This is a genomic window from Embleya sp. NPDC050154, from assembly GCF_044460165.1.
Classification (GTDB): domain Bacteria; phylum Actinomycetota; class Actinomycetes; order Streptomycetales; family Streptomycetaceae; genus Embleya.
The window spans coordinates 1-57,671 of record NZ_JBITJP010000003.1 but is presented as its reverse complement, the minus strand read 5'-3'; the positions used below and the strand labels follow the sequence as shown (position 1 = coordinate 57,671).

Sequence of the window (57,671 nt, the reverse complement as noted above, 5' to 3'; positions counted from 1 at the left end):
TGTCGATGCGGGAGATCGCCCGCGACGACATGGCCCTGTCCGCCCAGGGCGCGGACGTCGAGGAAGTGGTGCGCCACATCCTCACCGGCATCACCAAGGTGATCGGCGAGGCCGGCGTGGACCCCGCGACCATCATGGGCGTGGGCATCGGCGTCCCCGGCCTGGTCGAACACGGACCCGAACTGCTCGTGCACGGACAAACCACCGGCTGGGACGCGGTCCCCCTGCTGCGCCTGCTCCGCGAGGGCACCGACCTGCCCCTGGTCATCGACAACGGCGCCAAGACCATGGGCCAGGCCGAGATGTGGTTCGGCGCCGGGCGCGGCGCGGAGAACGCGGTGATGATCCTGCTCGGCTCGGGCATCGGCGCGAGCATCGTCACCAACGGCAAGCCCTACCGCGGATCCACCACCAGCGCGGGCGAGTTGGGCCACCTCACCGTCAACGTGCGCGGCCGCCGCTGCCGCTGCGGCGCCCTCGGCTGCCTGGAGGCGTACGTCGGCGCCGAAGCCGTCCTGGACAGCTACCGCGAACTGCGGTCCGACGACGTGCTCACCGGCGCCGACGAGGAGACCCGCCTCGCCGCGCTGGTGGCCGCCGCCGACATCTCCGCCGCGGCGGCCGAGGTGCTGGAAACCACCGCGCTCTACCTCGGTGTCGGCATCGGCAACCTGATCAACCTGCTCAACCCGCAACGCGTCGTCCTGGGCGGCTGGGCCGGCCTGGTGGTGGGCGCACGCATGCTCCCGGCCATCCAGTCCCACGCCGCCGAACACTCCCTGCGCCGCCCCTTCGAGGGCACCATCATCGAACTCGCCCGCCTGGGCCCGGACGCGGTGGCCCTCGGCGCGGCCACCCTCCCGATCGAACGTTTCCTGCGCTCGGGAGGCGCCCGCGAGTGACGGACGGCGCCCGGCGAGTCCGGGCCCGGGGTCTTAACGGCCGGGGGCCGGTCGCGGGGGTGTGCCACGCCCGCGCGACCGGCCGGCTCGTGACCCGGGCCGGGCGGGCCGCTTCGACGGTCCCGGTCCGGGCCTGAAGCCCGCGTGGCCAAGGGCCGCCCGGGCGTTCCCATATGTGCCTCGTGGCGGCAAACCTGCGGACCGGTCTCACCGGCGTCGGTACGCTGCTGCCGGCGATCGAGCACAGCAGTGGCCTGGCGTCGAGCTGGGGCGGGTTGCTGAGCACTCTCCCGCTGCTGACGTTCGCCGCGACGTCGCCTCTGGTGGCCCGAACCTCTCACCGGTTCGGCACCGCACGCCTGCTGGTGGCAGCCCTCGGCGTGCCGGCCGTCGGAACCGGCGACAGGCCGCCCGCACGGCGGGTTCGGCACTGCGCCGCGGTCCTTCAGGGGGTCGCCCGGAGGATGTCGGCGATCGCGCGGTACCCGCGATCCTGGGCGTGCCGCAGCGGTGTGACCCCGCTCTTGTCCGCGATGCGGGGGTCGGCGCCGGCCGCGAGCAGGAGCCGGACGACCTCCTGGTGGTCGGGGCCGCCGTCGCCGAGGATGACCGCCTCCAGCAGTGCGGTCCAGCCGAGATTGTTCACGTGGTCGACGTCGATGCGGGTTTCGGCGGTCGCGAAGCGCACATATTCGACGTGGCCTCGCTCGCTCGCTGGGATCAGCGCGGTGCCGCCGTACCGGTTTCGCAACGTCGGGTCGGGGTCGGCGGGCAGCAGCGTACGGGCCATCTCCACGCTGCCGGTCACACCGGTCACGAGCCACGCCGTGTCGTCGCGGTAGTCGCGCGCGTCGGGATCGGCGCCCGCGGCGACCAGGATGCGCGCGGCCTCGACGTGGTCCTCGATCGCGGCGAGCAGCAGGGGCGTACGCCGGTCGCCGTCGCGCGCCTCGACGTTCGCGCCCCGCTCCAGCGCGGCACGTACGCCGGCGGTGTCGCCCTTGCGCGATGCGTCGAGCAGGGCCCGGTCGTCCCGCGGGGTTCCGCGGGGCGGTGTCGTGGTCATGGTCCCTCCGGGTGGCAGGCGTGTTGCGGGGGTCGCGGATCCGGGGGCCTCGGCGGCGTTCGGCGGCGCGGCAGGTGGCGATGACACGGCCGGGCCGGACGGGGCGGCGCTCGCGGACGCGGGCGGCGCCGTACTCGAACCGGAGCCGCCGTCGCCGCTCCCGCAGCCGCTCACCAGCACGGCGGCCACGGTTCCCAGCACCACGACGGACGCGCCGGACCGCCACCGGGCGACCGGGGGAGCGCCCGACGCGGTGTGCGGCTCGCTCACCGCGTTGTTGTCCGACTTCGGGTTTCGCTTCATGGCAGCCGGTCCTTTCCGTCGCGCCGACTGCCTCCATCGTCACTGCGCGGGCCGGCAGCCGGATCCCCGGAGCGGCTGCCGTCGCGCACCCGAGCGGTCGACCCCCGGGTCGGCCGATCGGATGATGCCCGGCCCGGTCCCCTTCGTACGCCCCTTCAGCCGGCCGAGCCGTCCGGTCCCCGGCGAGAGGCGAGAAACCTCGGCCGTCGATGTCGAGAACCCGTGACCGGCTCCGTCCCCGGTGTGAACGCGACCACAACAGGTCGCACGGGCGAGGAGAATCACGATGGCCAAGTACCTGTTGCTCAAGCACTACCGCGGCGCTCCGGCCTCGGTCAACGACGTGCCGATGGAGAAGTGGACGCCGGAGGAGATCTCGGCGCACGTGAAGTACATGAACGACTTCGCGGCCCGGTTGGAGGAGACCGGCGAGTTCGTGGACAGCCGGGCGCTCGCCCCGGAGGGGACGTTCGTGCGGTACGACGGCGAGGGGCGCCCGCCGGTCACCGACGGTCCGTTCGCCGAGACCAAGGACCTGATCGCCGGGTGGATGGTGATCGACGTCGAGAGCTACGAGCGCGCCGTCGAACTGGCCGGGGAGTTGTCGGCCGCCCCCGGGGCGGGCGGGCGCCCGATCCACGAATGGCTCGAAGTGCGCCCGTTCCTGGGCACGCACCCGACCGTCACGGAGTGACCCCGCCCCTGGACCGGGCACCGCTGCGCGGGCCCCCGGTTGCTCGCGATCCCCGTCCGCCGGAGCCGACTTCGCGGCGGCCCGGGACGCCGAACCACATCGACGAGGCACCGGGGTGACTGCGAAGTGGGCGTTGTCCGGGGGCCATTGGGCGACGGTGCTACCGGCACGTTTACGCCGGCGGGTGCCGACCGGGCGCTCCGCTCGCATGGAATGGCGCATGGAATGGATGGTGTCGGGATTGCGCGGGTTGCGTGTGCGGTGGTCCTGCTCCACGCGCGGTGTTTCATGGGCCTGAAAGGTTCTTCCGGGTCTTCGTCCCGTGCGGCAGGATCGCCGGATGACCGTCCATGAGGAAGCTTCGTGGCAGGTTCCCGGCACGGCGGGGTCTTCGGTGGTGAGCACCGACGGCGTCCCGGCGCCGGACCGGTTCGGTTGGTGGGCGGAGATGGTCGGCCGGCAGGTCATGCCCGTGTCCATTCGCAGCGCGCACTCGGCCCGGTTTTCCGGCGCCGCGCAAGCGGTGGAGGCGCCGCACACGCAGGTGACGGCCTTCGGCTTCTCGCCGATGACGGCGCGCCGCTCCGCGGTGCAGATCCGCCGCCACGATCCCGAGTGCTACTACCTGGTGCTGGTGCGCGGTACCCCGATCCGATTGGAGCAGAGCCGTCGTACCGCCTGTCTGGAGGCAGGCGGTATGACGCTGTTCTCCACCTCCCACCCGCTCGACTGCGACTTCACCGACGCCGGCCGCCGGACCCGGCTGACGCTGATGCGCCTGCCGCGCGGCACCCTCCCGCTCGCGGGCGGCCGTGCCGACCGGCTGCTCGGCGAACCCGTCTGCACCCGCACCGGACCGGCTTCGTTGCTCGCCTCCTACCTCGCGCAACTGCCCCGAGCCGCGCGCGGCAGTTCTCCCGGACACCTGGCCCGCCTGGGTGCCATCGGCGTCGACCTCGCCTCGACCGTGCTCGCGGCCGTTCTCGACGCCCATGGCACCCTGCCCGCCGCCACTCGCAAGGCGGCGCTGCTCGCTCGCGTGCGCGTGTTCATCGACCACCATCTGGCCGACCCCGCACTGCGGCCCGCCGCGATCGCCGCCCATCACCACATCTCCGTGCGTGCCCTGCACGAACTCTTCCGCGACGAAACGGAGTCCGTGGCCTCGACGATCCGGCGCCGCCGCCTGGAACGCTGCCACGCCGACCTGGCCGACCCGGCACTACGGCATCGCACCATCGGTGAGACCGCCGTGCGCTGGGGGCTCCGTCCCGGCGACCTCAGCCGGGCCTTCCGCGCCCTGTACGACACCACACCCCAAGAGGTCCGCACCCAGGCGCGGGACGCAGACGACCCGCGCGCTCCCTGCTGACCACCGGCGCACGCGGCCGCGTCCACGGAGTGGATCGCGTTTCCCGCAGCCACCTTCCGGAGGGTGCCCGGGACGCCTCGCCGGCGTCGCCGATCCCGCGAGCGAACGGACGTCGGCGCTGCGTCCGCGAGCCGCCCGGTACCCACTTTTTTGTGGGTACTTGGCGGCGGGCGGCGGCGAGGAGAGGCTGGTTGCGGGCGGTCGAGAGGCCGCCGAAGCGGGCGAGACGTGGGGTGACGGATGGATCACGAGACCGGCTGGGTGCCGGCGAGCCGCTCCAGGCGGCGGTGCCCCCAGTCGGACAGGGGAGCGAGCGCGTCGGCGAGGTCGCGGCCGAAGTCGGTCAGCGAGTACAGGGTCTTCAACGGCAGCACGTCGTACACCTGACGGCGCACGATCCCGTCGTCCTCCATCTCGCGCAGCGCCTGAGTCAGCACCTTCTCGCTCAGGCCCGGCAGTCGCCGACGCAGTTCTCCGGGGCGCTGCGGGCCGAACTCCATGGCCCACAGCAGCGCGGTCTTCCACTTGCCGTCGATCACCGCGATCGCGGCCGTCACTCCGCAGACGTTCGTGTCCCGGGCCCGACTGCGCGTCATCTCGCCCCTCCATTCCCTGTCGTCGGTCGATCGTCGTCCGTCGACATTTCCACACGCTCCGTTTGTCCCGCTATTCCATTTGTTCCGCTTGTTTCACGGGAGTCGAATCATGTCCTCACACACCGAACAGTCTGCCGTCACCGTGCTCGGTCTGGGTCCGATGGGGCGAAGCCTGGCCGGCGCGTTCGTCGACGCCGGGCTGCGGACCACGGTCTGGAACCGGACGCCGGGCCGGGAACGCGACCTGGTCGCGCGCGGCGCGATCGGTGCCGGGTCGCCCGAGGAGGCGGTCGCGGCAAGTGCGCTGACCGTGGTCTGCGTGGTCGACTACGACGCGGCGGATGCCGTACTGCGCCGCGCCGAAGTGGCCGACGCGCTGAAGGGGCACACGGTGGCGAACCTGACCGCCGACACGCCGGACAGGGCCCGCGATACCGCCGCATGGGCGGCCGAGCGGGGCGTCCGGTACCTGGACGGGGCGATCATGACGCCGACCACGACCATCGGAACGCCGGCGGGGGTGTTCATCTACAGCGGACCGGTGGACCTCTACCGCGAGCACCGGCCGGTACTGGACGCACTGGGCGGCACCCACACCCACCTCGGCGAGGACATCGGCCGGGCGGCGGCGTACGACGTCGCGCTACTCGACATCTTCTGGACCGCGATGGCCGGCTACGCGCACGCCCTCGCACTGGCGAAGGCGGAGGGCATCGGCGCGCGGGAACTGGCGCCGTTCGCCAAGGGCATCGGGGCGATCCTGCCCGCGATCATCGAGCAGTCCGCCGAGGAGGTGGACGACGGTACCTACTCCGGCGAGGGCAACCCGATCACGTCGGCGGCAGCGTCCATGGCGCACATCGTGCACGCCTCGGAGGCACACGGCATCGACGCCGGCGTGATGCGCGCGGCCGAGGGCATGGCCCGCCGCGCCATCGGACTGGGCCACGGCAGCGACGGGTTCACCCGGGTCACGGAGATCCTGGGGCGTCGCTGAGCCATGTCCGACGGAGCGCCGTGGGCTTGACGGTGTCCGGCGCGTGCGATCGCAAGGCGTAGGACCTCCCGGCCCTCGGCCACCTCGGCGAGTTCGACGACCACGTGGGCCGGCTTGTGTACTTGCGTGTGGAGGAGGGGCTCAATCGGATGGCGTGAGCGAGGAGTACACGCCGAACCATTGTTCGGCGCCGTACTCCTCGAACCGCTCCACCCCGGGTGAACCCCAGCTTCGCCGCGAGGCGCATCGCGCGGTCGTTGAACGTTTAGAACTCTCCCAGCCGTTCGCCGTGTTCGCCGTGATCGGTGAGGGCGGTGAGGGCGGTGAAGGACCTGGGTCTCCGGTCGTTCTCCGGAACGGGTGCGGGTGGCTGCCGGTCTACTTCTCCGGAATATCGGGGGATGTACCGGATTTGTTTCTTTTGTCCTTTGGCTTGGTTTCGCCTTTCGGCTTCTTGGTCGAGCCTCGGGTCGGGGACTCGTCGCCGGCGGGTGAGGAGACCTGATTGTCGACGGGGCGGGTTGTGCCACGGGGCGGAGGGAGAGCGGTCGCGAGCGTGGGTGCTGCCGAGGACGTCGGGACGGAGGTTGTCGTCGGGGGGACGGTGGGTGGGGCGGGGGCCTGCGTCGAAGGCGGGAGGGGCGCGGTGGTCGGCGCGGGACGGCTGTTGTCCGCGTCCGAGGCGCTGTGGTCGTTCAGGACCGCCACGGTCGCCACGGTCGCGCTCAGGATGATGCCGGCCACCAGACCCGCGGTCGTCAGGTGACGTCGTCTCCGCTGCGCCGTCCCCGTACCTGATGCGGCCGACGGTGAGACCGAGACCGAGGCCGAGGCCGACGTCGACGTCGACGGAAGGACCTCGGTGAGGGCAGCGTGGCCGTTCGCGACGACCGGTGTGCGCGGCGCGCCGGACGTGGGTCCGGACGATGACGCGGCGGCGTCGAGCAGGCGGACGCACTCGGCGGCGCCGGGCCTGGCGGCGGGATCGGCTCGCGTCATCGCCCCGATCGCGGACGCGAGTTCGCCAGGCACGTAGGAAGGGATGTGCGGCGAGCGCAGCGAGCGAGCCACGGCGGCCTCGAGGGAGGTGCCCGGGTATTCGCGTTCGCCCTTCAGCGCCTCCAGCAGGACCAGGCCGAGGGCGTGGATGTCGCACGCGGGCCCGGAGCCCTGTCCGAGGATCTGCTCGGGCGCGAGGTAAGGGATGGTGCCGACGATCGTGCCGGGCGTGGAGCGGGTGGGTTCGTCGACGAGGCGCGAGATTCCGAAGTCCGCCAGATACGGGGCGTCGCCGGGGCCGATCAGGACGTTGGACGGCTTCACGTCCCGATGCACGATGCCGGCCGCGTGCACGTATTCCAATGCCGAGGCCAGTCGTGCGCCGAGCCTGGCAACCCGGGCGCCGGTCAGGGGGCCGTCCAGGATGTGTTCCCGCAGGGTGACACCCTTGATCAGGCGCATCACCACATACGTGCAACTCTCGTGCCAGCCGACATCGTGCACCGTGACGAGGGCAGGATGCGACAACCTGCCCAGCAACACCGCCTCCTGGCAGAACCGTTCCGCTGTCATCGCACACACGCCGGGTCGGAAGACCTTGACCGCGACCTCCCGCCGCAGTCGCAGATCGACGGCCCGGAAGACGTCGGCGGTACCGCCCGCGCCCAGCAATTGCCCCAGGCGATAGCGACCGTCGAGGATGCCGCCGCTACGCGGAGGGGGACGCCGTATTCGGCGCGGCAATGCCGTCATGCAATCTCCCCGGATAGGTCCCGACAACGCCCGGGTCCCTACCCACTCTTCGTCCCCCCATACCGATGCGCGACCCGCATGCCCACAACTCCATGCGCACGCACGGGGCATCCATGCTGCTACGGCACGTGCATGCGGCATCCGACATCGTCCGCCGCCATGTGTGGCTTTGGGTGCTTTTGCCGCGACCGTGGCTCGCCGGTGTTGGCGAGGACGGTCCTGCGACTCGGCCCGATGGTGACGTGCCATCAGCCCGGGCTGGGGCGCGGGGCGTGGGCGCACAGGTGGGGCCGGTGCACCGTTGTGACGTCACTCGTACGTGTGTTCCTAACATGTCGGCATGACCGATGTCGTGCCCGTCCCTCCGCAGTGTCCTTCTGCGCGCACCCTGCGCGGCGTCCGGGTCGGGTATGTGCGGCAGAGCTCCTGTCCGTCCGACTTCGCCTTCGTGACCTTCGACTTCGCGCCGACCACCGGCTGGGGAGACGACTCGCTGTGGGTCGAGTTGGATCCCGAGGTACGCATCGTCGGCGACGCGCTGCCGGTTGCGTATCTGACCGCGTTCGTCGCCGGGATCGAGGAGGAGTGGGCGCTGCGGTACCCGGACGAGCGCCTGGTGGGGGCGCTCACGATCACCGAGGTCAGGCTGCACATGGTCGACTCGCACAAGGGCTCGTTCCGGATGGCCGGACGCAAGGCGGTCGACGCGATGCTCGCTCGCCTCCGATCCGATCCGGCCGGCCCCGCGGACCACACCGACCGAGAGGCTACCGCCGGGTAGGTTCGGGCCGGCCCGATCGAGGCGTCCTCCGCAAAGTCCCGGCGCCGCAGGTCCAACAGGGCCGGCGACCGCCGGGCCGACGCGGCCCTCCACCGGACCGTCCTCAGCCGCCTGCGCCGGGCGGGCCCGGCCGGGGTCCGAGCACCCGGGAAGTGGCAGAGTGGGGGGATGACCAGCACTTCGTCGACTTCCGGCGGCCCCTCGGAACAACGCCGCGAAGCGCTCCGGGACTTTCTGCGGGATCGCCGGGCGCGGCTCACACCGGGCGACGTCGGATTGCCCCCCGCGGGCCGGCGTCGTACCCCGGGGCTGCGCCGCGAGGAGGTTGCGGTGCTGGCCGGGGTAGGGGTGTCCTGGTACACGTGGCTCGAACAGGGCCGTGACATCTCCGTCTCGACCGAGGTGCTCGACGCGATCGCCGGTGCGCTGCGGCTGAGCGATCCGGAGCGCGTTCACCTCTATCTGCTCGCCGGCCTCAACCCGCCGCCCGCCGGCGGCGAGCCCGCGGCCGAGGTGACAGCCGAAATCCGGCAGTTGCTGGACGCGTGGGCCCCGCGGCCCGCGGTGCTGCGCGACCGTTCCTGGAACGTCCTGGCCTTCAACGACCCGGCACGCGCGGTCTTCGACTTCGACGGCACCGCCCGTAACTGTCTCGTCACGTACTTCACCAGTCCCCGCTACCGCGCGATCCCCGACCTGTGGGCGGCAGGAGCGCCCGCCGTGGTGGCCGCGTACCGCGCCGACGCGGCCCACGCGCCGGGCGACTCCGCGTTCGCACGGGTGGTCGACGGACTTCGCGACGCCAGCCCCGAGTTCGCCGAGCTGTGGGCCGGGCACGAAGTCGGCGCCCCCGCCCAGGCCGTGAACGCGCTGCGGCACCCCGAGGCCGGGGACCTGCACTTCGACGCGACGACGCTGACCGTCGCCGACCATCCGTACTGGAACGTCGTCCTGTACAACCCGCGGCCCGGCACGGACACCGAAGCCCGCCTCGCAACCCTGCGCCACCTGCGGCTCGCCACCCCGGCCTGACCTTCCTCGGGCGGAGCGCGCGGATCATCCTGGTGGTGCCACACCCACGATAAACGCGCACTGTATAGCCGCGAGCCGGCCCCGCACGCTGGATCCATGACGCACAACAGCACCCGCTTCGGCGGCAAGATCGTCCTCGTCACCGGCGGCACCAGCGGCATGGGCCTGGAGGCCGCCCGCAGGCTCCTCGACGAGGGTGCCCGGGTGATCGTCACCGGACGCGACAAGGTCCGCCTCGACAGCACCGTCGCCGACCTCTCCCTCGCCGCCACCCCCGCTTCCGCAATTGCCGACGCCCCTGCGGACCGCGGCGACCGCGTCCTCGGCATCTCCGGCGACGCGACCGACCCGTGCGACCTGGACGCCTTGTTCGCCGCGATCCGGGAACGCCACGGCCGCCTCGACGCGGTGTTCGCCAACGCGGGGATCGGGGCCTTCCAGCCCGTCGGCGAGGTTACCGAAGCCGAGTTCACGCGCGTCGTCGACGGCAACTTCAAGGCGGCGTTCTTCACCGTGCAGAAGGCGCTTCCGCTGCTTGCCGACGGGGGCGCGATCCTGATCAACGCGTCCTTCGCCGTGCACCACGGGGTCCCCAACACCGCGCTCTACACGGCCACCAAAGCCGCGGCGCACAGCCTGGCCCCGACCCTGGCCGCCGAACTGGCGCCGCGCCGCATCCGGGTCAATTCGGTGAGCCCCGGCTACACCGACACCCCGGCGTACCGCGCCGAGGCCTCCGACGAGGCGCGGGCCGGCGTCGGCGCGGTGGTCGCCGCAGGCCGCGTGGGCACCTCGGACGACATCGCCGCGGCGGTGGCCTTCCTGCTCTCCGACGAAGCGTCCTACATCAACGGCCAGGACATCGTCGTCGACGGCGGCCTCACCGCCGCCACCCCCGCCCAACTCCTCTGACCGCCGAGGGAATTTCGCAACCAGGGCGGGGCCGCGAATCCGACCTTGCCCGCAGCGTCCCCGCAGGGTTGCCGTGCCGGCCCTTCGCGCGGCATCCCGCGGGATCGATTGGCCGGGCGCCTCGTTCCCCGTCTCCATCCCTGCGCTCGGGCCGTGGTCGGCGAAGGTGCGAGGCCAGGGTTGTCTCGTGTTCGATTCGCCTGACTTCGATCTGGCACCGTACGCAGACTCCGACGTATCCGCCGTGCGGCGCACCTATTGCAGTTGGAGTGAGGCGGGCTGGCGTTCGCTGCTCGTGCAGTGCTTCGACCATGCGCCCGAGGTCGATCAGCTTCGGCTGCCCGGTGTCTGCGACCTGCATCTGGTGCTCTGTGTGGCCGGCGACGCGGTCATGCGGACACAGTCCGACGGGAGAGCGATCCGCAGTCGCCTGCTTCCCGGCAATCTGGAACTCGTGGTTCCGGGCCGGTCGAGCGTACGCACCTACCGGACGACGTCCGCCATGCGCACCATCCAGGTGCACATCCCGTCTGCGACCGTCGATCGAGCCGCCGCCCACCTGGGCGGTGCGGACCCGGACTTCGAAGCGCCGGCGGCTGCGGTGGGTGCGGGCGATCCGGTTGTCGAACATCTCTTGCGCGCGCTGCCCGCCGCCGGCGGTGCGAACGATCTGTATGCGGAATCGGCCGCCGCGTTCCTGGCTGCGCACCTGCTGACCCGGGGCCGGCAGGAACGCCTGCCGGGCCCCGAACACGCGGCGGTCCGGGTGGGCGTCGCCGTCATGCGCGACCGGATGGCCGAGCCGCTGACGCCGGCCGACATCGCCGCCGAAGCACACCTGAGCGTCTACCACTTCATCCGCGTCTTCCGGGAGGCGACCGGCGGACACCGCATCGGTTTCTCACCCGGCTGCGGATCGAGCGAGCGCGGCAGTTGCCGGCCGACGGCACCCTCACCATCGGACAGATCGCCGAGCGTTGCGGTTTCGCGAGTCCCGGAGCGCTGTCCGCGGCTTTCCTGAGTCGGGTCGGCGTCCGGCCCTCGGTGTACCGCAATACCGATCGGTGATCGGGCACTGGTGCATGGGGGATGTGATGGGTCGTCGGCAAGGGTGTATCGCGGGTCCGACGGGTGATCGGCAAGGGTGCACGGCAGGATGCGATGGGTGATCGGCAAGGGTGCACCGCAAGATCCCACCGGTGATCGGCAATTCGGCGCATGTTCCCGGGCCGGACGCGTCGCTGGTTTCGGACGGAGTCATACGGCACCTCGTCGCCGCACCATCACATTCGCCGACGGACCCGGACGCGTCGGGTGTTCGCTCGGGTCGCGGCGTCGGGCCAACCGCGACACGGCGGTCGCGGTACCGCAGGATGGTCCGTTCGCGGGAGCGTGCGGCAGCGAACGAAAGGAATCGGATCTTGCGCAGCTACGACGCGACAGCGACTTCGACCGCATCTCCGGCGGTCGTCTGGCGCCTGGCCGCGTTCGGTTACGACGACGTGCGCGGTGTCGCGCGTAGGGCGCGGCCGGCGCCCGAGGGGTGGGGCGGCCGGCCGCGACGTGTCGACGGGGTCGTTCGGGCCCACACGCGAACACTCCGCGACACGACCCACGGTGTCGCCCGGCCGGCCGGCTGTCCGGAGCCGCGCCGGGGCCGGGCCACGGATTCACCCGATTCGGCGTGCCGATGCTCCGTCATCGACCGCTGCGGAGGCTTCCGAAGACTCGAGCGACCCGCCGATTCCGGCCGAGCCCGACTCCCGGCGGTCACGGGCGGACCCGAACACCCGGCCCTGCACCGCGAGGTCACGCCTGTGATCGGCGGGTCCGCGACACCGGGCCACCCGCCGAGCGACCGGCCGTCTCCAGCAACTCGATCATGCTGCCCTGGAATTCGGGAAGCATCCGCAACGCCACGACCCACGCGTCGACGTGATCGGCGAGGAACTCGTCGGTGAGTGCGCGCAACGTGCGATCGTAGGCGTCCGAGGTCGCGGGCCCGAGGGAGTGGAGGGCCTGCGACCGGGGCGGCGCCGCGGGCACCGACCCCCGCGGTGTCACCCGCGCACCCGGCGGGACCCGATGCCACCACGGACCGATGGCGCGATCGGCATCGGGGGTTCCTGTCGTCCGCACGTCGAACCGGACCGCCTCCGCGCGGGACCGGAGTTCGTCGGGGCAGCCAGGCTGATCGGCGAGGGTGAGGGCGCCGACCGGTCCCCACGGTCGCGCCTCGTCGGCGCGCAGTACCTCGTCCCATTCCAGCGTCGCTCGCGGGGACAGCAGCAGCAGATGCATTTCCGAGGGGTGGATGTACGCGGCGTAGTAGTAGTGCCCGTCGGGCAGGCCGACGTCGAGGTTGTGCAACCGCCGGACGAGAATCTGCCGCCGGGCTTTGAAGACGCTGAGCCGGTCGAGGATGGCCGGACCGTCGCGATGGGCGAACGCACGTGTCACCACGTCCCGATCGGCATCGTCCATGAGCGGTCCATGCCTCGTGAACAGCGCACGGCCGGCTTTCGGGCCCAGTGCGCCCAGCAGATTGTGGGCGGCGCGAAATGCGACGGATCGGGCGGTGGGAGGGCAACCGCGCACGATCAGCCCGCGCAGGCCGTGCACGATGTGTTCGGGATTCACCGATTCGACGAGCGCGTACCGTTCCGCCACCGTGCGGTCGTACGGAGAGCTGTCGAGCACGGCTCGGCCCGGGTCGGCGATCGCCATCACGCGCACCATCAGATCTCGATCGATGCGGGGATGGACGGCCAGGCGCCAGGCCAGTGGGCCGTCGGCGTGGTCGGCCAGTCGGCGCAGGGTCCGCGGCGCGACGGCCGGATTCTCGGCGAGCAGGTGGCGCGACGCGGGCGATCCGTGCGCGATCACCGCGTCGACAACGCGGGGATCCGGGGTGGCGGCTCCACCGAGGACGCCGCGCCGGATCTCCGCGCCGCACCGTTCCAGCACCGGCACCATCACCCGGCGCGGCGCGCGACTCAGCAGCGTGGCCCACTCGCTCATGCGTTCCCCCTCGACGGACGGCGTCAGGCTAGCCACCCGACCGAGCGAGCCGCACGTGCGTTTCCGCCACCCTCACTCGGTCCCGGCGGAGCGTCCTCGGCCGGGACTCCGGGTGACCGCTGCTCGGCCGGGGGCCGTGGTTCGCGCCATTGGGCCGCCCAGTGCGGCCAGGAGTCGCGCAGGTAGCAGGCGAAGGGAAGCCACCGGATCAGGTCGTTGGTGACGAGGATGATGCCGGACGCCGACGGCCATTGGCCCGAGGCGTACAGCCACAACCAGCCGAGCGGTCCGAGGATCTTGCCGACGAATCCGACGGCCGCGACGAGGAAGCCGTGCTCGGGGCGCAGCGCGACGTCGAGGTAGAGCATGCCGTAGAGGCCGAGCACCATGCCGAGGGTCGCGAAGATCTGCGGGTGTTCCTGCGGCGGCATGTCCGCGAAGCGGAAGAGCCACTGAGGGTCGATCGCGGCGTGGCAGCCCCAGGCGATGTTGTGGACGCCTGCGGCGGCGAACGTCCGTGCAGACGCCGACGCGGCATCGGTGGGAGGGTCGGATTCGGCGGCGGGGGGCGCAGCGGCATCCAACCAGGTCAACCGCGGTGTTAGTGTCCCGTGCATGGGGGAACAGCGGGTGGTCGTCGTGGGGGGAACCGGCTTTTACGGCCGGTATGTTGTGGATGACCTGCTGCGTCAGCCGCACGTCGCGGTGACCGTGGTCGCCCGGCGCCGGCCGGCCGAGGCTTTCGATTCGCCGCGCGTCGACTGGGCGATCGCGGACCACGCGGACGTACGGAGTCTGGCCCGGATCGTGGAGGGTGCCGCGGCCGTGGTGCACTGCGCCGGGCCCTTCCAGTCGATGGAGCCGGATGGCACGCCTCCCTGGGGGCCATTGCGGGCCGCGCTTGCCGCGGGTGTTCCGTACGTCGACATCAGCGAGGACCGGGCGTTCCGGCGCGGCGCGCTCGCGGCGGCGCGGTCGGCTTCGGTTCCGGTACTGATCGGGGCGTCGGTGGTCCCGGGGCTTCAGGCGTTGCTGGTGGCAGACATGGTGCGGGGCCTTCAACGGGTCGACGCCATCCGCTGCGCCGCGGCGCCGGACACTCGGCGTCACCGGGGACCGGCGATGTTCGCGGCCATGCTGCACGGTGCGGGGCTGCGTTTCGAGGCCCCGCGAGGTGGTGTACCGACGGTGGTGCACGGTTGGTCGGAGCCGGAGTGGGTGCGATTCCCGCCGCCGATCGGCAGACGACTGGTTCATCAGGTGTACGAGATGGCCGATCTGGACGTGCTGCCGGACCTGTTCGGGGCGCGCACGGTCAGCTTCAAGGCAGGTAGCGAATTCCCCATGCTGAACCGGGCCTTGGGGGCATTCGCGGTGGTCAGGGCGCGGACGGGCAGGCCCCGTCGTCCGCAGGAGTGGACGTCGGTGGTCCGCGGATTGTCCTGGCTCGCCGGGCGCGCGGGCGATGAGGCGGGGGCGTTCATGGTCGAGGTCGCCGGCGATCGGGACGGCCGTACGGTGACCCGCCGCGTGGGCATGACCGCGCGTCGGCACGGCGGTCGCATGCCCGCCCTGCTCGCGGGAATCGCGGTGGAGAGGCTCCTCACCGGCCGATTGAAGGCCGCCGGAGCCGTCCCCTTGGACAGTTGGCTGCCGCCAGGCGAGTTGTACGCGGCGCTCCTGGAACGTGACATACGTCTGTGGACCTCGTCGGACGACGACTGGCACCCACATTCCCTTTCTCGCGGCCTGGTTGGCGCGGTGCCGTAGCGCACGGACGCGGTGGGTCCGTGCGGAGCCCCTGTGGGGGCGGGAGCCTCGCGCGCCCATCGACGAAGAGGGTGGCGGTGGTTCGGGGCGCGGTCGTTCGTGTCGTCGGCCGCGTGTAGTTTCCGCCTCGGGGTTGGCTGAGGACTTCGGAGGCACGGTGTCGGAGAGTTTCCTGCCGGCCACGCGTATACCGAGGGCACGGCGGGATTTCGAGACGTGGTTGGACGCCCCCGTACCGGGGAACGGGATGTTGGCCAACCCCGGTGAGATGTTCACCGGTTGGTTCTGGGACGGCACCGGGTCGGACGACCGTTGGGCGCAGGTCGGGAAAGGGCGAACTCGGCGCGTCGACATGCGCGGCGGCGGTTGTGTCGTGGCGTGGGGAGGGCCGGTGCGGATCGCCGTGGGGCGTTCGCACCGGCCTTCGGGGGAGGGTCAGTTCGGGTGCTTCACCCATGGGGATTTGGCATACCCGCTGTCGACGTGGAACACCTGGGGGTTGCCGTACAGCTTGCGGACGCGGATCTTCCACACGGCCACGCCCTGCGGCGGCTGTACCACCAGGTCGAAGTCCGCCGGGCGCCCTGCCTGGCGCCACTGCGCGCACGCCTCGACGCAGGCGGCCACCAGTTCGGTGAAGTACTTCGTGAGCTTGACGATCGAGGGCGTCTTCCCGGTCTCCTCTTTCATGTGTTTCAGACAGACCAGGTCGGTTTCCATGCTCGCGGTGCAGAACGCCCGCGGAACCCACGACTCGTGGATGGGGATCCAGGTCAGCGCGGTGACCCCGCCGGGAAGCTGGATCTCCGTGTAGCCGAGCTTGTTGATCGTGGCGCACACGACATCCCAGTCGACGCCGCGCCACGCGAGTACGTTGACCGCCTTGGACAGTTCGAGCGCGGTCGACTTCGCCGGCATTCGCTTCTTGAGCGCGGCGAGGATCGTGTTGTTCCGGCAGTGCGCGAGGACCTGCGCGATCTCCTCCGGCTCCAGGCCCGCGATGCACACCAGCCACGGCTTGCCGTAGAACGTGACCATCGAGGTGCACGCCTCCAGTGCGAGTGTCCCCATCGTGGACAGGCACGTGAACCGGCCGACGACCTCGGGCCGTACCAGGCTCACGCTGCCGGACAGATTCAGGCTTGCCGTGACGACCGCGCTGATCGGCGCGGCGCACACGTTGGTGATCCGCTGCTTCTGCTGGTCCTCGGAGAGCGTGTAGGACGTGCCGAGTTGCACGTCGATCTGCGCGCCGAGGTGGACCGTGGTGACCTGGAGCAGGGGCAGGGCGACGTTGCGGTGCTTGACCAACGGGGCGGTGAGCGGTTCGAGGATCACGGTGAGCTGGAACGAGCCGATGTCCAGTAGGGCGGCGTCCGCATCGGCGACGATCGTGGCGAGGTCGTCGAACGCCGCGGTGTACGAGGCCAGCGTGGTCGTGCGGTGCAGTTCGACGGTGGTCGAGCGCTGGGCGAACGCCGCCAGCTTGGCGTTCGCGCCCGGCAGCGCGGCCAGGAGGCCGATCATCAGCTTGGTGGGCGAGGTGAACGCTCCGAGCCGGTCCCTGGTGGCGGTCTTGAGTCGTGCGCCGGTCACGTCGGCGCTCATGATGTCGTCGTGCCGGACCGACAGCAGTTCCTCGAGGGCGTCCTCGACGGAAGCTTCGAAGTGGACCTTCAGGTCCTCGAACACCCCCAGCGCCAAGTGGTCGATGAGCGCGACCATCTGGGCCTTCCACAGCGCCCGGCGCACCGGGTCGGCGAGGTGCGCGAGTTGCGCGTCCACCTGCTGGTTGGCGTTGTCCTTCCACTTCTGCATGGCGCTGTTCGCCTGGCCCCGCAGCACCGCGTGCAACGCGGGCTTCAGTTCCGCCTCGTTCGCGGGCCGTTCGGGTGGAGTACCGTCTGCCCCACCGATCGTGTGCTCGGTCATTGCCGCACCCCCCAATCCCCCGCCGCGCGCTCGACGCCACGACGAGACGAGGTCGCGGCGGGCGGCGGCGTCGACAATTCTGACAGCACATCAACTCCCTACGGGACAAGATGCGTTGATCCGATACGGCCAGGTGTTCGGCGAGCTCTTCGCCCCTGGTCCGGCATCGGTGTCGCCGGCCGCTGCCGCGCGAATGGTGGCCCCGCGGCCCCGCGGCCATGGCGTCGAGGGCGCTCCGCCGGCGTGACTCCGGGAGGACGCCGATCTCGCCGGCGGCTCCGTGGGCGCCTTGCAGGAGTCGGCCGTTCAGGACGATCCCCGTGGTGATGTGGCGACCCGCGACGACGTTGACCGCCGGCCTGCCCGACAAGGCCGCCGCCGGCGTCGCCGACCTGATCACCGGCAGGAAGAACGCCGACCACAGTTCGGCTCGTTCCTCGACCGGGAGTGGGCCAAGGCCAAACGGTACGGACGGTCTGCCCGCCGCCACGCAGCAGTACCGGATCGCGCTACGTCGATGACACCGCCCGTCGCCCGCGGACGGCATCGCGAGGGTGTCCAACTCCGGTCTTGACGACCGGGGTTGGACACCCCGACTCCGTCGTTCGCGCCGAGGTTCGGGCCCGGGTTCGTGCGGTGATGGTCCGTCAGGAGGCGGCCGGATCCACGGGATCGACCACGACGAGTTCTTCGATGTGTTCGTTCAGTTGCTCGCGTGCTTCCTGGGGCAGGCCCGTGTCCATGATCAGCGTGTCCGCGTCGCCGAGTCGGGCGATCGTGCTGATCCCGATCAGGCCCCACTTGGTGTGGTCGGCGACCACGACCAGGCGGCGGGCGGCTCGCACGAGGGCGTGATTGGTCTCCGCCTCCAGCAGGTTGGGCGTGGTGAATCCGACGCGCGGGCTGATGCCGTGGACGCCCAGCATGAGCATGTCGACGTTGAGGCTGCGTAACGCCGCGACCGCGACGGGACCCACCAGCGCGTCCGACGGCGTGCGCACGCCACCCACGATCACCACGGTCTGATCGGATCGGCCGGATTGGTGGAACACGTCCGCGACCGGAATCGAGTTGGTGACCACCGTGAGCCCGGGAACGTCGACGAGTTGCCGCGCCAGTGTCCAGGTCGTCGTCCCCGCCGACAACGCGATGGCGCTGTTCGGCGCGACCATTGCCGCCGCACGCCGGGCTATCGCCTCCTTCTCCGCGGCCTGCAGCCCGGACTTGGTCACGAAGCCCGGTTCCTCGGTCGAGCTGCCGTCCCTCGACGTGGCGCCGCCGTGCACCTTGACGATCAGACCCTGCGCGGCCAGTACTTCGAGGTCGCGTCGAATGGTCATGTCCGAGACCCCGAATTTCCGCACCAGCGTCGCGACGCGGACGGAACCCTGATCGGCGACCATTTCCAAGATCGTGTTTTGTCGCTGACGTGCCAGCATTGCCGATCCTCCCGCCCGTAGGTAACCAACATATTCCAACATAGCAGTGTTCGTTTCCCGCGCCGCGCTCTGCCTATCGGAAAGATCCTTTGTGCGCACCCTTTCCTGTCGGGTGGAGGCCGCGGCAAGAGTATTTACCAAACCGAGTCTTGTTGGTTAATGTTGGAACTGCTAGATATGTGAGTCGCATTACGAGTGAATACCGCGCCTTCATGTTCGATTGCAAGATCGACTTTTCCGAGCGCAAGAGGAGTCCACCTCGAGAATCCCCCGTTTCGGCAGGTCGGAGCGCTTCCGTCGAGGGGAGCGAAGCATGACGGCCGGGCATGTGGACGCATCGACCATCGAACATGCGCGGTTCTCCCGGACCGCCGACATTCACAGGGGCTGACCATGACGCACCGCAGACGCACCCGGCGGAGGGCCGCGATGGTGGCGGCGTTCGCATTCGCCGTGGCGCTCACGGCCTGTTCGTCCGGCAAGGACGAGAACAAGTCCGGATCGCCCTCGGGCCCACCGGTTTCCTTATCCGGCACCATCAAGATCGCCTATTTGCAGAAGCAAGGTGACCAGCAGTACTTCGTGGACGAGGCGGACGGCGCCCGCGCGAAGGCAAAGGACCTCGGGGTCGACCTCAAGGTCGTCAACCTCGGAAACGACACCAACAAGGCCGTCAGCGAGGTTCAGGCGGCAATGGCGCAGAAGTACAACGGGATCGTGATCGTCGTGCCCGACCCCGCAGTGGGACCGCAGGTCGTCGACATCGCCACGCGGGGCGGCGCACCGCTGCTCGCGTCCGACGACCAGATCTGCGTCGGCGGGGCCGATCCGACCAAATGCGCCAAGGACAAGCTGGTTCCGCGCGTGGGCTTCAGCGGTCCCCAGATGGGCACGCAGGTGGGCCGGCGAGCGGCCGAGGAATTCAAGAAGGCGGGCTGGACTCCGGCCGACACCGCGATCATCGCCGCCTGGAAGCAGGACGTGACGGTCTGCACCGATCGGGTCGAGGCCGCCCACGAGGCGTTCAAACAAGCGACCGGCGCGGACGTCAAGGTGCTCAAGGTCGGCACCGACAACACGCCGCCCGACGCGCAGAACAAGACGGCGGCCACGGTGAGCGGCAACCGATCGGTGAAGCACTGGATAGTGTGGGGCTGCAACGACGAGAACGTCAGTGGCGCGGTCACCGCGCTGCAGAACGGCGGCTATGGATCCGAGGACGTGATCGGCGTCGGACTGGGCGCCTATCTGGCGTGCAAGGACTGGGGTTCCGGCAAGCCGAGCGGAATGAAGGCCGCGTTGTTCATCAATGGCCACGAGGTCGGCGGCCTCGCCGTGCAGACCATGGTCGATCGGCTCAGGAACGGCAAGCCCTTCCCCGCCGAGGCGTTCGCGACCACCAAGATGGTCGACCCGTCGAACTGGCAACAATCCGGCCTCAAGTGCACGTGACCCGGTTCGGCTCGCGGCCGCGTCGACCAGCCCGCCGCCACCCCTGACGGCACCGCCCGGCACGAGTCGCGGCGGCCCCGGCGCCCCCCCCGGGGGGCGCCGCCCCCCCCCCCCCCCCCCGGCCCCCCCCCCCCCCCCGGGGCGGGGCCCCCCCCCCCCCCCCCGGGCCCCCCCCCACCTCCCGAACGCCCTCGAGGTCCAGTCATGACGAAAAGCCCACCCCTCGACCTCCCGGGCCCCGCGCTCGCCGTCGAGAACATCCACAAGGACTTCGCCGGAGTCCACGCACTGCGCGGCATCACGCTGGACTTCCCCCGCGGCACCGTCACCGCGCTGATGGGGGAGAACGGCGCCGGGAAGTCCACCCTGATCCGGATCATCAACGGCGACCATCGACCCGGCGACGGCCGCGTCCTCGTCGCCGGCACACCACGCGAACTCCACAGCCCCGCCGACGCCCGCAGGCACGGGATCCGCGTGATCGCACAGGAGCCCGAGATCGTCCCGCACGTCAGCGTGGCCGAGAACGTCTACATCGGCGCGCTGCCGCGCAAGACGGGCCGCATGCTCGACCGAGGCACGCTGTACCGGCGCATGCGCGCCGACCTCGAACGCCTGGGATTCGCACACGCCATCGCCCCCGAGGCGCTCGGTTCCCAACTCTCGCCCGCGCAGCGCCAACTCGTTGAAATCCTGCGCGCGCTGACCACCGAGGCCACCGTCCTGGCCTTCGACGAACCGACCTCGTCGCTGTCCGAACACGAGGTGGACGCGCTCTTCGACCTCATCCGGCGACTCCGCGACCAGGGTCTCGCCATCATCTACGTCTCGCACCGCATGCAGGAGATCTTCCGACTCGCGGACCGCATCGCCGTCCTGCGCGACGGCGAACTCGCCGGCGTACGCGACGCCTCGCGCACAGACGAGGGCGAGGTCGTACGCCTCATGGTCGGCCGCGACCTGTCGGCCCTGTTCGCCCGCAGACGCAGCGCGCGCGACCGCGTCGTCCTGGACGTCCGCGACCTCACCAGCGAACACGTGTCGAACGTGAACCTGGAGGTACGCGAGGGCGAGGTCGTTGCCCTGGCCGGTCTGGTCGGCGCCGGGCGATCCGAACTGGCCGCCGCCCTCGTGGGAGACCTGCCGATCCGCTCCGGCGAGGTACGCGTCGAGGGTAGGCCGCTCCGGCTGCGCATTCCCCGGGACGCCGTGCGGGCGGGCATCGGGTACGCACCCGAGGAACGCAAGGCCCAGGCGCTGTTCATGACCGGCTCGGTCCGGCACAACATCAGCGTCGCGGTCCTCGACCGCCTGCGTCGCTTTCGATTCGTCAGCTCGCGTCGCGAACGAAGCCTCGCGCAGGAGTTCGTCGACCGCCTCGAAGTGCGCACCCCCTCCATCGACCACGAGGTGCGCAAGCTGTCCGGCGGCAACCAGCAAAAGGTCGTCCTGGCCCGCTGGCTCGCTCGTCGACCCAAGATCCTGATCCTGGACGAACCCACCTGCGGCATCGACATCGGTGCCAAGGCGGAAATCTACCGTCTCATCGACGAGTTGGCCGGGGCCGGTGTCGCCATCCTCGTCATCTCCTCCGAACTGCCCGAGGTGCTCGGTCTCGCGGATCGCATCGTCGTGATGCAAAACGGCGGGATCACCGGCGAACTCGACCGCGCGGACGCCGACGAGGAGAGCATCCTCGCCCTCGCCATGGCATACGACCTCGCCGAACCGACCCAGGGGAACCCGTCATGACCACCACGACCAACGCGCCGCCGCCGATGCCCGCCACCACCACCGGCGGCCACGCCCGGGCGTGGCCCCGACGCGTCGCCACGGCCGTCGGCGCGCAGAACACCAGCCTCATCGGTGCGCTCATCGTCGTCGTCGGCACGTTCGCCTGGCTCGACGACGGCTACCTCACCACCGCCAACATGACCGTGATCGGCGACACGGTCGCGGTGACCGGCCTGCTCGCGGTCGTACAGACCGTCGTCATCATCTGCGGCGCGCTCGACATCTCGGTCGGCTCGCAGGCGGGCATCGCGTCCGTCGTCAGCGCCATGGCGTTCACCTTGACCGACGGCAACGCGGCCCTGGGCGTTCTCGCCGCGGTCGGCGTCGGCATCGCGGCGGGCGTGGTCAACGGCATCGTCATCGTGTACGGGCGGGTCAACCCCGTCATCGCCACGCTGGCCACCCTCGCCGCGTACAAGGGTGTCGCCCAACTGCTGGCGGGCGGCCGCGCACAGGGCTACGTGCTCGGCGACGACTTCTTCATCTTCGTCGCCCGCGGCAAGATCCTCGGACTGTCCGTCCAGATCTGGACGTTGTTCGTGGTCGCCGTGGCCGTGCACGTCCTGCTCAAGTACACCGACATCGGCCGCAACATCTACGCCATCGGCGGCAACGACACCGCGGCCCGCCTCGCCGGCATCAACATCAACAAGTACCTGGTAGCCGTGTACGCCCTCGCCGGCGTCGTCGCGGCGATCGCCGGAGTCATCCTGACCGCGCGCACCGGTTCCGGCCAGCCGACCTCCGGCAGCGAAGGACTGGAACTCAAGGCCATCACCGCGGCCGCACTCGGCGGCTGCGCCCTCAAGGGCGGCAAGGGCGGCATCGGCGGCACACTCCTCGCCGTCTTCCTCCTCGGCGCCCTCGAAAACGGCCTCAACGTCGTCGGAGTCAACTCCTTCTGGCAAAACGTCGCCCAAGGGGCGCTCCTCGTCGTCGCCGTCGTCGTCCAACAACGGCGCAACGGGGAACGCGCCGTCGGATTGCCCACATAGGCACCGACGTTGCCGCTCGCAGGGTGGTCCACGGGCGGGAGCAGGAGTCGCCACGGGGGCCGGCCCAGGCGTGGGGCGACGTCGACATCGGATCCGGTGACACGGAGTAGCAACGACGCGGGCCGCCTCCCGCACCCCGTCCGCGTACTTCGACATCGCGTCGGCGCCCGCCGGCGGATCGGATCGTCGGTTACCCACTGTTCTCATTGCGTTCAGCGTGAGGTGGCAGATCGGCCCGGTTCGAGCCTGTTGACTGAGGCCGGTGTGCTCGGACGGGGACGCAGGCAGGCCGCATGGCCTCGGGGGAGAAGGGACCGTGGTGGGTAGGTCTGGGCGGAGCGCAATGCGGCGACACATCATCGACCGGGCGGTCGAACGGGAGTTCCACAGTGCGTGGATGCTCGCGGACCTGGCCGAACACGACTTCGAGGTCACCTTCGCCACGGTGAATCCGCTGCTGCGCCGGATGGAGGCGGACGGCGTGCTGATCGCCGAGCGTCGCGAGATCGCGGGACGCGCTCGGCGGATGTACCGGGCATCCGAGGCGACGCGGACGGAATTGGCCGAGGAGCGGCGGGCGCTCGCCGAGGCGATTCGTGAGGTGTTGCCCGCCGGTCGACCCGGCCGATCCCAGGCGCCGGTCGAGTAGTTCGCGCCGGTCGCGAAGCGGTCGGTCGGTCGGCGATACGACGCACCGGGGTCGGATGCCGGGCTGCCCGGGCTCACCCTCACCCTCACCTTGACCCTGACCCCGACTCGGACCGCCGGCCGGTGCCGGCAGAACGAGCCGGGGGAGAGGGCCGGCCGCTCCCACCGCCGTATCGCGCCGGTGACCCGCAGTAACGCGGGCACAGGGCAGCCACCGCGTTGGGACGCGGCCCGTGATCTATCGTGGGTGGGGAACGTCCGTGCGCCGTTCGCGCCGGTGGACGGAGGCAGCGCACCGCGCCCGGGCGCTTCGGGAGACTTATACGGAGCCGGTGCCGTCGCGGCGATGAGTCTGCCGACTCCCACAGGTCTACCTCCCCACCGAGACAACCGACTCATCGGGAGCAGGACATGGGACTCATCCACATCGAGATGTTCGCAACCCTCGACCTGGTCGGGCAGTCGCCCGGCGGCCCCGACGAGGACCCGGTGGGGTTCCCGTTCGGTGGCTGGCAGGCGCCCCTGCTGGACGAGGTCGCCGGGGCGCAGATCGGTGCCGCGTACGAGGGCACGGATGCCCTGCTGCTCGGCCGGCGGACGTATGACATCTTCGCCGCCTACTGGCCGCACCAGGAGGGCGGCGAGGACAACGAGATCGCCACGCTCTTCAACAGCGTCCCGAAGTACGTGGCCTCCCGCGGCAGGCCCGACCTCTCGTGGGCCGGGTCCACGCAACTCGGTCCGGATCTCGCCGACGCGGTACGCGAGATCCGGGACCGGCACGAGCACGTGAAGGTCGTCGGGAGCCTGAACCTGGTGCAGAGCCTCCTGCGCGAGAAGCTCTTCGACCGTCTCGACCTCTGGGTGCATCCAATCGTGCTGGGCGTCGGGAAGAAGGTGTTCGACGCCGGCGCGGTGCCCACGAACCTCACCCTCCTCGAACCGCCGGCAGCCGGTCCGCAGGGCACCGTGTACCTGCGCTACGGGCTCGCCGACGGCACGCCCGGGACCGGGGACATGAGCGCACCCGATCGAGGTGTCGGGCGCGAGGACTGAAGCCGCCCCTCGCCGGGTGACCTCGCGGCCTTCGGGAACACGGCTGTCGTGTTGGCGTTGACGCCGACGTCAAGGCGTAGCGTCCTCGAGCGATTGCCATCGCCAACGAGGAGAACGGAAACCACGTCGATGACCACCACGGCGAACCCGGCCGACCGCGCCGCGCTGATCGAGTGCGATCAGGACTTCTTCCGGGCGCTGGTCGCCGCGGACGGTGCGCGCCTGGACGAACCAACGACCGACGATTTCATCCTCGTCGGCGTCGGCGACGGTGTTTCGGTCACCAAGGCCGTGCTGCTGGAAGCCGTCGTTTCCGGCGCCGTGCGATTCCCGGCCGTGCGGTCCTTCCCGGACGAGGCCGTCGTTCGGCGCATCGGTGATGTGGGTGTCATCGTCGGCCGGACGAGCATGGACTTCACGCGGACCGACGGTTCGTCCTTCACTGCCGCAAGCCGCTACACCCACGTCTTCTCGGTTCGCCACACCGGCGGATGGCGCCTGCTTTCCGCACAGGGCACGGAGATCAAACCCGGTACGTGAACGCGGCGGCGGGAACTCTCGTCGGCGACACGGGTCGTCGTTATCCCGTGAGCCTGTCCGTTGCGACAAAAGACGAAAGGCAAGGAAATCGCTCTCCTTGCCTCTCCCAAGTTATAGCGCACAGGGGGACTTGCGGCAAGGCCCCGGTGGTGCCGCAGAATCCTCGACCGAGGCCACCACCTGCGGAAATGGGCACGACACAGGTGGGTTGCCGTCGCCCTCCGGGGATGCGGTGACGTCCGTCCGACGGTGGACCTCGCCAAGTGATCGCGGGCGGGACTCGTCGGAGAGAACAACCACCGATGAGGACGTGCCCGACAAGCGGTTCGACAGAGCCGGACGAGCCGGTGATCCGACCGGCCGATGCGGGGCAATGGGGCACGGTGGCTGCCTCGGAGGGATGGCAATGATCGAGCAGTACGTGTTGGACCTGCAAGAGATCGACGAAACGCAGGTCGCGGTCGTCGGCGGCAAGGGCGCACACCTGGGCGGACTGTCGCGGATCGAGGGCATCCGCGTGCCGACCGGCTTTTGCGTGACGACGGACGCCTTCCGCCGGATCATGGCGCAGGCGCCGTCGATCGAGGATCGGCTCGATCTGCTGTCACGCGTGGACCCGGACGACCGGGAGGCGATCCGTACACTGAGCGCGGAGATCCGGCGGACCATCGAAGGGATCACCGTCCCGAGCGATCTCGCGACGGCGATCACCGGCGCGCTCGCGCGATTCGGCGAACAGGCCGCCTACGCCGTGCGATCGAGCGCGACGGCGGAGGACTTGCCCACGGCCTCCTTCGCGGGCCAGCAGGACACGTACCTCAACGTCGTGGGTCCGACGGCGATCCTCCGGCACGTCAGCCGGTGCTGGGCCTCGCTGTTCACCGAACGGGCCGTGACCTACCGCCGGCGCAACGACATCGACCACCGCACGGTCCACATGGCCGTGGTCGTGCAGCGGATGGTCTTTCCGCACGCGTCGGGCATCCTGTTCACGGCCGACCCCGTCACGGGCAACCGGAAGGTCTCCACCGTGGACGCCGGCTTCGGCCTCGGCGAGGCCCTGGTCTCCGGCCTGGTGAACCCTGACGTGTTCAAGGTGCGGGACGGCGAAGTCGTCGCCAGGACGATCGCCGCCAAACAGCGTGCCGTGCAGGCCCTGTCGGCCGGCGGTACGCGGGAAGTGGCGGTCGACGTGCGGCGGCAGGAGGAGCCGGCGCTGACGGACGCGCAGGTCGTGCGGCTCGTCCGACTCGGGCGGCGGATCGAGGCGCACTTCGGCCGTCCGCAGGACATCGAATGGTGTCTGAACGACGACGACTTCCGGATCGTCCAGAGCCGGCCGATCACGACGCTGTTCCCCATCCCCGAGATCGGCGACCAGGAGAATCGCGTCTACGTCTCGGTCGGTCATCAGCAGATGATGACCGACCCGATGAAGCCCCTGGGGCTCTCGATGTGGCGGCTGATGGCCATGGCGCCGATGCACGAGGCCGGCGGGAGGTTGTTCGTCGACGTCACCCGGGCCGTGGCCTCGCCCGAGGGCCGCGCCGGCCTCCTGGAGATGGTGGGTAGGGGCGATCCGCTGACCGGGGACGCGTTGGCGACCGTCCTGGACCGCGACGACTTCGTCCCGTTGCTCCCGGACGCGGGCCCCGGCGGGCCGCCGGCCGGCGACCCGCCCACCCCGATCGAGACCGATCCGGCCATCGTCACCGAGTTGATCGAGCGCAGCCGGGCGTCCATCGCCACCCTGAGGTGCGAGATCCGGACGAAGACCGGACCGGCGCTGTTCGACTACCTGGCGGAGGCCTTCCAGGAGCACAAGCGAGTCCTCGGTGACCCGCTGAGCATGCGGGTGATCATGGCGGGGATGGAAGCCACCTGGTGGCTCAACGACAAGTTGCGGGAGTGGCTGGGGGAGAAGAACGCGGCCGACACGCTGACGCTGTCCGCTCCCGACAACGTCACGTCGGAGATGGGACTGGCGCTGCTCGACGTCGCGGACGTGATCCGCCCGCATCCGGAGGTGGTGGCGTTCCTGCGGGGCGTCGAGGACGAGGGCTTCCTGGACGAACTGGCGAAGCTCGCGGGCGGGCGGGAGGCGCGCGACGCCATCGAGGCCTACCTCGATCGGTACGGGATGCGCTGCGTCGGCGAGATCGACATCACCAGGCCGCGTTGGCGCGAGCGCCCCACCGCGCTGGTGCCCGTGATCCTCGACAACGTCCGGAACTTCGAGCCGGGCGCCGCCGAACGGCGCTTCGAGCAGGGGCTGCGGAAGGCGCGGGAGAAGGAGCGGGACGTGCTGTCCCGCTTGCGGGCCCTGCCGGACGGGGAGCACAAAGCCGACGAGGCCAAGCGGATGATCGACCGGGTCCGCACCTTCATCGGGTACCGCGAGTACCCGAAGTACAACATCATTTGCCGCTTCTTCGTCTACAAGCAAGCCCTGCTGGCGGAGGCCGAGCGCCTGGTGCGGGCCGGCGTGCTCCCCGAGCGGGAGGACGTCTTCCACCTCACGTTCGGGGAGTTCCACGACGTCTCGCGCTCGAACCGGCTGGATGACCGGCTCGTCCGGCTCGTCCGCGAACGCAAGGACGCGTTCCGGTCGTACCACGCGCTCACACCGCCCCGGGTGCTCACCTCGGAGGGCGAGGCCGTCACCGGGGCGTACCGGCGTGAGGATGTGCCCGCCGGGGCCCTGGTCGGCCTGCCGGTGTCCGCCGGGACGATCGAGGGGAGGGCCCGCGTCATCCATGACATGTCGGAGGCCGATCTCGAAGCGGGCGACATCCTGGTCACGGCCTTCACGGACCCCAGTTGGTCGCCCCTGTTCCTCGGAATCGCCGCACTGGTGACGGAGGTCGGCGGCTTGATGACCCACGGCGCGGTGATCGCCCGGGAGTACGGCCTGCCCGCCGTCGTGGGTGTGGAGCAGGCCACTCGCCTGATCCGCGACGGACAACGGATCCGGGTACACGGAACCGACGGCTACGTCGAGATCCTGCCTTGATCGACCGTCGGCGGATGGCGGTCCGCCATCGACGCCACTCCGCCGCTGCCCATGAACCGCGGCAAAGGGAGGGCTTCGGGGCCCCGACGACGCCGGTGTCTTGCTCAGCGAAGCTCTCCGGTGATGATCCACAGGTGGCCGAACGGGTCGCGGATGCGGCCCGAGCGCTTCCCGTACGGCCGATTCTCGATCGTCACGACCACCTCGGCGCCGTGGGCCGTCATCCGTTCCCCGACCTCGTCCGGGTTGTCGACTTCGATCTCCAGCAGGACCGCGGAGCCGCCCAGATCACGTGGGGAGACCCATCCCCATGCCGAGACAGCGGGTGAGACCCGGAAGGACGACCCGCCGAGGCGGTGCTCCACGACGGTGGGCCGGCCATCGTCGCCCGGCGCACGGAACACCTCCTCGGCGCCGAGGACATCCTGGTAGAAGGCCGACGCACGGTCGGGGTCGGACACGATCAGGCGAGGGAGAATCCGGAGCTGCGTCATGCGTCGATCATCAAGCCGGGCGGCGGTGGAGTCTTGAACGTTTGGGAACGAGCCCGGCCCGATCGCGCGTCAACCGGACGCGGGCGCTTCGCCGAGTGAGTGGTCGGGGGCCGACGGGCCTTCGGCGCGCAGCCACTCGGTGGGTGTGCACCCGGCCATGGCCCGCCACTCCCGGGAGAGATGCGCCTGATCGGCAAATCCCGACGCGGCGGCCACGTCCGCCAGACCGACTGCGGCGGTGTCGACGGCCGCGAGCCGACGCCGGGCGGTTTCGAAGCGGACCAGACGCTGGTACTCCTTCGGCGTCACCCCGCACTCCGTACGGATCCTGCTGCTGAGGTGCCGTCTCGAACATCCGATCCGCCGGGCGGCCTCATCCACCCGGGTGGTGCGGGACAGGGCCGCGAGCATGGCGCGCAGTTCGTCGGCGTTCTCGCCGTCGCCGTGCCGGGCGAGGCCGCCGAGCAGGGCGTGTTCGACGAGCGCGCGACGTTGCGGCCAGGTCCGGCAGGCCGCCATCCGCTCCGGAAGGTCCGCCAGGGCGGGGACCACGTCGGCGAGATCGACGACGTGATGGGCCAGAGCAGACGCCGGCAGCCCCAGCAACGCGCCGGCGCCCAGCGGGCTGAGCGTCACGTACACGCCGCGGGTGCAGCCTCTTTGCCGCAGCTCGGCCGCGTCCATGTGCAGGCCGGCCACGACGGCGCGGTGGCGATTGCGCGAGGCGGAACGCGCGACCCACCCGATCTCGAGAGAATCGTCCTCGGGGATGGTGATCGACAGGGTGGAGGAGGGAAGCCCGCGGTGGACACCGGCCGGGCCCGGCCCGAGATCGTACGCGGCCAGCGTCGCCACGAACGGTCTCAGAGGGGAGTCTCGCCTGATCACCGAACCAGCCTCTCACCCTGCGAGCGACGTCGGCCGATCGGGTGGTTCATTCCCGGGAAGCGGGAGGCAGTTGTTCCGTCCACAGGGTCTTGCTGCCGGAACTGGTGTACCGGGTGCCCCAGCGGTGGGTCATCGCCGCCACCAGTTGCAGGCCGCGGCCGTTCTCGTCCATGAGCGCGGCGTGCCGAGTGCGCGGACTGGATTGACTACCGTCCTGGATTTCGCAGGTCAGCGTAGTGCCGCGGATCAGGCGTAGGGCGATCGGTCCCGCGGCGTGCCGGATCGTGTTGCCGATCAGCTCGCTCACCACCAACTCGGTGCTCGGAATCAGGTCCTCCCAGCCCCACCGGGGGAGTTGATCACGCACGAGCTCGCGGGCCAGGCCCGCCGAGGAGGGTTCGAATGGGAGATCCCTCGAGACCACGTGTTCCGGGGCGAGCCGGTGGGCGCGCACGGCCATGATCGCGGCGTCGTCCGTCGAATGCCCGGAGCCGGGGAGCAGCGCGCCGATGACGGAGTCGCACAACCGACCCAGTTCGGTGGCCTCGTCGTCGGACGCGCGCTCCTGCCGCTGTTCGCCGGCCGCGTCGGTCAGTGCCTTGTGCAGTCGGCTCATCCCGACCTCGGGGTCCGAGTCCGCGACGCCGATCAGACCGTCCGTGTAGAGCACCAGCAGACTTCCCTCGGACAGCACGAAGTCAAGGGTCTGGTAGGGGAGTTGAGCCGTCCCCAAGGGTGGGCCGATGGGGGGTTCGAGGAAACGCGTCGTGCCGTCCGGGTCGACCACGGCCGGCGGCGGCTGGCCGGCGGAGGCGAGCGTACACACCCCGGTCGTGGAGTCGTACACGGCGTAGAGGCAGGTCACGTACAGGTCGCCGTCGAGGCCGGCGACGACGTCGTTGAGGTGGGCGAGCATCTCCTCCGGCGGATGGTCCAGGATCGCCAGGGTCGAGACCGCGGTGCGCAGTCGACTCATGGTGATCGCCTCGGACAGCCCGTGTCCCATCACGTCGCCGATGACCAGGGCGACGCGCTCGGCCGAGAGCGGAATGGCGTCGTACCAGTCGCCGCCCACGTCGACGCCCTTGCCCGCGGGACGGTATCGGGCGGTGGAGGTCAGGGCCGCTGTTTGGGGGAGCCGCCAGGGCAGCAGTTGTTCCTGCAATCGGCGAGCGCGTTCGTGCTCACGGTCGTAGAGGCGGGCCCGCTCCATCGCCTGGGCGATCAAACCGCTCAGGGCGATGAGTACTCCGCGTTCGGCGCCGGCGAAGGAACGAGGGTGCAGGAAGCCGATCACGCAACTGCCGACCGGATGGCCGCCGGCCGTGAGCGGCAGTAGCGCCCAGGCTCGTCGTTCGCCCGATCGGGCCAGGTCGGCGAGCTCGGGGTAGCGCTCGACGAACGCCTCCAGCGAGGGGATGAACTGCGCAACGTCGGTGTACAGGGGACGCGGCTCGTCCAAGTCCCTCAGTCGGGCGACGAGCGCCGGGTCGTAGCCGACCGTCCCCACCAGGCGCAGACTCGTGTCCTCCCGGGCGTACATCAGCACGCTGTCGGCACCGAACGCCGGGAGGATTTCGGCCGCCACGGCGTCGACCACGTCCCGGGTGGTCAGGCTCTGGGCGAGGGCTTCCGCCAACGCCCCGATCCGGCGTCCGCGTTCGACGGCGGCTCGTTCGGCCTCAAGCTTCGCGGTCACATCCGCCATGAAGACCACGAGGTAGGGGTCCGCCACCACCAGGCGCAGTCGCTGCCAGGTCTCGCCCAGCCGTATGTCGACCGTCACCGGCAGGTCGCTGTCCAACGCTTTCGCGAACTGCTCCGGGAGTCCCCGGTCCGCGAGTTCGGGGATCACCTCCCAGGGCGTGCGTCCGGTCAGGGAGGTGTGGGCGGTCGCGAGAAGACTCGCCCGGTCGTTGGCGTACAGTACGCGCCCGTCGGCGGGGTCCACGATCAGGAACGCGTCGGGGAGATGGCGCAGGACGCGAGTGACGGCCTGCTCCGTCATCCGCTCGGCGGTGGTCATCCACCCGGTGCCGGTCATCCGCAACGGGGTCTCGTCGTCGGCGTAGGTGGTGTGGCCTCGCAGTTCGACCCAGTTGACCCGTCCGTTCGCCGAACGCACCCGATACTCGACCGAGTACACCTCGTGTCGGGCGATGGCCTGTTCCATCGCCGCGAGCACTCCCTCCAGGTCGTCGGGGTGCACCCGTTGCATCCAGGTCTCGACTCGGTTGTCCCACTCGTCACGGCGCAATCCGGCGCTTTTCAGAATCACGTCGAAGCCCACCTCGTCGATGAGCAGTTCCCCGGTCCGCATGTCCCATTCCCACGTGGCGACCCGTACGCCCGCCATGGCCTCGCGTAGACGTGATCCCGATCCCGACCACCAGGGCAGCATCACGCGTTCCGAGGTGGAGGCTCGCGCCGGCCGGGTGCCCACCGTGTCCACCAGACGGGAAAGGAACGCGCGTCGTTCCTCGGGCACGGGCGTCGTGGTGATCAGGGTGAGGGTTCCGACGCCCTGCCGGCTGTCGGGGATGGGCAGGACCAGCATTGCCGCGGCACCGTACCCGAGCGGCCGACCGTCGGCCGCGTCGATGCCGTCCCCACTGGCGCCGTCGCCCCCGGTGCCGTCGCCACCGGCGCCGTCGCCTCGGTCGGCGTCGGAGAGGGCCAGTGCGATGGGTTTGCCCTCGCGCATCGCCCGTGCCGGTCCGTTGGAGCCGTCGGCGGGGAGGTCCTCCCACCGAACCGCGTGGCTCGCCCGGAGTCCGCTGATCGCGGCCAATCTCAGCACGTTTCGGTCCTGCGCCCGCAGGTGCACGAATCCGGCCAGGGCCCCCGTCGCAGTCACCGCGTGATGCAACGCCAGTCGGGCCAGCTCGAGCTCGTCGACGTCGGCGTCCGCGCAGGCGGTTCGTAGCGTCCCGAGTCTCGCGTCGTCGACGGATCCGGGATCCGGTTTCCCGAGCCCATCCATGCGTGGCCCCTCTCCCGGGACGGAAACGCACATAATACCCAAAACGTATGCGATGAAGGGGTTCACGGGACATCCGACCTGCGGTCCGGCCGGGACGCGGGACGAGGTTCGTTCCATGCGTCCGCCTGGGCCGCCGACCCGGGACGGGTTCGCAGAGGTCGCCCGAACCGTTCGCCGAACTCCGTGCCTTCGAGACGGCCGGACGTCCATGCCGCGCGCCGTGGCGGGCACCCCGGGCGGCTTCCCGCCGCCTGGGTAGGGAGCCTGACATGTCCTTGAATCGACGCCTCATCTCGCCCCGCCGTTGGACTCCGCCCCCCGCCCCCGCCGACGAGGGGCGCACAGCCGTCACCGGCCGTTTGGTCGTCGGCCGCCGCATCGCCACCGGCGGTCACGGCCCCGAGGACGTGATCTTCGACAGGCGGGGCAACCTGCTCACCGGTCTCGGCGACGGCCGCATCGTGCGTATCGACCCCGCCGCCGGAACCCATACGGTGGTGGGCAACACCGGCGGCCGTCCGCTGGGATTGGAACCGGCCGCCGACGGCGGCATCCTGATCTGCGATCACAACCGGGGTCTGCTGCGCATGTCCGCCGACGGATCCGTCGAGGTGCTCGTCGACACCATCGCGGGCCGGCCGCTCACCTTCGTCAGCAACGTCGTCGAAGGCCCCGACGGAACCGTCTGGTTCACCGTGTCCACCCGCCGCTGGGACCTGGAGCACTACGTCGGCGACATCGTCGAGCACTCCTGCACCGGCCTGCTCTGCCGCCGAGACCCCGACGGCACGGTCACCGTGCTGCGCGACGGCCTCAAATTCGGCAACGGACTCGTCCTCGCGCCGGACGCCTCCCACCTGCTCGTGGCCGAGACCGCCGGGTACCGGATCAGCCGTCACCGGCTCACCGGCCCGAAGGCCGGAACCGACGAGCCGTTCGTGGAGAACCTCGCCGGCCTGCCCGACAACATGAGCCTCGGAAGCGACGGGCTGCTCTGGGTGTCGATTGCCGCGCCCCGCAACGCGCTGCTGGACAGGCTGCTGCCCCTGCCGGGGCTCCCGCGTGTCCTCCTGTGGAACCTGCCCGAGGCCCTACGGCCCAAGGCCACACCCGTCGCCTGGGTCATGGCCTTCGACCTCGACTCGCGCGTCGTCCACGATCTGCGCGCCGACAACGTCTCGTACGGCTTCGTCACCGGCGTCGCGGAGCACGAGGGCACGGTGGTCGCCGGCAGCCTGTACGAGGACGACATCATCGTGCTCGCATCCCCTCCGCCCCGGTAGGCGACGCACGCGGCCCGCGGCCCGTCCGTCTCGGCCCGGACAAGGCGGCTCAGTCCTCTCACCGCGGGCAATCAGCCTGGGCGCGTCCGTGGCCGGGGTGTGATGTGGTGTCCACCGAATGAAATTCTTCATTCATGATCTTGAAGTCTGTTCATCTCCATGCCAGATTCGGCGGGACACAGACACAGTTCGGCGTGATCGCCGCTACGCCTTGGGAGCCACGCATGCCGATCGAGCAGACCTCCGAGGGGGGCCTCGCGCTGGAACGCCGCACCATTGAGGTGATCCCCGACGCCGAGCGGCACGGCACGCCACTCAGCCAGTTCACCCTGTGGTTCGGCGCCAACATGCAGATCACCGCGATCGTCGACGGCGCCTTGGCGGTGGTCTTCGGCGCCGACGCGCTGTGGGCGATATTCGCCCTGCTCATCGGCAACGTGCTGGGCGGGGCCGTGATGGCGCTGCACTCGGCGCAGGGGCCGAAGCTCGGGGTTCCGCAGATGATCTCCAGCCGGGCACAGTTCGGCGTCTACGGTGCGGTCCTGCCGTTGCTGCTGGTGATCCTGATGTACCTCGGCTTCGCCGCGACCGGCACCGTCCTGGCCGGTCAGGCCGTGTGCGAGATGCTGCACATCGACAACGCCAAGGTCGGCATCCTGATCTTCGGCGCGCTCACCGCGGTGGTGGCGGTCACCGGCTACCGTCTGATCCACGTCGCGGGCCGCATCGCGACCGTCATCGGCGTGCTCGGCCTCGGCTACCTGATGATCCGCCTCTTCACGCAGTACGACGTCGGCGCGCACGTGGGCGTAACGGGCTTCGACATCGCGACGTTCCTGCTCGCCATCGGCCTCGGCGCCGGGTGGCAGCTCACCTTCGGCCCGTACGTCGCCGACTACTCGCGCTACCTGCCGCGCGACACCAGCCACCGCGCGACGTTCTGGTCGACGTTCGCGGGCTCCGTCGTCGGTTCCCAGATCGCCATGACGCTGGGGGCGCTCACCGCGGCCGTCGCGGGCAAGGCGTTCCTGCCGGACCAGGTCGGCTTCCTCGGCGATCTGGCGGGCCCCGCGTTCGTGGCGTTCCTCATCTACTTGGTGATCGTGGTCGGCAAGCTGACCGTCAACTGCCTGAACGCATACGGCGGCTTCATGTCGATCCTGACGATCGTGACGGCGTTCGACGGGCGTTCACGGATCTCGCAGGCCGCCCGCGCGGCGTACATCATCGGGTTCACGGCGGTCACGGTGGTCATCGCGATGGCGGCCAGCGCGGACTTCCTGACCAACTTCAAGAACTTCGTACTGTTGCTCCTGATGGTCTTCACGCCGTGGAGCGCGATCAACCTGGTCGACTACTACCTCATCTCGCGCGAGCGCGTCGACATCCCCGCGCTCTACGACCCGAACGGCCGTTACGGTCGTTGGAACGTCACCGCGCTGACCTGCTACGTCGTGGGCGTGGTGGTGCAGATCCCGTTCCTGGCCACCAAGTTGTACACCGGCGCGCTCACCAAGAAGCTGGACGGCGCGGACATCTCCTGGATCGTCGGCCTCGCGGTCACGTCGGTGCTCTACTACCTGTGGGCGCGTCGCACCGCGAACCCGCCCGCCGAAACCATCCGCCCCACCGAGCCGGAGGCAGGCGACACCCGCGCCGAGGCGCCGGTCGGCTGACCGCCGCGCACCCCGCGCGGACGGTGGATCTCCGGCCACCGCACACGAACCCGCCGCCTCCGTACGGTCCCTCCCGCCGGGACCCGCGCGGAGGCGGCACGTGTGCGTGCGAGCCGAGGATCTCGCGGACCGATTGCGGGGACGGTGGAGCGGGGGACGGTGACGGGACGTCAGCTCGCGAATGTCCCTGCCTGCCCTGATGGCTCGATCGACTCGTGGTCGGGTGTGCGGGCGGCCCCGGGCGCGCGCTGCTCGGCGAGGGCCTCCAGTTCGGCGACCGCCCGGTCGGTGGCGGTCTCGGCGGCGATCGCCTGCGCCATCCGCTCCGCCGCGGAGCGGTACGACGGGTCGTTCAGCACCCGCTCGACGGCGCGCGCGATCGTGCGCGCCGAGGCGCCCTTGCCCACGGAGACGCCGGCGCCCGCCAGTCGGACGTGCCGCGCCACCTCGATCTGGTCGCGGCCGAGCGGCACGCAGACCATGGGGACCCCGGCGCCCAGCGACTTGACCGTGGTCCCGTGGCCGGCGTGCGTGACGGTCACGGCGGTGTGCCGCAGCGCGAGGCTGTGCGGGGCGGAGGCGGTGACCAGGACATTGGCGGGCGCGCGTACCGTTGCCGGGTCCACGGCGGGGCCGGTGGTCAGCAGCCCGCGGACCGGCAGGGTGCCGAGGGCTTCGGCGATGCGCTCCAGCAGGTCGTGCTGCTTCATGAACGACGAGCTCAGGCCGACCAGTACCAGTGGTGCGTCGCCGTCCGGCAGCGTCAGGTCCCCGGCCCAGGCGGGATCTTCCAGGCGCGGCCCGACGTGCCGTATGTGCTCGGGGAACTGCCGCCCGGCGTGATCGAAGGCCCGGGGCGAAAGCACGAGTATTCGGTCGACGCGCTCGAACGCCTCGACGACCGAGTCGAGCGGTTCCAGGCCGTTCTCGACGCGTGCGCTGTTCAGGGCCGGCAGCCCCTTCACCCACGGTTTGCCGGACAACCGCGTCACGATGCGGTCGCGCAGCCGGCCCGGCGCGCCCTTCGCCGGAGCGAAGCCGGGACCGGGCGGCGGTGCCCCCGGGGTGGGGAACGGATAGATCGTCGTCGTCAGCGAGGCCGTCGGGACGCCGGCCGCCTCACCCGCGGTGGCCACGCCCAGCAGCATGTGCTCGGACACCAGCACGTCCGTCGGCCGGGCACGCAACTCGGCGAGTGTGTCCCGGGCGTAGTCGGACGCCGGCCCGCAGACGATGCGGTCGCGCAGCCGGGCGGCCGCGCCGAGCGGCGTGCGGGCCTCGAAGTCGCGGATGACGTCCTTGCTCGGGTCGCTGGGGTCGCCTTGCGGCGCGGTGGTCCAGGCGACCGCCTCCAGGCCCGCGCCCACGATCTCGTCGCGCAGCGACTCGTCGGCCAGCACCCGCACGCCGTGGCCGCGTTCGCGGAGCGCGCGGGCGACCGACAGTACGGGGGGCACGGCTCCGCCGCCGGCCCACGTGGCGAAGAGGAAGTTGCTAGGCATGGTGTTCCTTCCGAGGGTCGATCGCGGTCAACATGTCGCGCATGGCTCGCTCGGCTTCCTCGCGGGAGAGCCCGAGGTCACGGCGCCACAACTTCCACAGGTAGATGTCCGTGGCGGCGTAGTGCAGGTTCAGCGCGTGATCGCGGGCCGGGCCGGCGGCGGGGAGCCGGTCGGCGAAGACCCGTTCCAGCCAGGCCCGGTGGAGACCGCGGGCGTGTGCGGCGGCCCGGGCGGCAGCGGGGATCCGGTCCATCTGCGCGATCCAGAGCACGTTGGCGTCGCCTTGTTGTTCGTAGTCGGCGAAGAGGACGGCGACGATGGCCGCCACGTCCCCGGTCGGCGCCTGGCGCGCGAGCTCGGTCTGTGCCGCCACCGCGTCGGCGACGGCGTCGGCGAGGCCGTCCTTGCCGCCGAAGTGGTTGACGATCGTCTGCACCGACACGCCGGCCGCGTCGGCGATGTGCTGCAACGTCACCTCGTCGTGCCAACGCTGCGACCACAGTTCGGCCGCCGAGCCGATGACGCGCGCCCGGGTGGCCTCCAGTGCCGCGGCCCGGGCGCCCATCCGGTACGAGCGTCTGCCCTCACTTTCCATGGAGTTGATTCCATATTGAATTGAGTGGGAAGTCAAGTGAAAGTCCGTGGCACCTGCGGCTTGCAGCGGGGTGGGCGTTCGTGGTTCCGCGACGATCACTTGCTTGCCGTACGGCAAGCAACGGGAGCCCGCCCCCGCGGCCGACGGCAGAGACCCTCTTCCCGTTTCGAGGTGGAGTTGTCGCGGGAACTCCTGGTGCACGCCGCGATGGCGCGCTGCCGCGATGAACGTGCGGAGCGTCCGGCTTCGGGGCGGCTCGGGCGCTTGCTCGGTAAGGCGGTGAACGGCGCCGGGCACGGCCCGCACGGCGGCGAGCGCGCGTTCTCGCGGTCCTGGCCTTTTACGTCTCTGCGAGGATGGATCGTATGAATGTGCGAAGCGGGAGCCGGGTGCGGGTGTCCGGCCGGGCAAGCGCACCGATGGTGATGCCGGCGCACGGGTTCGGCCGCGACCGGAACATGTGGCGCCTGGTGGTGCGCCTTGTCACCCGTAGCGCCACCGGGCATTACCCCCGGCTCGGCGCCCCCGAGGAGACGACCGAGGCGTTCGCCGCGTTCGCCGGAACGCCGCGGTGATGTCCCGAGCCGGCCGTGACCGGGACGGGCATACGGACCACGACCGCACGTTCTCCGCACTGCTGGAGGACAGCGCCGAGGATCTCTACGAGCACGCCCCGTGCGGATACCTGTCCACGCTGCTGGACGGGCAGATCGCCAAGGTCAACACCACCCTCCTGGAGTGGCTCGGCTACGAGCGCGGCGACCTGGTGGGCCGCAAAAGGTTTTCCGACCTCCTCACCGTCGGCGGACGCCTCTACCACGAAACACACTTTGCGCCCCTGCTGCGCATGCAGGGCCAGATCAACGGCATCGCGCTGGAGATGAAGGCGGCCGACGGCAGCCGACTCCCGATCCTGGTGACCTCCACGGTCAAGACCGGCGACGACGGGCAGCCGCTGCTGATCCGCACCACCGTCTTCGACGCCCGCGAACGCCGTGCCTACGAGGAAGAGCTGCTGCGTGCCCGCCGGGAGTCCGAGCGCGAGCGCGAACGCCTGCGGCGCCTCACCACCACACTCCAGCAGACCCTGCTGCCGCCGGCCCTGGCGAACGTGCCGGGCCTGGACGTCGCCGCGCACTACCACATCGCCTCGGCCGACGAGGTCGGCGGCGACTTCTACGACCTGTTCCCACTCGCGCACGGCACCTGGGGAATCTTCCTGGGCGACGTGTGCGGCAAGGGCGCCGCCGCGGCCGCCGTCACCTCCCTGGCCCGCTACACGCTGCGCGCCGCCGCGGTCTACGACCCGGACCCGGCCGCCGTCCTGCACAACCTCAACACCGTTCTCAACCACGAGTACAACGGCATCGACCCCCGGTTCTGCACGGTCCTCTTCGGCCTGCTCACGCCCGAGGGCGACCACGGCGGCTTCCGCATCTCCCTGGCCGGCGGCGGCCACCCGCCGGCTCTGCTGATGCGCGCGGACGGCACTGCCGACTATCTGCCCACCCCCGGCGGCCAGCTCATCGGCGCACTGCCCGACGCCCACATCACCACCATCACCTTCCGCCTCGAAGCGGGTGAAACCCTGCTCCTGCACACCGACGGCCTCACCGAGGCGCACACCGGCGGCCGCGGCGACCGCTACGGCGACGATGCCCTCCTCGACTTCGCCCGTGCGCTGGCCCCCACCACCGCCCGGCACGCCATCGACGCCATCCGCGACCTGCTCGACACCCTCGGTGCCGGGGTGGACGACGACACGGCGGTCCTGGCCGTCAGCGTGCCTCACCCCGATCGTGCAGAGCAGCGAGGACCCGGCTGAGAGTCCGATACGCGGAACACCCCGTCCGGTCCCGTCGTCGAATCGGCCGGCATGGCTGACACCGCCCGAACTTCTCGTGGCACTCCCTCGCGGCGTTATCGTGACCTGTCCGCCGAGGGCCGTTCCGAGGACGGTGGAAGCCGCACGACGTACAACCGTGGGGCCCGGCCCGGCGGACGGCCCTGCCGTCGCGCATCGAGGAGTACATCTGTGGACAACATTCGCAAGGCGGTCATCGCGGCGGCAGGGTTGGGAACGCGCATGTTCCCGATTACCAAGGTGATCGAAAAGGCGATGTTGCCCATCGGACGCCGGCCGACGATCGACTACATCGTCCGTGAGTGCGCTGCCGCCGGCGTGCGGGAAATCGCGATCGTGGTACGCCGGGGAAGCACCCAGATCCAGCGCTATTACGAGGACGACACCGAACTGCGTGCCCTGCTCGGCCGACGAGGTTGGGGTGAAAAGGCGCGTGCGCTCGACGAACTCGCCTCGGTTCCCTCGATCACCTTCATCGAGCAAGACCTGGAGGACCGGTACGGTACCGCCGTCCCGGTGATGCTCGCACGAGACTTCATCGCCGACGACGCCTTCTTCTTCGTCTCCAGTGACGACCTGCTCGTCGAGCGGCATGGACAATCGACACTCACGCGACTGGGGCGCGATGCGGGCGGCAGTGGCGGATATGCCCTCGTGGGACAACCGTCGCCGGCGAGTGCCCTCGACCGCTACGGCCGCCTCGAAACGGTCGAAAGCGACGGGCGACTGCACCTGACGGATCTCGTCGAGAAGGACGCCGGTGGAACCCGACCCGACGGCGGGAAGGTCCTGATCAATATCAGCAGGTACGCGTTCCCCGCGGAATTTCTTCCCGTCCTCGGCGCGGTGGGGGAACACGAAGAGTCCGGAGAGTACCGCCTCACCGACGGACTGTCGGAAGTCGTCCGGTCCACTGCGATCGCCGTAACCGTCAGTCGCGGCACCTACTTCGATCTCGGCAGCGAGCAAGGGTTGGCGGAGGCATCCCAACACGTCGTCGTCGACAAGCAGTAGATCCGCGACATCGGTTCGCGGCGGGAGGAGCGGCCCGATCCGTAGCACGCGCATCGGGTCCAGGGTCGGCCGGCCGAGCCGGTGCCTGCCGCGTGGTCCCCGGGCCGGTCGATCACCCGGCCGGGTTCGGGTGACCGGCGGGCCGGCGTGACCCGGGCTGAGGTGAGGGAGGGCGGGATCGGTGTGAAACTGGGCACGGAAGGGGTGATCCTCGTGTCGGACACACCGCACGCGTTCCCCGGTCCCGACACCGCCATCGACGAGGATCGGCTGGAAGAGCTGATCGTCGAGGCGCAGACGGCCCTGCCGGTCGAACTGCCCGCCTTGGCGATCCGATGCGCCCGTGCCCTCGGCCTGGACACCGCGTTGATCTACCTCGTCGACCTGCAGCAGCAGCTGCTCATCCCACTCGACGAGGCCCTGGAGCCGCTGCCGGTGGACCTCTCGGCGGCCGGTTGGGCCTACCGCACGGTCTCTCCACGGGTGGCCGAGGACGACGAAAGCTTGATCCTGTGGGTGCCTCTCGTCGACGGTGCGGAGCGGCTGGGCGTGCTGGCGGTGCGGACCGCCTCGCTCGACGAGACACGGATGCGCCGCAGTCGCATGCTGGCCCATCTGTTCGCCATGCTGATCACGTCCAAGCGCGCCTACAGCGACTGGCTCGCCGCCCGCACCCGCACCGCGACCATGCGGTTGCCCGCCGAGATGCTGCGGGCCTTCCTGCCGCCCCGCACCATCGGCAGCAGCAGGTGCGTATCGACCGCCGTCCTGGAACCGGCGTACGACGTCGCGGGCGACGCCTTCGACCACTCGGTGGTCAAGAACATCCTGCACACCATGATCCTCGACGCGATGGGCCACGATCTGACCGCCGGCCTGACCACGTCGGTCGCCATGGCCGCGGCGCGCAACGCCCGCCGGGGCGGCGCCGACCTGGCCGACGTGGTCGGCTCCGTCGACCGGGCGCTCGCCCAGTGGCTGCCCGACCACTTCTCCACCGGCGTGTTGTGTCGGCTCGACGCCGAGACCGGGGTGCTGCGCTGGGTCAACTGTGGTCACCCCCCACCGCTGCTGATCCGTGCCGAGCGGGTGCTCGCCGGGGCACTGGACAGCCCCCCACAGCCTCCGATCGGCCTTGCCGGTTCACTCGCCCCGGCGGCCCGGCAGGTCCACGAGGCGACCCTGGAACCGGGCGATTGTGTCCTGCTCTACACCGACGGTGTCGTGGAGGCGCGCGACGCGGACGGTGCGGAGTTCGGCCTCGACCGGTTCACCGACTTCATCATCCGCTCCTCCTCCGCCGGACAGCGCCCGGCCGAGGTGCTGCGGCTGCTCATCCACGCCATCCTCGACTACCAGCGCAACCAACTGCGGGACGACGTGACCATCCTGCTCTTCGAATGGAGTCCGCAGCGCCGGTGACCCGGCACCGCGCCGAGCCTCGCGCTGCTCGCGGTCCGCGTTCGGCCGGGTCGACACACGGAAGCCGGCGGGGTTCGACGGGCAGCCCGGATCGAGGTCTCGACCCCCGGGTGCGGGTGGGGGTATGGAAGCGCGGTGATCGGGTCGGATCGCGCGAGTTCCGTTCGCGATCCGAGCCGGCGATGACCGATTTTCCTAGCCTGAGGTTGCCCCACCGGATCGAACACAGGAGCCACTCGTGAACCCCGTGAATTCCACGTCCATCGTCACCGATTCCCCGGCCGCCCCCGCCGCGTTCGACCGCACCGGCGAATCCCCGCTGGCCATGGCGCTGCGTCGGGTCGCCGCCGAGTCCGAGGCCGGCGGTCCGCGCATCGGCTACAACAGCTTCGTCGGCGGCGAGTAACAGTCACCCTCGATCGACCGGCACGTGACGCCGGAGGTCGACGCAACGGCTGATGCCCCGGCGGACCTCGGACACTCCCGAGGTCCGCCGGACCCGGCCGGGAACACCCTCACCCGCACGGATCGCGCCGGTGCAATCCTCGGAACCACCCGGAGCAGACACTGTGGTCAACCTCGAAGCTCCCGTACGCAGACCGGCGGAATGGCCGGCCGATCTGCTCGATCCCGACAGCCTGGGCACGACGTGGCAGCCCGTGCCCTTCACCCACTTCGTGGTGAAAATGCACAGCCGCTGCAACCTCGCGTGCGACTACTGCTACCTGTACGAGATGGGCGACGAATCCTGGCGATCTAGCGCCAAGACGATGTCGACGGCGGTCGTGGACCGTACCGCCGCCCGTATCGGCGAACACGTGCGCGCCCACGGGCAGGAGCGCGTGCAGTTGATCGTGCACGGCGGCGAGCCGCTACTCGCGGGACCGGCCCTGATCACGCGGATGGCCGAGGCCGTACGCCGCGAGGTGCCGGCGAGTACACACGTCTCGTTCGGCGTGCAGACCAACGGTCTGCTCCTGAACGACCGCATGCTCGACGCCCTGCACGCACTGGACTTCCGGGTCGGCGTGAGTGTCGACGGCGGCGAACTCGCCAACGACCGCCATCGGCGCTTCGCCGATGGGCGCGGGAGCCACGGGGCGGTGACCGAGGCGGTCGCCAGGCTGCGGGATCCGTCGCGGCCGGGATTGTTCGGCGGGCTGCTGTGCGTCATCGACGTGGCGAACGATCCGGTCGAGGTGTACGAGTCGCTGCTCACGCACGAGCCGCCGATGCTCGACTTCGTGCTGCCGCACGGGAATTGGACGTCTCCGCCGCCCCTGCGCGAGGAGGGGTCGAGCCGCACACCCTACGGCGACTGGATCGTGCGGGCCTTCGATCGCTGGTACGACGCACCGCGCCAGGAGACCCGGGTCAAGCTGTTCGAGGATCTGCTGAGTCTGGTCCTCGGCGGCCACACCCGGTCCGAACAGGTGGGGATCGGCCCCGCGACCACCGTGACCATCGACACCGACGGTGGGATCGAGCAGGTGGACACGATCAAGTCGGCGTTCGACGGCGCGGCGGCCACGGGATTGTCGGTGCTCACCGACCCGCTGGACGCGGCGCTGCGGCACCCGGCGGTGGTGGCTCGCCAGATCGGGATCGAGGGCCTGTCGCCGACGTGTCGCTCATGCTCGATCCGCGATGTCTGCGGGGGCGGATTCTTCATCCACCGCTATCGCGCGGGCAGCGGGTTCCTCAATCCCACGGTGTACTGCCCGGACATGATGCGGGTCATCGCGCATGTGCGGACCAGGATCGCGAAGGATCTGGCGAGCGCGCCGGCGGGTGGGTGAGGTCACGTCGTGAGTCATCGGGCGGGCGCGGGGTGGTGCGGGTCGGTCGCGTGCCCGCCGATGGTGTGTGAGGGGGGCCGGTGGTAGGCGGCCCGGTAGTGGGCGGCGAAGTGTCGGCGTTCGGGGAAGCCCCACGCGGCGGCGATGCCGGTGACGGTGCCGTGCGTCCGGCCCTGTGCCACGGCCAGGAGGTCGGCGTGCGCGCCGGCCAGGCGGATGCGCCGTAGATGACCCATCGGGGTGGTGTCCAGGTGGATGCGGAACTGTTCCTGGAGGGTGCGCACGCTCACTCGGGCGGCCGCGGCGATGTCGGCGACCGAGATGGGTGTTCCGGCGTGTGTCTCGCAGTATGCGAGGGCGCGTTGGAGTGGGCCGGTGCCGCGGACCGGTGCGCGGTGGCGGATGGGTTCGGACAGGCGGTGCGGCTGGGTGGCGAGCAGGCCGTGTACGAGTGCGAGTTCGAAGTGTGCGACGGCCAGGGGGGATCGGGCGAACAGTCCGTTGTCGGCCTCGCGGGTGAACCGTCGGGCGATCCGGAGCCAGGTGCGTGCGTGGGGGATGCGCGGGTCGAACGCGGTGTGGAAGTCGAGTGGTTCCTCGGGTGTCTCGCCGATCTGGTCGCGCACGGCCCGGGTCACCAGTTGTCGGGGGATGCAGAGCATTCGGGTGGCGGTGTCGGCGTCCCAACGGGCGACCACGACCTGTCCGGGGTTGACCACGCTCGGGGAGAAGGGTTGCGTGCGGCCCTCGACGTTGAGCGAGGCTCGGCCGCGGTGTTCGAGGCGCACGATGTAGACGGCGGGTGGCTCGGCGGGACTGATCACCACGTCGGTGCCGTAGCTGAGGTCGTATGCCTTCACCGTTCCCTGGTGCAGGACCCGAAAGCGGGCGTCCAGGGGTCTGCGGCCCACCACCTCCATCGCGTGTCGGGTGAAGTGGGCGTCGAGCAACGGGTGCAGCAGCGACTGGTCACCGCCCCGGTAGAGTTCGCGCCCCCTCGCGGGAGCGGGTACGACCGCCTCGGTTCTCGCATCGAGGTGCGCGGCATCGGGATGGGCCACCCTGCTCTCCTCCGCCTGCTCACGTGCACACGTCACACGGGACGGGGGGCCCGTGCGCGACACTCGGTCCGATTCTCGGGCGCGACACGTGCCCGAGGCGAGGCCGAGGACCGCGCCTGATCAGCCAATTCGCGCGATCCGGCGGCGCCGAACCGGCCCGCGGCACGCACGATTCACCACGCCGAGCCAACTCCGGGGAGAGGCAGCAGTGTTCGCGGCATCGACTCCCGACGCGTCCTGGTACACCGACTCCACACCGCACCGCGCAGAGTCGGCCCGGGTCGTCGAACTCGCCCGAGACCTCACCGAGTTGGGCCTACGACCCGGCGACACGGTGATGGTGCACAGTTCACTGCGGGCCGTGCGCGGTCGAGACCGCCTCGGGGCCGAGTCGCGGGATCTCCGGTCGGCGTTCCGGGCCGTGCTCGGCGGCGACGGAACCCTGGTGGTACCCGCGTACACGCCGGAGAACTCGATCACCTCCCAGGCGTTCGCCGACGCCACCGCCGGCCGGACGGTCGAGGAGCTGGCCGACTATCTGCACCGGCCGTTGGACCCGCGCGCGTCGGTGTCGGCCGCGGTGGGCGCGTTCGCCGAGTCGATTCGTGTCGACGACGGGGCGCTGCGCAGCGACCATCCGCTGGCCTCGGTCGTGGCCCTGGGCGGCCGGGCCGAAGAGGTCACCCGAGGCCACGGGAGGACGCATTTCGGCCCGGATTCACCGATGGGCCGGTTGTACGACGCGCAGGCCCGAGTGCTCGCGATCGGCGTCGGGTGGGGCGTCGTTTCCGTGGCCCACCTGGCGGAGTACCGACACCCTCATCGGTCGCAGCGCCGCTACACCTGCAAGGTCGCCGCCTCGGGCGGGAGTTCGTGGTGGTCCTTCTCCGACGTGGCACTGAGCGACCACGACTTTCCGGCGCTGGGGCGGGACTTCGAGGAGCGGTATCCCGAGGCGATCTCCCGCGGTCGGGTGGGCGCGGCGCGCGCCTTCCTGGTCCCGGTCCGACCGTACGTGGATTTCGCGACCGCCTGGATGGGCGTGCGTCGGGCGCCGGGCGCGGGCGGGTAGCGGACCGGTGTGCGCGTCGTGGCGCCGTCACGGGCCGTGTTGGGCGATCGAGGCTCGGATCGCGTCGGCGTGCGGACCCTCCCACCACGGTATCGAGCGCACCAGCAGCGGTCTGCCGCCGCTGATCTGCACCAGCATGCGATCGCGCGGCAGCGCGGCCAGGTCTGCCACATCGAGCACGACCTCGGGCCGGGTGGCTCTGGTCACCGTCGAACCCCACCAGCCCGAGGACGCGTGCGTGACGGCGGTGGTACCCGCCTCGAATCCGCCGGAGAACACCGATTGCGCGCGGAGCATCGCGCTTTCCGAGCCGCCGGCCCCGTAGACCCGCACCGAGCAGGAGTTCCAGATCTTCGCCATGCCGGCCTCGCCCCACACGTGCACGCCCTGTGCCCAGGACTGGAGCATCATCATCACCACCACGCCCCGGGACCCGTAGTGGGAGAGCCGATCGGGCAGGATCGGCAGCGGCGCGGTGTTGGCGGCCTCGTCCATCACCACCAGGAAGGGGACCGGCAGACGGCCGCCCGAGCACGCCGCCGCACGATATTCGGCGGCGACCAGCATGGCCCCGGTGAGCAGCGTGGCGGCGGGATTCGAACGGGCGTCGTCCACGTTGGAAAGAATGTAGAGCGTGTCGGTGCCGACGGCGAACTCCACGAAATCGAACTCCTCGCGCCCTTCGCCCGGAGTGATCCACGGCAGCACCTCGGGAGCCGCCAGCCAGGACACGAGTTGCACGGCCGCTCCGTAGACGCCCGACCGCTGGTCCGCGGGGAGACCGCGGCTCGCCGCACACGCCTCGGCGGCCAGCAGGTTCCCGGCGCCGCGCAGGACGGTCTCCGGCTCGTCGTCGTCCGGGCGCAGCAACCAACGTCGCACCGCGGTGATCGGTTGCTTGTCCAGGCTGGCGGCGAGCAGGAACATCGCCAGCAGGTTCTGCGCCGCCGGCTGGAAGTACCCGTCCGAGCGCATCTGGGTGTCGCGCTGGGTGAACGCGATCAGACCCGCGACGCCGACCGCGTCCTTCAAGTTGCCGGCCACCATGCCCAGTGGATCCCAGAACCAGGTGGGAGGCTCGTGTGCTACGTCGTGTGGATCGAAGACCCACACCCGACCGTTTCGTCGACGCACCTCGCGGGTGGCGTCGACCACGTCCCGCTTGCACGAGGTGACCACCAGCGCGCCCGGGGCGGAGACGATGTTGGGGATGACCCGGCAGGTGGTCTTGCCGGTGCGCGGGCCGCAGATGTCCACCTGGACCTCCTCCCACGAGCCCCACACGTCGCGCCCGTCGCGCACGCTGCGGCCGACGTACACCCCGGGCGTCGCCACGGGGTACGCGATCCGCGCCGCCGAGGCGCGCACGCTTTCGGTGCCGACCCGCCGGACGTCGGCACGACGTGTCAACAGCCGAGCGGTGGAGTCCACGTGCCGGCGCCGATCGCGGTCGCGGAGGTAGGCGAGGAAGGGCAGGTCGATCGCGGCGAGCAGCAGCAGGAGGCCGACCGAGAGCGCGATCACGTCCGGCGGTGGAAAGCGGGAGGCATCCGGGTCGCCGTAGGCGCGGAGCAGTTCGGCTCCGGTGGGTTGTCGGCCGGTGAGAGCGGCCAGGAGTCCGGCGGCCAGGGGCGGGAGCAGGAGCACCGTGACCAGGTTGCCGATGAGGAGGAGCGCGGCCAACCACGTGCCGGTGATGTCGGGGCCGCGGCGGCGGATGGTGCCGGTCATCTGTCTTCCTTGTCCGGACGGTGGCAAAGCCGGGTCCAGGGGATCCGGCCGGGGCGGGCCGGAGCGATCTCGACGACGGCCCTGCGCCCCGCCGCGAACCGCTTCGCGCTGCGAGCCGCCGAACCCGGTGCGAGGGGGGTGCGTGGACGCACAGCACAGCACGACGGCCCCCGGAAGGTCGTGTCGACGCGGTGTTTCGCGCGTACCGGTACTTCACCGCGCTGTCGTATCCCCTTGGCCGCGGTCGCGCCGGCGGTCGCCGGGGGATGCCGGACGCCGACGGGCAGCGTGTATGGCGCTGTTCGGCCTCGGCAGTCCTGATCGCGGTCGCCAACGAGCGGCTGTGACCGGCGCTTTTCGGCGGGCCTTCGTCGTCACCGCGATCTGTGCCGCAGCGGGCTACGCCATGGCGGTCGCCGGACGCCGCACCCTGAAACCCGCCGCCGAGGACGTATGAGAGCAGCGTTTTCGACCCACGCACCACGGTGACCGGGGGCGACGGGATCGGCGCCCATCGAGTCGGGGCCCCGGCCGAGGAACGCCTCGTTGGCGATCCGGGCCGGGGAACGTGGAACCGACCGAGTGTCGTGGTGCAGTCCGCCGGCGACGGGACTCCGTGGCCCGGGAGGTCGGTGCACGGGAGCGGCGAGGGGAATCCGTCCCGAATGCCCACCTCTTGCCCGAACGTCGGGCAGCCGGTGACGACTTCGTGTCGTCCGCCGGCCGTAGGCAGGAGGCGTCGACGGCGGTGTGACCGTGGCCCGGGCGGGACAGGGCGACCGCCCATCTGCCAGACTGGACGGGCAAGATTGATACTCACCCAAGTTCGTCAGCGCCTGGTCGGTCGGTGGAGCGCGCTGCCGTGCTCGCCCGGTTGCGAGCGCGGCCGGCCCTGCCCCGGTGGCGCCGTGCCGTGCGTCGGAACCGAGCCCGTCTCGGAAGGACCGTCATGGCCACCGACCACCACGACATCGAGATCGACGAGGGCGGCTACGTCCCCGATCCCGATCGTGACACCGCAGTTCTCCTCGACGCGTTCCACGACCACATCGCCCGAACCGTTCGCGAGCGGTCGCTCCCGGACGAACTGCTGGGCGCGATCCGCGTGTTGCACGACGACCTCATGGCCGCCAACGCGCACCTGATCGACGACGAGCCGTCCCGGCACAACCTGCGTCTGACCCTGGTGCTGGTCGCCGCGTACCGCACGCTGCTGCCGCGTCTGGGCCGCGACGACGCCCTCGCCGCAGTTCGAGCCGCGTTCGTCGAGCCGTTCCACGAGACGTTCCGGGCGGGAACTCTCGCGATGCTCGACGCCGCACCCGACCCGTTCACGGCCATGGTCGCGCTGTCGAAGACCCGCGAGGAGCAATCCTTCGGCGCCACGTTCACCTTCGACCGCCCGGTGGACGACGGCCGGAGCTACCTCCTCGACGTGCACCGCTGCTTCTACCACGACGTACTGGTCGCCAACTCCGCCCCGGAACTGACGCCCGCCATGTGCGCGTTCGACAGTTCCTGGATCGAGGCGATCGATCCGGACCGCCACGGCTTCCGCTTCGAACGCGTCACCACGATCGGCCTGGGCGGAACGCACTGCCCGTTCCACTTCCACCGCGACACCGTCGTCGGGGAGAAGGAAGCCGACCTCGACTGAACCATCCCGTGGTGGGGACGCCCGAGACCGGGCGTCCCCGCCACGGGGCACGGCGAGTCACACCGCGACCGTGTCGAGGTCCGCGGCCTGGCCGGGCGCGGGCCGACCGCGGCAGCGCGCGGCCGGCGTCGGAACCGGAGCCGTCCTGCTTCCCGATTCCTCCGCCGGGTTGCCCTCGGGCCGCGTTCGGCCCAGATCCAGCGCTGTTCGTGGCCGCGGTGGCCGCGGTGGCCGCGTTCGCGATCGCCGGGCTCGTGCTCGCCGTGTGTCAGCGCACTCCCTTGACCTTGATGGCGAACAGGGCCCCCACGATGCCGATCGCGGCCGAGACCGGGAAGATCGCCTCGTACCCGCCCGCGTCGACGATCCAGGACGCGACGAACGGTGCCGCCACCTGGGGTGCGGCGTTGGCGATGTTGATCAGGCCCATGTCCTTGCCGGCGTCCCGGCCGTCCGGCAGCACCTGGGTGATCAGGGCCATGTCGACGGCCATGTACATGCCGAACGCGAAGCCGTTGACGATGTTGAAGGCCGCGAGGCCGCCCACCGTCGGCCACCACAGCGGGATCATCAGCGAGATGCCCGAGACGACGCCCGACGCGATCACGAACGGCTTGACGGCGTTGAGGCGGTCGGCGATCTTCCCGATCAACACGGAGGCCGCGATGGTCGCGACGGCGCTGACCACCATCAGGTAGCCCATGACCGGGTCGACGTCGGCTTCGGGCACCCCGACGAAGTCGATGAGGATGAAGTAGCTGTATGTGAGGGAGATGAAGAAGCCGGCCATCACGCCGAACCGGGACAGGAACGCCCACGCGAAGTCCGGGTGTTTCCTGGGATCCAGCCGGAAGCTGCCCAGGAAGGCCTTCAGGTTGAACTTCTCGATCGGCATGTCCTTGCCGGAGGTGTCGGGCGACACCAGCACGAACAGGAGCGCGGCGACCGTGATGCATCCGGCCAGGAGGTAGTAGCCGTTTGCGCCCGCGAACGTGCCGTCGAAGCCGCCGACCACGCGGTCGACGCCGAACCGGGACAGGTCGACGCCACCGATGACGTACGCGGACGCCACGATGCTGATCGGAATGCCGAGGCCGATCAGGCCGGAGAAGGTCCCGTACTTCGCCGGCGGCACCCGGTCCGGCATCGCCGCGGTGATCCCGGCCTGGTAGCCGTTGAGGATGAACTGGACGGCGCCCCAGGTCAGTCCCAGGGCCAGGATGGAATGGGCGTGGGCCTGACCCACCAGCGCGAGGGCGCCGAGCACGGCGCAGAGCAGGACCCACGGGGCCCGGCGGCCGAACCGCGAGCGGGTGCGGTCGGAGAGCTGTCCGAAGAACGGGTTGCCGACCGCCGCGAGGAGCGCCCCGAGCGCCACCGCGTTCTTCATCGCGTCCGGGTCCGTGCCCCCGGTGATCTCGATGACCTGCTTGGGGATCAGATACGAGCCCGCGCCCATCCACACCAGGTTCAGTGCGGTGTTCGCGAGCGGAAGCGTCAGGTACAGCGGCCCCAGCCGCCTGCCGGACTTCCCGTCGGCGACGCCCGGCCCGCCGGCGTGCCGGGAGAGCGCCGTCCCGTCGTCGTGCACGCGCAAGCTGTTGTCCGTCATGTGTCCTCACCGCTGGTTTCGAGGGGTCTGTCGCCGGCGGGCAGCATCGGCCCATCACCCGACCGGGGTGGATCGCACGATCGCCGCCCAGATGGGTTCCGGAATGCCGTGACCGCATCCGCTGACACGTGTCAGCAGATGCACGGATCATGCCAGCGGGATCGTTCCCGCACCAGATGTCGACGAGAGCGGAATCGACGCTCTCCACGCGCACGACTCCCGGCGTCCCGACGGCCTTCCGGCGCCCGCCACGCGAGGACGGCCGACGAGGACCCCGTCGGAGATCAGCGTCCCGGCGCGGGCGCGGTCGCCCGAGAGGACACGGCCCCGTTCGAGGAAGCCGGGGCGGCGATATCCGCCGGATCGGCACCGCTACGCCCCGGCGGAGGCCCGGCCGAGCGACCGGGGGAGTGGCCGCCGCGCCCGCGCCCTCGCAATGCGCCCGCACGACCCGCCGGCGATCTCACCCCGGGCAAAGGCTCGGTTGTGCGCACCGACCGTCCGCTGGGAAGGAGCCCGGTGTGCGCGGCGAAATAGTACTTATGTGACTGAATAGTCGAGTTGTGAGCACCTGGGTCGGGTGTTGCATACAGCCGGTGCATAGGACACGGTTGCAGGAAGACAACTATTTTCCAGCGGCAGAGAGGTGGTGGGGTGCGCGCGATGCGTTCCCCGGCTTGTGATCCGTACTTCGGGTACTCCCAAGACTCCGCGCGGTGGTGACGTTCACGTCGGCACCACGTGGAACAACGCCCCCTATCCCGTTGTCGTCGCCGACGGCGGCGGGGACATCGTCGAAACCAACGAAGGCGCGCGCCGCCTGTTCGCGCACGCCGAAGAGGCCGGGGAAGGTCTGGCCGCAGGCGGCCTGCCGCACTGGCTCGCACAGGCCCACCACCGCCTGCCGTCGGCCGGGGCGCCACCGGCGGCCGTGTCGGGCGCTGTCGCCGGCCGTACATTCGAGGCACATCCCTCGCTGGTCGAGAACGGGGATGTGGTGTGGTGGCTGGTGGAGGATACCGATCTCCGTCGGGCCGAGCAGGCGCTGCGCGGCGAGCGTGAGCGAGCCGCGCTGCTCGCGGAGATCTCCGGTGCTTTGCTGTCGTCGCTGAATGTCGAGCGCTGCGCGGAGGTGACCGCACGGATGGCCGCGGATCACCTCGCCGATGCGGCGGTCATCGTCGCCCCGGCCCAGGGTCGCCGGCACGCGCTGACGTACGCGCAGGTCGGCGGTGAGGTCACGCAGGCGGTGGTGTCCATCGACGCGCGAACGGTCCCCGGGTTGGCGGAGGCGTTGCAGGGATTCCCGCCGGTGCCGACGCGGTGGATCGACCCGGACGACGTCCCCGGCTGGGTCGTACCGCCCGGGTTCGCCGGTGTGATCGGATCGGTGATCGTCACCCCGCTGCCCGGGCACGGGGTGCCGGCCGGGGTGCTGATCCTGTTGCGGTCCAGCACGCACCAGGCGTTCACGGACGGCGAGGAGGTCTTCGCGCGACTCTTCGCGGCGCGGGCCGGTGCCGCGCTGTCGGCGGCGCGGCTGTACGCGGAGCAGGCGTCGATCACGGCCACGCTGCTGCGGGAACTGCTGCCGCCGCGGCTGGAGCGGGTGTACGGCGTGGAGTACGCCGGTGTCTATCGGGCGTCACAGGACCACGAGCGTGTCGGCGGTGACTTCTATGACGTCCATCCCGGTGCGGACGCGTCCAAGGAGACCTTCGTCGTCTTGGGCGACGTGGCGGGCAAAGGTCTGGAAGCCGCCGTCCTGACCGGAAAGATCCGCAGCGTCCTGCACGCGCTGTTGCCGCTGTCCGGTGACCACCAGCAGGTCCTCGTCCTCCTCAACGACGCGCTGATGAACTCCCACCACACCCGGTTCGCGACCCTGGTGCTGGCTTCCGTCCGGCGGAGTTCGGGGCAGGTGCTGCTGCGACTGACGAGCGCCGGACATCTGCCGCCGCTGATCGTCCGGGCCGACGGTCGGGTGGAGGAAGCCGCCACCGGCGGCACACTCGTGGGAGCCCTGCCCGAGGTCCGGGCGCGGAGCGTGGATGTGGTTCTGGAACCGGGCGAAACCTGCCTGCTGTACACGGACGGGATCACCGAGGCCCGCGGCGGGCCGCTGGGCGACCAGCTCTACGGTGAGGAGAGGTTGCAGGAGGCTTTGCGGGAGTGTGCGCGGATGCCGGCGGAGGCCGTGGTGGAGCGGGTACAGATGCTGGCGGCGCAGTGGTTGGGAGGCGGTCGTCACGACGACATGGCCACGCTGGCGATCACCAACCCGGCCGGCGCCCACGACGAGTTCGACGAGGTCGGGCACGGGAGCCGCGAGTCGCAACGGCGGGAGCCGTGATGGCCGACGTCTCGGAGCAATGCCCGCTCTCCGGGCTTTCGGAGCGCCTGTGGACGGCTGTGATCGGCAGGGACGAGCCCGGCGCGATGCGGCTGGTCGCCGCGGCGGCCGATGCCGGGGCCGACGGAGAGAGCCTCCTGCTGGACGTCGTGGCGGGCGTGCAACACCGCATCGGGGTCGAATGGGCCGCGGACCGGATCAGTGTGGCCGAGGAACACGCGGCCACCGCGATCACCGACCGGGTCATCGCCGCCCTCGCCCACCACCATCCGGCGCCGCCCCTCGCGCGGACGCGGGGGCGGATCACGGTGGCCTGTGTGGATGGCGAATGGCACTCCCTGCCCGCCCGGCTGCTGGCCGAGATCCTCACCCGGCGCGGCTGGCGGGTGGACTTCCTGGGCGCCCATACCCCGACTCCGCACCTGATCGCGCATGTGCACCAGACCAACCCGGCAGCCGTGCTGCTGTCGGCGTCGCTGCCCACCCACCTGCCCACCGCGCACCAGGCGGTGACCGCCGTGCAGTCGCTCGGCATCCCGGTCATGGTCGGCGGCGCCGCCTTCGGCGAGGACGGCCGTTACGCCCGTCTTCTTCGAGCCGACGCCTGGGCCCCCGACGCGCGACGAGCCGCCGACCACCTGGCCCAGGGTGTCGCCGGCCATCGCCCGGGTCGGCGACACGAGATCGACGACCTGCCCCATCTCGCCGATCAGGAATACACCCTCGTCAGGACCGGCCGCACCGCCCTGGTGCGGCAGTGTCTGGTCGCCCTGGACGAGCGTTGGCCCGGCATGCGTACGTACAGCGCGGCCCAGCGCGAACGAACCGCCGAGGATCTCGCCCACATCGTGGACTTCCTCGCCACGGCGCTCTACGTCGACGACGTCGCGCTGTTCACCTCGTTCGTCACCTGGACCGCGGACATTCTCGCCGCCCGCCACGTGCCCGCCGCGGGCTTGCGCATGGGTTTGGACGTCCTCGCCGGGCAACTGCGGGATTTTCCCCGCGCCCTCACCTTCCTCGGCATCGCAACCGACACCCTGCACACGGCGCCCGCCCACTCCGGCCCAGGAATCGCATGAGCTCCTACGTGCCAGTCGAGCTCTCCGTCGACATTCAGGCCGGCGACACACAGTCGCTGCGCCTGGCGATCCGGGGAGACCTCGAATACGACACCATCGACGCGTTCACCCAGCGGGTGAACGCGGTGCTGGACACGCATCTGGAGCGGCACGGCCCGGCCCTGTGTCATCTGCACCTGGACTGGGAAGGTCTGACCGCCATCGACTCCGGCGGACTGTCCGCTCTGATCGGCCTGCGTCGTCGCACACATTCCGCCGGAATCGCCCTGCACCTGCATCGGCCACCCGCGCAGCTGACCCGCTTGCTCGATGTCACCGGCGTCAAGGGATACCTCACCGGGCGCACCGACGCCGACAACGATGGTCACGGCTGCGCGGCGGGAGGGAACAGCGGCGGCGAGTCCGCCTCCTCCCGCTGAAGGCCGGCGCCCGAACGCGGTGGGCTCGAGCCCCCTTGCATACGCAGGGGGCTCGAGCCTCGGCGCACACGGAGAGGCTGGGAGGCCCACCCCCCCATCCCACCGAACCGCGACACCACCGCCCGCCCGCCACCCGTACCGGCGCGGGTCGAACCAGGCCAAGGCACCCGTCGTGCAACTTCGGCCCGCCGAGGCGCCGCGTCAACTCCTCCGCCCGGTAGGCCAGTAGGCCGGATTCAGCTTCGTGGCCTTCCGATCGGACCAGTGCGCGGGGGAGTCGTGGTCGACTCGGCGCGCGCAGCCGTCCGTGCTCGCGCGTTCGGCGGCGGATCACGCGTACCGAACCGTGACGCATGTCCACCCGCAACATTTGTCATCGATCAATAATTCGATACGCTTCGCGTCGGGACGCCGGGGGGCAGGGCACAGCCGTCGACGTCAGGGAATGACATTGATGTCGTCGTCCGAGCCGTTTGCCTGCGGCCGGGCGTCATTGCTCGCTCGTCCGACGGAGGGGGGTCGTCATGGTAGATCGGCATCGGCCGGCATCCGGTCGGGACGTGTGCGCCCGACGTGCTCGGCACTCCCCGCACACGGTGGAGGGGGCACGTCGCGCAGGCCGCGCGAGGTGGTCGGTCGCCTCAGGCGGTTCGCGCTCGCCGGGCGAGCGATGGGTTGTCCGCCGCCTCGTCCATGACAGGAACGGCGGCGTTGCGCAGGGATTCGAGCCCCTTCAGCAACATCGCCCGCGATTCGCCCGACATGCGCGCCGTGACGACCGCCAGTTCCCGCTCGCGGCGGGCCCGCAGATCCGCCAGGAAGGCACAGCCCCGCCCGCTCAGCCGCAACTGCAGTTCACGACGGCTGTTGGCGCTGGGCAGGCGCTCGACGAAGCCCACGGCCTGCAGGCGGTCACACAGGCGACTCGTCGAGGAGGGCGTCGACCGCAAGCCGTCGGCCAACGTGCGCAGGTTGATGCCCTCGTGCTGCTCCAGCAGGAACAGCGCGCGTAGCTGTGACGGAGAAACGGGCGCCGTGGACGCGCGCCCCAGCAGCATCTCGAGCAACTCGGCCGCCGCGGTCGCAACGCGCGCCGTCTCGTCCGAATGGTCGTGTCGAGAGGAGGTAACCCCGCTCACCGCCTTACTCTGACGCCCGAAACGGCCGTCGGTCCGACGGCCGTGCCGTCACCACAATAGACGCTATAAAAGCGGTTGATCCGACAGGCGGTCCGGGCCGTTCCGCAGACACGCCACAAGGGTGCTCCTTGCCGCACCCGCAGAGAACGGCTGAAGACATACTGTGAATGCATACGAGGAAGCCGAGCGCGCGTTGCGCGCCGCGCCCCCGCATGGACTGCTCGACGCCATCCGCGGCGTGCTGACGCGGCACTACCGGGCAGGATCCGTCGAGCTGCTGATGGCCGACTACAGCCTGACCGCCCTGCTTCCGGTGTCCGCGCTCCCGCCCGCCACCGAACCCCTCGCCGAACCCCTCTCCATCGACAACAGCCCTCAGGGCCGGGTCTTCGGCGCGCAGGAGCCCGCACGCGAGGAATACGCGGAAGCCACGGTCGTCCACCTCCCGGTGACCGTACGCGGCGACCGCCTCGGTGTCCTCACCGTCACCCTTCCGACCGACGCCTGTTCGCCGGCGATCCCCACCGAACTCGCCGACATCGCCGAGATGCTCGCTCACGCGGTGACCGTCGCCGAACGCGACACCGACCTCTACCGCCGGGCCCGGCGCAAGGACCGCCTGACCCTGGCGGCCGAAATGCAGTGGGAACTCCTGCCCGGGCGAGCCTGCAGCCGCGACGAATACGCCATCGGCGCCCAGCTCGAGCCCGCCTACGCCGTCCACGGCGACAACTTCGACTGGTCCGCCGGCGCCGACCACCTCGTCCTGACGGTGACCAACGGCATGGGCGAGGGCATCGACGCCGCCCTGCTCAGCAGCCTGACGATCAACGCCCTGCGCAACGCCCGACGCGCCGGCATCCCCCTTGCCGACCAGGCGGCCCTCGCCGACCAGGCGGTCTACGCCCAGCACCGCGGCGACGCGTACCTGTCCGTCCTGCTGCTGGACTTCGAACTGGCCACCGGACGAGTCCAGGTGGTCGACGCCGGCTCCCCGCGCCTGCTGCTCCTGCGCGAGGGAACGGTGACCCCGATCGACTTCGACGCGCAACTGCCCCTGGGCATGTTCGAGGAGACCGACTACACGGCGCAGGAATTCCACGTCCGGCCCGGGGACCGTCTCGTGTTCGTCAGCGACGGCGTCCACGCGGTCGCCTCGCCGGCCGGCGAGGCCTACGGCGAACGTGCGCTGGCCCGGTCGATCAGCGCCACCCGGCTGCTGCCGCCCGCCGAGATGCCTCGCGCGGTCCTGCGCGAACTCACCGGCCACCGCGGACGCCCCGTCCCCGACGACGACGCCCTGGTCGTCTGCCTGGACTGGTACGGCAGACCCACCGCCCCCGACCACGCGTCGTCCGCCGACCCCGAACGGCACGACACCCACTCCGCCACCTTCCCCGCCCCACCGCACGCTCCGCGGTGACGGCGCGGCGCGACGCTCGGGCGTGACTGCCGGGTGTGACGGCGTCGCGGGCCGGGAGCAAGGGGACCGCCGAACGTTCGCCCAGGTCGCGCAGCCGGGAGGCGGCGGTCTCCACCGTGTGGAGGCGGGATGGGCCTGAATCTCGATCCCTCCTCGGTCACTGTCTCGAAGCGGGCCGCAACACGACGCAGGCCGCCGAACGCCTCTCGACCCGCGCGACATTCAAAGAGTGCCGATCGGCGAAGCCGTCGTGCACACGATGGTGGGATTTTGCCGTCGTGTGCCCTCGCGCCGGTGGCGCTCCGCCGGCCTGGTTGCCGAGGGAGCGCCACCCATCGTCGGGTCTGCGCGTGGACTACAACGTGCCTGCGGGGCCGGCGCCGGGGGCGCCGGGAGTACCCGGTGTCGTGTTGCCGTAGTAGTCGCCGGTGCGGCTGCGGTGGTCGTGGTCGTCGAGGTGCTTGTCCTTGTCGAACTCGGGGGAGTTCTTGATCTCCTCCTTGGTGCGCGAGACGTGGACGACCTTGTTCTCGGT

47 protein-coding genes and 2 pseudogenes (1 of these 49 running past the window's edge) are annotated in these 57,671 nt (G+C 70.6%); 31 read left to right on the top strand and 18 right to left on the bottom strand.

The window, feature by feature from the left end:
- Positions 1-902, top strand: partial view of an ROK family protein gene (locus tag ACIBSV_RS06935; RefSeq protein WP_395860025.1) — the 3' portion only. Its footprint begins 337 nt before the window's first position; only the last 902 of its 1,239 coding nucleotides appear in the window; the start codon falls outside the window, past its left edge; its stop codon occupies positions 900-902.
- A 445-nt stretch (positions 903-1,347) separates the two neighbouring features.
- Here ACIBSV_RS06935 and ACIBSV_RS06930 read toward each other — a convergent pair whose 3' ends face one another.
- A complete protein-coding gene (locus tag ACIBSV_RS06930) occupies positions 1,348-1,968 on the bottom strand; it encodes an ankyrin repeat domain-containing protein (RefSeq protein WP_395860943.1) in 621 nt (206 codons plus the stop codon).
- Between the two features lie 589 nt (positions 1,969-2,557).
- On the opposite strand from ACIBSV_RS06930, the gene ACIBSV_RS06925 reads away from it, so the two are divergent.
- Both ACIBSV_RS06925 and ACIBSV_RS06920 read left to right on the top strand, forming a co-directional pair.
- Complete coding sequence (locus tag ACIBSV_RS06925; protein ID WP_395860023.1) at positions 2,558-2,965, top strand: YciI family protein; 408 nt, start codon at positions 2,558-2,560, stop codon at positions 2,963-2,965.
- A 340-nt stretch (positions 2,966-3,305) separates the two neighbouring features.
- Positions 3,306-4,337: a helix-turn-helix domain-containing protein gene (locus tag ACIBSV_RS06920; protein ID WP_395860021.1), complete on the top strand. Its 1,032-nt coding sequence runs from the start codon at positions 3,306-3,308 to the stop codon at positions 4,335-4,337.
- Positions 4,338-4,582: 245 nt separating this feature from the next.
- Here ACIBSV_RS06920 and ACIBSV_RS06915 read toward each other — a convergent pair whose 3' ends face one another.
- Positions 4,583-4,933, bottom strand: coding sequence for a winged helix-turn-helix transcriptional regulator (locus tag ACIBSV_RS06915; RefSeq protein ID WP_395860019.1), 351 nt, complete (start codon positions 4,931-4,933; stop codon positions 4,583-4,585).
- Positions 4,934-5,042: 109 nt separating this feature from the next.
- On the opposite strand from ACIBSV_RS06915, the gene ACIBSV_RS06910 reads away from it, so the two are divergent.
- The gene (locus ACIBSV_RS06910) at positions 5,043-5,930 is read left to right on the top strand and encodes an NAD(P)-dependent oxidoreductase (RefSeq protein WP_395860017.1); all 888 of its coding nucleotides are present in this window, start codon (positions 5,043-5,045) and stop codon (positions 5,928-5,930) included.
- Positions 5,931-6,071: 141 nt separating this feature from the next.
- Here the strand turns inward: ACIBSV_RS06910 and ACIBSV_RS06905 are convergent.
- Together ACIBSV_RS06905 and ACIBSV_RS06900 are read right to left on the bottom strand one after the other, a co-directional pair.
- A pseudogene (locus ACIBSV_RS06905) lies at positions 6,072-6,195 on the bottom strand (GNAT family N-acetyltransferase); the annotation flags it as partial.
- A 113-nt stretch (positions 6,196-6,308) separates the two neighbouring features.
- A complete protein-coding gene (locus ACIBSV_RS06900) occupies positions 6,309-7,682 on the bottom strand; it encodes a serine/threonine-protein kinase (RefSeq protein WP_395860015.1) in 1,374 nt (457 codons plus the stop codon).
- Positions 7,683-8,022: 340 nt separating this feature from the next.
- Between ACIBSV_RS06900 and ACIBSV_RS06895 the strand changes: the two genes are divergently transcribed.
- The 4 genes from ACIBSV_RS06895 (at position 8,023) to ACIBSV_RS06880 (ending at position 11,475) form a co-directional block, all read left to right on the top strand.
- A complete protein-coding gene (locus ACIBSV_RS06895) occupies positions 8,023-8,463 on the top strand; it encodes a hypothetical protein (RefSeq protein WP_395860013.1) in 441 nt (146 codons plus the stop codon).
- A gap of 168 nt (positions 8,464-8,631) precedes the next feature.
- The gene (locus ACIBSV_RS06890; protein WP_395860011.1) at positions 8,632-9,495 is read left to right on the top strand and encodes a helix-turn-helix transcriptional regulator; all 864 of its coding nucleotides are present in this window, start codon (positions 8,632-8,634) and stop codon (positions 9,493-9,495) included.
- A 96-nt stretch (positions 9,496-9,591) separates the two neighbouring features.
- Complete coding sequence (locus tag ACIBSV_RS06885; RefSeq protein ID WP_395860009.1) at positions 9,592-10,407, top strand: SDR family NAD(P)-dependent oxidoreductase; 816 nt, start codon at positions 9,592-9,594, stop codon at positions 10,405-10,407.
- Positions 10,408-10,707: 300 nt separating this feature from the next.
- On the top strand, positions 10,708-11,475 hold the full coding sequence (locus ACIBSV_RS06880; protein WP_395860941.1) for a helix-turn-helix transcriptional regulator: 768 nt from the start codon (positions 10,708-10,710) through the stop codon (positions 11,473-11,475).
- A gap of 741 nt (positions 11,476-12,216) precedes the next feature.
- Here ACIBSV_RS06880 and ACIBSV_RS06875 read toward each other — a convergent pair.
- A complete protein-coding gene (locus ACIBSV_RS06875; RefSeq protein ID WP_395860007.1) occupies positions 12,217-13,428 on the bottom strand; it encodes a hypothetical protein in 1,212 nt (403 codons plus the stop codon).
- Positions 13,429-13,451: 23 nt separating this feature from the next.
- Complete coding sequence (locus ACIBSV_RS06870; protein ID WP_395860005.1) at positions 13,452-14,021, bottom strand: hypothetical protein; 570 nt, start codon at positions 14,019-14,021, stop codon at positions 13,452-13,454.
- 22 nt (positions 14,022-14,043) lie between these two features.
- Here ACIBSV_RS06870 and ACIBSV_RS06865 point away from each other — a divergent pair, with 22 nt between their 5' ends.
- Positions 14,044-15,198, top strand: a complete 1,155-nt coding sequence (locus ACIBSV_RS06865; RefSeq protein WP_395860003.1) for a saccharopine dehydrogenase NADP-binding domain-containing protein — start codon at positions 14,044-14,046, stop codon at positions 15,196-15,198.
- Positions 15,199-15,633: 435 nt separating this feature from the next.
- Here ACIBSV_RS06865 and ACIBSV_RS06860 read toward each other — a convergent pair whose 3' ends face one another.
- Positions 15,634-17,130 (bottom strand): hypothetical protein, encoded by a 1,497-nt coding sequence (locus tag ACIBSV_RS06860; RefSeq protein ID WP_395860001.1) that lies wholly within the window; start codon positions 17,128-17,130, stop codon positions 15,634-15,636.
- Between the two features lie 320 nt (positions 17,131-17,450).
- Here ACIBSV_RS06860 and ACIBSV_RS06855 point away from each other — a divergent pair, with 320 nt between their 5' ends.
- Entirely contained in the window at positions 17,451-17,651 is a 201-nt protein-coding gene (locus ACIBSV_RS06855) for a hypothetical protein (protein ID WP_395859999.1), read from the top strand.
- A gap of 126 nt (positions 17,652-17,777) precedes the next feature.
- Here ACIBSV_RS06855 and ACIBSV_RS06850 read toward each other — a convergent pair whose 3' ends face one another.
- Entirely contained in the window at positions 17,778-18,569 is a 792-nt protein-coding gene (locus ACIBSV_RS06850) for a DeoR/GlpR family DNA-binding transcription regulator (protein WP_395859997.1), read from the bottom strand.
- A gap of 393 nt (positions 18,570-18,962) precedes the next feature.
- Between ACIBSV_RS06850 and ACIBSV_RS06845 the strand changes: the two genes are divergently transcribed.
- From ACIBSV_RS06845 to rph, 7 genes are all read left to right on the top strand, one after another.
- Complete coding sequence (locus ACIBSV_RS06845) at positions 18,963-20,021, top strand: substrate-binding domain-containing protein (protein WP_395859995.1); 1,059 nt, start codon at positions 18,963-18,965, stop codon at positions 20,019-20,021.
- Between the two features lie 204 nt (positions 20,022-20,225).
- Positions 20,226-21,773 carry a sugar ABC transporter ATP-binding protein gene (locus tag ACIBSV_RS06840; protein WP_395859993.1) on the top strand — a complete coding sequence of 516 codons (1,548 nt, stop codon included), beginning with the start codon at positions 20,226-20,228 and terminating at the stop codon, positions 21,771-21,773.
- The gene (locus tag ACIBSV_RS06835; protein ID WP_395859992.1) at positions 21,770-22,810 is read left to right on the top strand and encodes an ABC transporter permease; all 1,041 of its coding nucleotides are present in this window, start codon (positions 21,770-21,772) and stop codon (positions 22,808-22,810) included. The genes ACIBSV_RS06840 and ACIBSV_RS06835 overlap by 4 nt, the downstream gene beginning before the upstream one ends.
- Before the next feature lie 343 nt (positions 22,811-23,153).
- A complete protein-coding gene (locus tag ACIBSV_RS06830) occupies positions 23,154-23,459 on the top strand; it encodes a PadR family transcriptional regulator (protein ID WP_395859990.1) in 306 nt (101 codons plus the stop codon).
- A gap of 410 nt (positions 23,460-23,869) precedes the next feature.
- Positions 23,870-24,514, top strand: a complete 645-nt coding sequence (locus ACIBSV_RS06825; RefSeq protein WP_395859989.1) for a dihydrofolate reductase family protein — start codon at positions 23,870-23,872, stop codon at positions 24,512-24,514.
- A gap of 48 nt (positions 24,515-24,562) precedes the next feature.
- Complete coding sequence (locus tag ACIBSV_RS06820) at positions 24,563-25,054, top strand: nuclear transport factor 2 family protein (RefSeq protein WP_395859987.1); 492 nt, start codon at positions 24,563-24,565, stop codon at positions 25,052-25,054.
- A gap of 406 nt (positions 25,055-25,460) precedes the next feature.
- The gene (gene rph / locus ACIBSV_RS06815; protein WP_395859985.1) at positions 25,461-28,067 is read left to right on the top strand and encodes a rifamycin-inactivating phosphotransferase; all 2,607 of its coding nucleotides are present in this window, start codon (positions 25,461-25,463) and stop codon (positions 28,065-28,067) included.
- A gap of 104 nt (positions 28,068-28,171) precedes the next feature.
- On the opposite strand, the gene ACIBSV_RS06810 is transcribed toward rph, so the two are convergent.
- The 3 genes from ACIBSV_RS06810 to ACIBSV_RS06800 form a co-directional block, all read right to left on the bottom strand.
- Positions 28,172-28,561 carry a VOC family protein gene (locus ACIBSV_RS06810; RefSeq protein ID WP_395859983.1) on the bottom strand — a complete coding sequence of 130 codons (390 nt, stop codon included), beginning with the start codon at positions 28,559-28,561 and terminating at the stop codon, positions 28,172-28,174.
- Between the two features lie 69 nt (positions 28,562-28,630).
- Entirely contained in the window at positions 28,631-29,449 is an 819-nt protein-coding gene (locus tag ACIBSV_RS06805; RefSeq protein WP_395859981.1) for a helix-turn-helix domain-containing protein, read from the bottom strand.
- 46 nt (positions 29,450-29,495) lie between these two features.
- Positions 29,496-32,432, bottom strand: a complete 2,937-nt coding sequence (locus ACIBSV_RS06800; RefSeq protein ID WP_395859979.1) for a SpoIIE family protein phosphatase — start codon at positions 32,430-32,432, stop codon at positions 29,496-29,498.
- 269 nt (positions 32,433-32,701) lie between these two features.
- Here ACIBSV_RS06800 and ACIBSV_RS06795 point away from each other — a divergent pair, with 269 nt between their 5' ends.
- Together ACIBSV_RS06795 and ACIBSV_RS06790 are read left to right on the top strand one after the other, a co-directional pair.
- The gene (locus tag ACIBSV_RS06795) at positions 32,702-33,715 is read left to right on the top strand and encodes an SMP-30/gluconolactonase/LRE family protein (RefSeq protein ID WP_395859977.1); all 1,014 of its coding nucleotides are present in this window, start codon (positions 32,702-32,704) and stop codon (positions 33,713-33,715) included.
- A gap of 224 nt (positions 33,716-33,939) precedes the next feature.
- The gene (locus ACIBSV_RS06790) at positions 33,940-35,391 is read left to right on the top strand and encodes a purine-cytosine permease family protein (RefSeq protein ID WP_395859975.1); all 1,452 of its coding nucleotides are present in this window, start codon (positions 33,940-33,942) and stop codon (positions 35,389-35,391) included.
- A 170-nt stretch (positions 35,392-35,561) separates the two neighbouring features.
- On the opposite strand, the gene ACIBSV_RS06785 is transcribed toward ACIBSV_RS06790, so the two are convergent.
- Both ACIBSV_RS06785 and ACIBSV_RS06780 read right to left on the bottom strand, forming a co-directional pair.
- Entirely contained in the window at positions 35,562-36,893 is a 1,332-nt protein-coding gene (locus ACIBSV_RS06785; RefSeq protein ID WP_395859973.1) for a glycosyltransferase, read from the bottom strand.
- A complete protein-coding gene (locus ACIBSV_RS06780; RefSeq protein ID WP_331769877.1) occupies positions 36,886-37,488 on the bottom strand; it encodes a helix-turn-helix domain-containing protein in 603 nt (200 codons plus the stop codon). Before ACIBSV_RS06780 ends, ACIBSV_RS06785 begins: the two co-directional genes overlap by 8 nt.
- Before the next feature lie 365 nt (positions 37,489-37,853).
- On the opposite strand from ACIBSV_RS06780, the gene ACIBSV_RS06775 reads away from it, so the two are divergent.
- From ACIBSV_RS06775 to ACIBSV_RS06750, 6 genes are all read left to right on the top strand, one after another.
- Positions 37,854-38,063, top strand: a complete 210-nt coding sequence (locus ACIBSV_RS06775; protein WP_395859971.1) for a hypothetical protein — start codon at positions 37,854-37,856, stop codon at positions 38,061-38,063.
- On the top strand, positions 38,063-39,313 hold the full coding sequence (locus ACIBSV_RS06770) for a SpoIIE family protein phosphatase (RefSeq protein WP_395859969.1): 1,251 nt from the start codon (positions 38,063-38,065) through the stop codon (positions 39,311-39,313). The genes ACIBSV_RS06775 and ACIBSV_RS06770 overlap by 1 nt, the downstream gene beginning before the upstream one ends.
- Positions 39,314-39,523: 210 nt before the next feature.
- Positions 39,524-40,366 (top strand): sugar phosphate nucleotidyltransferase, encoded by an 843-nt coding sequence (locus ACIBSV_RS06765; RefSeq protein ID WP_395859967.1) that lies wholly within the window; start codon positions 39,524-39,526, stop codon positions 40,364-40,366.
- 204 nt (positions 40,367-40,570) lie between these two features.
- Entirely contained in the window at positions 40,571-41,788 is a 1,218-nt protein-coding gene (locus tag ACIBSV_RS06760) for a PP2C family protein-serine/threonine phosphatase (protein WP_395860940.1), read from the top strand.
- Positions 41,789-42,026: 238 nt separating this feature from the next.
- On the top strand, positions 42,027-42,194 hold the full coding sequence (locus tag ACIBSV_RS06755; RefSeq protein WP_395859964.1) for a hypothetical protein: 168 nt from the start codon (positions 42,027-42,029) through the stop codon (positions 42,192-42,194).
- Between the two features lie 163 nt (positions 42,195-42,357).
- Entirely contained in the window at positions 42,358-43,587 is a 1,230-nt protein-coding gene (locus ACIBSV_RS06750; protein ID WP_395859962.1) for an FxsB family cyclophane-forming radical SAM/SPASM peptide maturase, read from the top strand.
- Between the two features lie 14 nt (positions 43,588-43,601).
- Here ACIBSV_RS06750 and ACIBSV_RS06745 read toward each other — a convergent pair whose 3' ends face one another.
- Entirely contained in the window at positions 43,602-44,648 is a 1,047-nt protein-coding gene (locus ACIBSV_RS06745; RefSeq protein WP_395859960.1) for an AraC family transcriptional regulator, read from the bottom strand.
- A 208-nt stretch (positions 44,649-44,856) separates the two neighbouring features.
- Here ACIBSV_RS06745 and ACIBSV_RS06740 point away from each other — a divergent pair, with 208 nt between their 5' ends.
- A complete protein-coding gene (locus tag ACIBSV_RS06740) occupies positions 44,857-45,720 on the top strand; it encodes an aminoglycoside N(3)-acetyltransferase (protein WP_395859958.1) in 864 nt (287 codons plus the stop codon).
- A 27-nt stretch (positions 45,721-45,747) separates the two neighbouring features.
- On the opposite strand, the gene ACIBSV_RS06735 is transcribed toward ACIBSV_RS06740, so the two are convergent.
- Positions 45,748-47,451: a type IV secretory system conjugative DNA transfer family protein gene (locus ACIBSV_RS06735; RefSeq protein ID WP_395859956.1), complete on the bottom strand. Its 1,704-nt coding sequence runs from the start codon at positions 47,449-47,451 to the stop codon at positions 45,748-45,750.
- A 949-nt stretch (positions 47,452-48,400) separates the two neighbouring features.
- Between ACIBSV_RS06735 and ACIBSV_RS06730 the strand changes: the two genes are divergently transcribed.
- Positions 48,401-49,108, top strand: coding sequence for an L-2-amino-thiazoline-4-carboxylic acid hydrolase (locus tag ACIBSV_RS06730; RefSeq protein ID WP_395859954.1), 708 nt, complete (start codon positions 48,401-48,403; stop codon positions 49,106-49,108).
- A 268-nt stretch (positions 49,109-49,376) separates the two neighbouring features.
- Here ACIBSV_RS06730 and ACIBSV_RS06725 read toward each other — a convergent pair whose 3' ends face one another.
- A complete protein-coding gene (locus tag ACIBSV_RS06725; RefSeq protein ID WP_395859952.1) occupies positions 49,377-50,720 on the bottom strand; it encodes an MFS transporter in 1,344 nt (447 codons plus the stop codon).
- Between the two features lie 679 nt (positions 50,721-51,399).
- On the opposite strand from ACIBSV_RS06725, the gene ACIBSV_RS06720 reads away from it, so the two are divergent.
- Genes ACIBSV_RS06720 through ACIBSV_RS06710 form a run of 3 tightly spaced genes read left to right on the top strand, consistent with a single transcriptional unit; the run spans position 51,400 to position 54,574 of the window.
- Positions 51,400-53,073 carry a PP2C family protein-serine/threonine phosphatase gene (locus ACIBSV_RS06720; protein WP_395859950.1) on the top strand — a complete coding sequence of 558 codons (1,674 nt, stop codon included), beginning with the start codon at positions 51,400-51,402 and terminating at the stop codon, positions 53,071-53,073.
- Positions 53,073-54,155: a B12-binding domain-containing protein gene (locus ACIBSV_RS06715; protein ID WP_395859948.1), complete on the top strand. Its 1,083-nt coding sequence runs from the start codon at positions 53,073-53,075 to the stop codon at positions 54,153-54,155. The genes ACIBSV_RS06720 and ACIBSV_RS06715 overlap by 1 nt, the downstream gene beginning before the upstream one ends.
- The gene (locus tag ACIBSV_RS06710) at positions 54,152-54,574 is read left to right on the top strand and encodes an STAS domain-containing protein (RefSeq protein WP_395859946.1); all 423 of its coding nucleotides are present in this window, start codon (positions 54,152-54,154) and stop codon (positions 54,572-54,574) included. The genes ACIBSV_RS06715 and ACIBSV_RS06710 overlap by 4 nt, the downstream gene beginning before the upstream one ends.
- Positions 54,575-55,215: 641 nt before the next feature.
- On the opposite strand, the gene ACIBSV_RS06705 is transcribed toward ACIBSV_RS06710, so the two are convergent.
- On the bottom strand, positions 55,216-55,632 hold the full coding sequence (locus ACIBSV_RS06705) for a MarR family transcriptional regulator (protein WP_395860938.1): 417 nt from the start codon (positions 55,630-55,632) through the stop codon (positions 55,216-55,218).
- A 244-nt stretch (positions 55,633-55,876) separates the two neighbouring features.
- Here ACIBSV_RS06705 and ACIBSV_RS06700 point away from each other — a divergent pair, with 244 nt between their 5' ends.
- Positions 55,877-57,136, top strand: coding sequence for a PP2C family protein-serine/threonine phosphatase (locus tag ACIBSV_RS06700; RefSeq protein ID WP_395859945.1), 1,260 nt, complete (start codon positions 55,877-55,879; stop codon positions 57,134-57,136).
- Between the two features lie 355 nt (positions 57,137-57,491).
- On the opposite strand, the pseudogene ACIBSV_RS06695 reads toward ACIBSV_RS06700, so the two are convergent.
- A pseudogene (locus ACIBSV_RS06695) lies at positions 57,492-57,671 on the bottom strand (PRC-barrel domain containing protein); the annotation flags it as partial.

Excerpts from the sequence above, each read along its gene's own strand:
- rph (WP_395859985.1), top strand. The coding sequence starts at position 25,461 with ATGATCGAGCAGTACGTGTTGGACCTGCAAGAGATCGACGAAACGCAG.
- ACIBSV_RS06845 (WP_395859995.1), top strand. The coding sequence starts at position 18,963 with ATGACGCACCGCAGACGCACCCGGCGGAGGGCCGCGATGGTGGCGGCG.
- ACIBSV_RS06915 (WP_395860019.1), bottom strand. The coding sequence starts at position 4,933 with ATGACGCGCAGTCGGGCCCGGGACACGAACGTCTGCGGAGTGACGGCC.
- ACIBSV_RS06785 (WP_395859973.1), bottom strand. The coding sequence starts at position 36,893 with ATGCCTAGCAACTTCCTCTTCGCCACGTGGGCCGGCGGCGGAGCCGTG.
- ACIBSV_RS06900 (WP_395860015.1), bottom strand. The coding sequence starts at position 7,682 with ATGACGGCATTGCCGCGCCGAATACGGCGTCCCCCTCCGCGTAGCGGC.
- ACIBSV_RS06780 (WP_331769877.1), bottom strand. The coding sequence starts at position 37,488 with ATGGAAAGTGAGGGCAGACGCTCGTACCGGATGGGCGCCCGGGCCGCG.
- ACIBSV_RS06730 (WP_395859954.1), top strand. The coding sequence starts at position 48,401 with ATGGCCACCGACCACCACGACATCGAGATCGACGAGGGCGGCTACGTC.
- ACIBSV_RS06910 (WP_395860017.1), top strand. The coding sequence starts at position 5,043 with ATGTCCTCACACACCGAACAGTCTGCCGTCACCGTGCTCGGTCTGGGT.
- ACIBSV_RS06865 (WP_395860003.1), top strand. The coding sequence starts at position 14,044 with ATGGGGGAACAGCGGGTGGTCGTCGTGGGGGGAACCGGCTTTTACGGC.
- ACIBSV_RS06800 (WP_395859979.1), bottom strand. The coding sequence starts at position 32,432 with ATGGATGGGCTCGGGAAACCGGATCCCGGATCCGTCGACGACGCGAGA.
- ACIBSV_RS06925 (WP_395860023.1), top strand. The coding sequence starts at position 2,558 with ATGGCCAAGTACCTGTTGCTCAAGCACTACCGCGGCGCTCCGGCCTCG.
- ACIBSV_RS06710 (WP_395859946.1), top strand. The coding sequence starts at position 54,152 with ATGAGCTCCTACGTGCCAGTCGAGCTCTCCGTCGACATTCAGGCCGGC.
- ACIBSV_RS06725 (WP_395859952.1), bottom strand. The coding sequence starts at position 50,720 with ATGACGGACAACAGCTTGCGCGTGCACGACGACGGGACGGCGCTCTCC.
- ACIBSV_RS06850 (WP_395859997.1), bottom strand. The coding sequence starts at position 18,569 with ATGCTGGCACGTCAGCGACAAAACACGATCTTGGAAATGGTCGCCGAT.
- ACIBSV_RS06770 (WP_395859969.1), top strand. The coding sequence starts at position 38,063 with ATGTCCCGAGCCGGCCGTGACCGGGACGGGCATACGGACCACGACCGC.
- ACIBSV_RS06795 (WP_395859977.1), top strand. The coding sequence starts at position 32,702 with ATGTCCTTGAATCGACGCCTCATCTCGCCCCGCCGTTGGACTCCGCCC.
- ACIBSV_RS06920 (WP_395860021.1), top strand. The coding sequence starts at position 3,306 with ATGACCGTCCATGAGGAAGCTTCGTGGCAGGTTCCCGGCACGGCGGGG.
- ACIBSV_RS06825 (WP_395859989.1), top strand. The coding sequence starts at position 23,870 with ATGGGACTCATCCACATCGAGATGTTCGCAACCCTCGACCTGGTCGGG.
- ACIBSV_RS06860 (WP_395860001.1), bottom strand. The coding sequence starts at position 17,130 with ATGACCGAGCACACGATCGGTGGGGCAGACGGTACTCCACCCGAACGG.
- ACIBSV_RS06930 (WP_395860943.1), bottom strand. The coding sequence starts at position 1,968 with ATGACCACGACACCGCCCCGCGGAACCCCGCGGGACGACCGGGCCCTG.
- ACIBSV_RS06835 (WP_395859992.1), top strand. The coding sequence starts at position 21,770 with ATGACCACCACGACCAACGCGCCGCCGCCGATGCCCGCCACCACCACC.
- ACIBSV_RS06735 (WP_395859956.1), bottom strand. The coding sequence starts at position 47,451 with ATGACCGGCACCATCCGCCGCCGCGGCCCCGACATCACCGGCACGTGG.
- ACIBSV_RS06830 (WP_395859990.1), top strand. The coding sequence starts at position 23,154 with ATGCGGCGACACATCATCGACCGGGCGGTCGAACGGGAGTTCCACAGT.
- ACIBSV_RS06705 (WP_395860938.1), bottom strand. The coding sequence starts at position 55,632 with ATGCTGCTGGGGCGCGCGTCCACGGCGCCCGTTTCTCCGTCACAGCTA.
- ACIBSV_RS06790 (WP_395859975.1), top strand. The coding sequence starts at position 33,940 with ATGCCGATCGAGCAGACCTCCGAGGGGGGCCTCGCGCTGGAACGCCGC.
- ACIBSV_RS06875 (WP_395860007.1), bottom strand. The coding sequence starts at position 13,428 with ATGAGCGAGTGGGCCACGCTGCTGAGTCGCGCGCCGCGCCGGGTGATG.
- ACIBSV_RS06890 (WP_395860011.1), top strand. The coding sequence starts at position 8,632 with ATGACCAGCACTTCGTCGACTTCCGGCGGCCCCTCGGAACAACGCCGC.
- ACIBSV_RS06775 (WP_395859971.1), top strand. The coding sequence starts at position 37,854 with ATGAATGTGCGAAGCGGGAGCCGGGTGCGGGTGTCCGGCCGGGCAAGC.
- ACIBSV_RS06715 (WP_395859948.1), top strand. The coding sequence starts at position 53,073 with ATGGCCGACGTCTCGGAGCAATGCCCGCTCTCCGGGCTTTCGGAGCGC.
- ACIBSV_RS06895 (WP_395860013.1), top strand. The coding sequence starts at position 8,023 with ATGACCGATGTCGTGCCCGTCCCTCCGCAGTGTCCTTCTGCGCGCACC.
- ACIBSV_RS06810 (WP_395859983.1), bottom strand. The coding sequence starts at position 28,561 with ATGACGCAGCTCCGGATTCTCCCTCGCCTGATCGTGTCCGACCCCGAC.
- ACIBSV_RS06885 (WP_395860009.1), top strand. The coding sequence starts at position 9,592 with ATGACGCACAACAGCACCCGCTTCGGCGGCAAGATCGTCCTCGTCACC.
- ACIBSV_RS06840 (WP_395859993.1), top strand. The coding sequence starts at position 20,226 with ATGACGAAAAGCCCACCCCTCGACCTCCCGGGCCCCGCGCTCGCCGTC.